Below are 43,405 nucleotides of genomic sequence, written 5' to 3' on the forward strand. Positions count from 1 at the left end.
ACCCTTGCGGGTGACCTTGGGCACCGGGCATCCGAAGTTCAAGTCGATGTGATCGGCCCTGTCCTCTGCCACCAGCATGGTCACTGCCTCTGACACGGTCTTCGGGTCGACGCCGTAGAGTTGGATCGAGCGGGTGGTCTCGCTCTCGTGGTGCGTGATCAGCCGCATCGACTCCGGGGTGCGCTCGACGAGGGCGCGCGAGGTGATCATCTCGCTCACATAGAGGCCGGCGCCGTACTCGCGGCAGAGCCGGCGGAAGGCGGTGTTCGTGATGCCGGCCATCGGCGCGAGGACGACGGGAACGTCGAGCTCGAGCGGTCCGATCGAGAGGCGCGGCGCTGGGGTGAGTGTGGAGGTGGCAGACATGTCCTGCAATTCTCCCAGATAATCGGCGGGAGTGACTCGCGCACCTCCGCTATACAGTGGAACGATGACGACGCCCTCCCCCGCCGAGCCTGCCGGAACCGAGCGCGTGCTGGCGGATGCCGCGGCACGCGGCCTCGACGTGGACATCATCACCCGCCCGGCCGCCGGCAGCCTGGCCGAGGCGGCAGAGCTGCTCGGCATCGAGCCGTCCGGCATCGTGAAGACGCTCGTCGTGAAGCGCGCAGACGGCAACTTCCTGTTCGCACTCGTGCCGGGCGGCCGCAAGATCTCCTGGCCGAAGCTGCGCGCCCTCGTCGGCGTGAATAAGCTGCAGCTGCCGGATGCCGGCCAGGCGCTGGAGGCGACCGGCTACGAGCGCGGCACCATCACCCCGCTCGGCTCCAGCACCGAGTGGCCCGTCTACGCGGATGCCGGCATCACCGGCCAGCGGGTGGCGATGGGCGCCGGCGCCCACGGCTTCAGCGCCTTCGTCGACGCGGACGCCCTCGTCGCCGCGTTCGACGCCGTCGTCGCCGACATCAGCGAGCCCGAGTAGGCCGCTCGGGAGGCAAGAGTCACATTGGGAGGCCGGTTCGGCCCACATTTGGCCTCCGAATCCCCCGGATGCCTCCCGATCGTGTGCCCGCGCGCTCCGGCTAGTCCGCGAGCTCGGCGAACAGCTCGACGCTATTGCCGTCCGGGTCCAACAGGATCGCGTAGCGCTGGCCCCAGAAGGCGTCCCAGGGCTCCTTGTGCGCGCCGGCCCCGTTGGAGACGCACTCGGCGAACAGCTCGTCCAGCTCGGCGACGGAATCACAGCGGAAGGCCGGCACCATGCGGTGACCGCCGACCGGCGCGACCCAGTCCGGGTCGAAGCTCCGCACTACGTCAATGGTGTCCCAACCGAGGCGCAGCCCGCCCGGCAGCGTCAGCTCGACGTGATCCTCGCTCTCGGCCCCGGCCGGTATCTCCAGCCCGACCCTGCGATAGAAGTCCAGCGAGGCAGCCATGTCGGCGACAACAAAACCAATGAGATCAAGTCGAACGGTCATGGCCGTAGCTTAACTCAGCTCGACACTGTGTTGACGGGCGACGAGGAGAAACCTAGTCTCACTCTCGTCGAGAGGTGCATCACCATGACCGAATTCACCGTCACCGCCCGCGGCGACCGGGTGGCCTACGACCGGCGCGGCTCCGGCCCCGCCCTGATCTTCATCGCCGGGGCCGGGCCGTTCCGGGCCATGGACCCGGTCACGACGGAGACCGCCACGCTCGCCGCCGAGCGGGGAATCACGACGTTCGTCTACGACCGGCTGGGCCGGGGCGAGAGCCCGGTCGAGGGGCGGATCGACCTGGACCGCGAGCTCGAGGCCGTGGCCGCGCTGCTCGGGGTGGCCGGCGGCCGCGCCGTGCTCTGCGGCCACTCCTCCGGCTGCTCGATAGCGCTGGCGGCCGCCGCCCGCGGCCTGCCGGTCGCCGGGCTCGCCCTCTGGGAGGCGCCGCTCGGACCGCCGGACGGCGGCGCCCGCGAGTGGGCGGCCGAGGTCGATCGGCTGATCGAGGCGGGCGAGCTGGACGCCGCGCTCGTGCACTACATGAAGGACATCCCGCCTGAGTACCTCGAGTACTGGCGGGACTCCCCCGAGTTCCCGGCGCTCGTGGCCAACGTCGGCAGCCTCCGCCCGGACGGCGAGTCGCTCGCCTGGGCCGAGTCGGCCCCGCTCAGCGAGCTCTGCGCCGGCATCCGTGTGCCCGTCGAGGCGCTGGTCGGCGAGGAAACCCTGCCGATCATGCTCAGCGCCGCCGACGCGATCGTCGCGGCGATCCCCGGTGCCGTCCAGAAGCGGATGCCGGGCGCGCAGCACGAGTGGCAGGCCGCTCCGATGGCGGCCGAGCTCGCGGCGTTCGTCACCGCCGCGTTCGAGACGGCAACAGACGCAGAACGGGGCACCGCCGAATCGGCGATGCCCCGTCAGGAGTCGTGAGCGCTTAGGAGCAGCAGCCTCCGCCGCAGCAGCTTGCGCCCTCGGCCGAGGCGTCGGCCGAGATGTTGGTCAGCTGGATGAGGGGCTTGACCGCGACGGCCTCGACGGCCGGGTCGACCGGAGTGGTGATGGTGGTTTCGCTCATGCGGGGATCTCCTCGGCTCGCTCGCTCCGCACCTGCTGCAGAACTTGTGCAAACGTATCAGGGTCCTGCGCGCCGGAGACGCCGTACTTGCCGTCGATCACGAAGAACGGCACGCCGTTGATGCCGAACTGCTGCGCCTGCGCCTGGTCGGCGCGCACGGCGGGGAGGTACTCGTCCTCGGTGAGCGAGCGGAGCACGTCGGCCCGGTCGAGGCCGAGCTCTGCGCCGAGGTCGGCGAGGTCCTCCGCACGACCGAGGTGGCGGCCCTCGGTGAAGTAGGCGCTGAACAGCCGCTCGGCGGCCTGCAGCTGGATGCCCTGCGCCTTCGCATAGTGCAACAACTGGTGCGCCTTGACCGTGTTGGTGTGCTGGAGGATGTCGAAGTTGTACTCCAGGCCGACCGCGGCGGCGACGCCGGTGACCTGCTCGAGCATCCCGCGGAGCTGCTCGGCCGGCATGCCCTTGTGCTCGGCGAGGAAGTCGATCTCGCTGCCCTCGAAGTCGACGGGGGTGTCGGGCGAGAGTTCGTAGCTGTGGTACTCCACGATCACCTCTGGGGCGTCGGCGTCCGCCTGGAAAGCGGCGACACCGCCCTCGAACTTGCGCTTGCCGATGAAGCACCAGGGGCAGGCGATATCCGACCAGACGTCGATCTTGATGGGTTCAGTCATAGAGAGGCCCAACGTATGCCCGCTGCCGCATATTCCCGAACGCCCAGCATCGCCAGCTACAGTTGAAGCGCCATGGCAAACAAACTGAATCCGCACCCCGACATCCCCCTCGATCTGCCGACCGGCGAGCGTCTCAACGCCGCCATCGAGCACTACGGCGCCGACGTCGTCGCGCAGAACGCCATCGCCCTCCTGCGCGGCAAGAACGCCGGCAAGGACTTCCTGCTCTACGCCGGCGGACGCCACGCGCTCGGCATCCTCGACGGCGCCCCCGCCCTCTACTGGCCCGAGCTCTGGGGCGCCCGCGCCCTGCTGCACGTCTGGGACGAGCAGGCCGCCCCCTACGTCGTCGTCGGCCTCGGCAACCAGGCCTGGCGCATCCGCGAGATGTGCGCCAGGGTCGTGGCGCTGCGCGAGCTGCAGGTCGCCGACAAGCTGGTGCGCCTCACCACCGACGAGAACCCGCGCGTGCGCGCCGCCGCCCTGCACGCCCTCGGCGCCCAGGGCACCGAGACCCACCTGCCCACCATCGAGCAGCGCCTGCGCGACCCGGAGAAGGCCGTGCGCGTCGCCGCCCAGCAGTCCCGCGACGCGCTGAGGGCCCGCCTCGCCGCCGCGACGCCCGACGCCGTCATGGAGCCCAACGCCGCCGCTGAAACCGACGCGGCAGCCGAGTAACTCCCCCAGCACCGCGGAAGGCCGGCACCCGAGGGGGTGCCGGCCTTCCGTCGTCTGGTCGGTGCTATGCCTTCTCGCTGCGCACCTGCTCCAGCGCCTGCGCGAAGGTGGCCGGGTCCTGCGCCCCCGAGATGCCGTACTTGCCGTCGATGACGAAGAACGGGACGCCCTGGATGCCGAAGGCCTGGGCCTGGGCGACATCCGCCTTGACGTCGGCGAGGAACTCGTTCTCGGTCAGCGCGCGCACGACGTCGCCGCGGTCGAAGCCGAGCTCGGCGGCGAGGTCGGCGAGGTCCTCGATGCGGCCGACGTGGCCGCCCTCGACGAAGTAGGCCTTGAGCAGGCGCTCCTTCATCTCGAGCTGGCGCCCCTTCGACTTGGCGTAGTGCAGCAGTTCGTGCGCCTTGACCGTGTTGGTCTGCTTGACGGCGTCGTAGTCGTACTCGAGGCCGACGCCGGCGGCGATGTCGGTGACGTTCTGCAGCATCTGCTGCACCTGCTCGAGCGGCATGCCCTTGCGCTGGCTGAGGTACTCGCCGGGGCTGCCGTCGAAGTCGACGGGGGTGTCGGGGGCCAGCTCGTAGCTGTGGTACTCGATCTCCACGTCGCCGCCGAACTGGGTGACGCCCGCCTCGAACTTGCGCTTGCCGATGTAGCACCAGGGGCACTGCACGTCGGACCAGATGTCTACTTTGATGGTTTCACTCACCGTTGTCACACTAGCGCCCCGGCGCGCACGGGCGGTTCCTAAGCGCTGGGCGCGTCGACGGCCCCGCCGAAGCGCCGGTTGCGCGAGGCGTACAGCTCGACGGCGCGCCACAGCTCCTGGCGGGTGAAGTCCGGCCAGAGGGTGTCGAGGAACACCATCTCGGCGTAGGCGGACTGCCAGAGCAGGAAGTTGGAGGTGCGCTGCTCGCCGGAGCTCCGCACGAACAGGTCGACGTCGGGCATCTCCGGGTTGTACAGCCGCTTCGCGATCGCCTTCTCGTTGACCGCGGACGGCTTCAGCCGGCCCGCCGCGACATCCTCGGCGATGGCGCGCACGGCATCCGTGATCTCGTTGCGTCCGCCGTAGTTCACGCACATGGTGAGGGTCATGGTGGAGTTGCCGGCGGTGAGCTTCTCGGCGAATTGCAGCTCGTTGATGACGGACGCCCAGAGCTTGGGCTTCCGGCCGGCCCAGCGGATCCGCACGCCCCACTCGTTCAGCTGGTCGCGCCGTCGGTGCAGCACGTCGCGGTTGAAGCCCATCAGGAAGCGCACCTCGTCGGGTGAGCGCTTCCAGTTCTCGGTGGAGAAGGCGTACACGCTCAGGTGCTTGACGCCGATCTGGATGGCGCCAGCGACGACGTCCAGCAGCGCGGCCTCCCCGGCCTTGTGCCCCTCGACCCGGGTGAGCCCGCGGGCGTTCGCCCAGCGGCCGTTGCCGTCCATCACGATGGCGACGTGCTCCGGCACCGCCTTGGCGGGGATGGCCGGCGGGTAGATTCCGGTCCAGTCCAGCGGGCGGTACGCGACGGCGTCCTTGTGCGTGAGGGGTTTGGGGTTCATACGCTGCTTTCTCGCGAGACGTGGGAGAGCGAGCGCAGCCCGCGCTCGAGGTGCCACTGGGTGTAGGCGGCGACGACGCCGGAGGCACCGGATGCCGTGTTCTCCGGCGCGGCATCCGCCACCGCCCAGTTGCCCTCCAGCAGGGCGCCGAGCAGACCGATGGTATCCGTGTCCAGCCGGGGCGAGCCGGGCGGGGCGCAGTCGGAGCAGACGACGCCGCCGATCTGCACCACCATGTGGTTGTGCGGGCCGGCGAGGCCGCAGCGGGCGCAGTCGTGGAAGCTCGGCGCCCAGCCGGCCATGGACAGGGCGCGCAGCAGGTAGGAGTCCAGCGTCAGGCTCGCGGTGTGCTCGCGACGGGAGAGCGAGCGCAGGGCACCGACGAGCAGCAGGTACTGCTGCAGCGACCCCTCCGACTCGGTGAGCTTGTCGGCGGTCTCGACCATCGCGGTCGCCGCCGTGTAGCTGGGGTAGTCCTCGGCGATGAGGGCGCCGTAGGCGCCGAGCGTCTCCGCCTGGGTGATCACGTCGAGGGTGCGGCCCTCGTAGAGCTGCAGGTCGGCGACCATGAACGGCTCCAGCCGGGAGCCGAACTTCGACGCGGTGCGCCGCACGCCCTTCGCAACGGCCCGCACCTTGCCGTGGCGCCGCGTCAACAGCGTGACGATGCGGTCTGCCTCACCCAGCTTGTGGGTGCGCAGCACGACGGCTTCATCACGATAAACGGGCACAGTCAATTATCGCCTGCTTTCGGCGCTAGAGTCGCTGCGTGAGCGAGTCGAGCGCGATGCGTCCCCCCGGCACCGTGTTGGTCACCGGTGGCACGGGCACCCTGGGCCGTGCGCTCGTGGCCGGGCTCCGGGCCCGCGGGGAGTCCCCCCGGGTGCTGAGCAGGACGCACGGCGCCGGGCTGACCACGGCCGACCTCGGCACCGGTGCCGGCCTCGATGCGGCCCTGGACGGCGTGGACACGGTGTTCCACCTGGCGACGAGCAACCGCGACGACCTCGACATCAGCCGGGCGCTGCTGGATGCCGCCCGCGCGCAGGCCAGGCCGCCGCACCTCGTCTACGTCTCCATCGTCGGCGTCGAGCAGATCCCGCTCCCCTACTACCGCGGCAAGCTCGCCGTCGAGCGGGCGATCGAGGGATCCGGGCTGCCGTTCGCGATACTCCGAGCCACCCAGTTCCACCCCTTCATCGAGCGGCTCTTCTCCGCCCAGCGCGCGCTGCCCGTGTTGCTCGCCCCCGACTTCTCCGCCCAGCCCATCGCCGTCGACGAGGTGGCCGGCCGGCTGATCGGCCTGGCGGATGCCGGAACGCTCGGCCGCGCGGCCGACATCGGCGGTCCGGAGGTGCTCAGCCTGCATCAGCTCGCCCTGGCGTACCGGGCCGCGCGGGGCGGCCGCCGTCCGGTCGCGCGGGTGGCCCTGCCCGGCGCGACGGCGCGCGCGTATCGGGCGGGCCACAACCTCGTGCCCGGCCCGCCGTTCGGGCGGCAGCGCTTCGGCGAATACCTGGCCTCGCGCTTTGGTATACATGGAGCATGAGCGTCACGCCCTTCGTCATCCCCCTCTGGCTCGACCTGACCGCGGTCGCCGTCGGAGCGATTCAGGGCGCCATGTTCGCCGCCCGCATGAAGGACCGCCGGATCGACCTGCTCGGCATTGCCATCATCGGCGTCGTCGTCGGACTCGGCGGCGGTCTGCTCCGTGACCTGCTGATCAACCAACTGCCGGCCGCCATGGCCAGCAACTGGTACCTGCCGGTGGCGACCGCGTTCGCCCTGATCGGCATGGCGCTGGTGCGCCTGTTCGACAAGCTGAACCCGCTGATCATCGGGCTGGACGCCGTCACGATCGGCCTCTTCGCCGCGATCGGGGTGACCAAGGCCCTCGCCTACGGCGTGCCGGAGGTGCCCGCGGCGTTCGTCGGGGTGGTCAGCGCCGTCGGCGGGTCGATCCTGCGCGACATGATGCTCAACCTGCCGATCGCGCTCATGCACGTCGGCTCGCTCTACGCGGTCGCGGCCGGCGTCGGCTGCACGCTGCTCGTGATCATGGCGTCCTCCGGCGTGCAGATCACGCTCGCCGGCATCATCTGCGTCGTCATCGTCACGATCATCCGCCTGCTCGCCGTGCGCTTCGGCTGGAGCCTGCCCGAGCAGCGCGCCATCGCCAGCTGGCCGCGCTGGCGCCGCGCCTAGGCCACAATGGGCCCATGCCGTTCACAACACGCGCCGCGCTGACTTCGCTCGCCCTGGCCGCCGCCCTGGTGCTCGCTGTGACGGGCTGCGCACGCGGCCCGGAGACGGGGGCCGTCACCGTCGAGGTGCGGGCGGATGCCACGACGGGCGCGCCGCAGACGCTCGACGTCGAGGTGCGCGACGCCCGCGGCACCGTGCTGGCGGCCGAGACGATGAGCTCCGGCACGACGCTCCAGTTCGACGGCATCCCGTTCGGCGAGGTGAGCATCGAGGCCATCGGCCTCTGCGAGCTGGGCACGACGCTGGACGCCGCCGGGGCGACGGCCATCTTCGAGCCGAAGCACTGCACGATCGAGTAGTGCCGCGAGGGCGCCTCGAACTGCTCGTCGCGTTTATGGGGCGCGGCTCCGGCGTCGGTCCTGCTGCAGTCGGGCGGCGTTCATGCTGTGGCCGCGCTCGCGGCACGCGAAAAGTCTCGCGGCCCGCGACATAGCGGGGGCCGCGAGACTTTTCCAGGGCCGCGAGGGCTCTGTGCCGTTGCGCGCTAGGCGGTGACGGACTCCGCGCTGCTGCGGGCGGATGCCGCGGCGCGCTCGGCGCGGTTCACGGCCGACACGACGGCCTTCAGCGACGCCACCGAGGTGTCGCCGTCGATGCCGACGCCCCAGAGGCGCTGGCCGTTCACGTCGAGCTCGACGTAGGAGGCGGCCTGGGCGTCGCCGCTGGCGGAGAGCGTGTGCTGCGAGAAGTCGAACAGCTCGACGGCGAGGCCGCGGGCGTTCAGCACCGAGAGGAACGCGGCGATCGGGCCGTTGCCGGTGCCCTGCGCGGTGTCGACGGTCTCGCCGTCGCGCACCTCGACCTCGAGCTGCACCGCGTCGCCCTTGTGGCTGGTGACGGTGGAGACCAGCTCGAAGCGTCCCCAGCGCTCGACGTCGGAGGCCGCGGCGTCGTCGCCGCTCGGCAGGTACTCGTCGCGGAAGATGGTCCAGATCTGCTCGCTGGTCAGCTCGCCGCCCTCTGCGTCCGTCGTGGCCTGCACGACGCCGGAGAACTCGATCTGCAGGCGGCGCGGCAGGTCCAGCGAGTGGTCGTTCTTCAGCAGGTAGGCGACGCCGCCCTTGCCGGACTGCGAGTTGACGCGGATGACGGCCTCGTAGCTGCGGCCGAGGTCCTTCGGGTCGACGGGCAGGTAGGGCACGGCCCACTCGATGTCGTCGACCGAGACGCCGCGCTCCGCGGCATCCGCCGCCATCTGCTCGAAGCCCTTCTTGATGGCGTCCTGGTGCGAGCCGCTGAACGCGGTGTAGACGAGGTCGCCCGCCCACGGGCTGCGCTCGGGCACGGGCAGCTGGTTGCAGTACTCGGCGGTGCGCTTGACCTTGTCGATGTCGGAGAAGTCGATCTGCGGGTCGATGCCCTGCGTGAACATGTTGATGCCGAGGGCGACGAGGTCGACGTTGCCGGTGCGCTCCCCGTTGCCGAACAGGCAGCCCTCGATGCGGTCGGCGCCGGCCAGGTAGCCGAGCTCGGCCGCGGCGACGGCGGTTCCCCGGTCGTTGTGCGGGTGCAGGCTGAGGATCACGTTCTCGCGGTGCGCCAGGCGCCGGCTCATCCACTCGATCGAGTCGGCGTAGACGTTGGGGCTGGCCATCTCGACGGTGGCGGGCAGGTTGATGATGACCTTGCGCTCGCTGGACGGCTCGAACACCTCGATGACCTGGTTGCAGATGTCCAGGGCGAACTCGAGCTCGGTGCCGGTGTAGCTCTCGGGCGAGTACTCGTAGTAGATCTCGGTGCCGGGCACGCTCGACTCCATCGAGCGGCACTTGCGCGCGCCGTGCAGGGCGAGGTCGATGATGCCCTGCTTGTCCTGGCGGAATACGACATCGCGCTGCAGCACGCTGGTCGAGTTGTACAGGTGCACGATGGCCTGCTTGGCGCCGACGAGCGACTCGTAGGTGCGCTCGATCAGGTGGTCGCGGGCCTGCGTCAGCACCTGGATGGTGACGTCATCGGGGATCGCATTGTCCTCGATCAGGCTGCGGACGAAGTCGAAGTCGGTCTGGCTGGCGCTCGGGAAGCCGACCTCGATCTCCTTGTAGCCCATGCCGACCAGCAGGTCGAACATGACGCGCTTGCGCTCCGGGCTCATCGGGTCGATCAGCGCCTGGTTGCCGTCACGCAGGTCGACGGCGCACCAGCGGGGCGCCTCGGTGATGCGCTTGGTGGGCCAGGTGCGATCCGGCAGCTCGACGACGAACTGGTCGTTGTACGCACGGTAGCGGTGCACCGGCATGGCGGATGCGGTCTGGTTGTTCTTCATGGTGTCTCAATCTCCTCGCGAGTGGTGGTCAGCCAACGACAAACTCCGCGACGAGGGAGGCCTGAGATTAGGACTCGTCGCGGCAGCTAAGGAGGAGCAGACCGTGGAACACACTTTCAGGCTAGCACTTCCCGACCCGGCGGGGAGCCACGTGACACGCATACCGGGGCTCACGTCGTCGGGGTGCGCTGGCCGGGGCTGTGCTCGCGCGCATCCCAGGCCATGCGCAGGCCGCCGCGCAGGGAGACGCCCGGCAGGTAGGCCCGCACGATCGCCGAGGCGATGGCCGGCAGCTCGACGGGGTCCGGGAACGCGACGCTGACGGGCTCGAAGCGCGGCCGGAACTTGCGTTTGAACTGCAGCAGGGAGGTGAAGCCGTACACGGGTTCGAGCGCATCCGCCACAAAGCGGCGGATGCGCTCCGCCGTGCTGCCCTGCGGCTCCCCCACGCCCGCGAAGGGGGCGGTGGAGAGGCTGACGAAGCGCGCCCCCTGGCGGCCGGCCCGCTCCATCATCGACGCGATCAGAAACTCCATCACCCCGTTCATGCTGCCGTCCCGGCGCCGCATCACGTCCAGGGTCCACCCGTCAATGACGGGCGCGGCCCCGGCGGATGCCGCCGGCCGCCAGCTCGGGAGCCAACTCGTGACCGCCTCCACCCGCCCGTCAGCGCGCACGGCCAGCAAGAGGCCCGTCTCCGCCTCGGCGAGCTCGTCGAGGCCGCCGAGCGTGAAGCCCATCTCGGGCAGCCCACGATCGGCCACCCACTCCTCGGAGATCTCCCCGATCTGCGCCTTCTGCGAGAGGGAGAGCTCGCTCCACGCCGCCCAGACCGTGTCGATCCCGGCCCGCCCGGCCCGGTTGATGGACGAGCGCACGTCTTGCCACGCCCGCCCGACGAGCGACCAGCTCGCCGGGTCCAGCACCGCCTCCTCACCCACCCGCACGCTCGACCAACCGAGCGAGTCGAACAGCGGCAGGTACTCGTCGTGCACGGCGTAGAAGACGGGCGTGCGGCCGCGCTCGTCACAGTGAGCTGCGAACTCGCGGATGGCCCGGAGTCGCTGCTCGGGGGCGCAGACCGGCTCCGTCACCGTCAGGGCAAAGCGGCCGACGACCACGTAGGCGATGGCGGCCTGCCCCGACCGCGCTGTCCACTGCAGCATGCCCGGCCAGAGCCCCATGTGCCCCAGGCTGCCCCCGCCGCCGGCGTGGCGCAGCTGCCGGTATCGCTGTGCGGAGCCGGCGGCGACTTCCCGGGGCGGGGAGTGCAACACCCAGAACGTCGTGCAGGCCAGCACCGCCCAGACGACCGGGCCGACCCAGAGATACACCGCCCGGGCGGCCGCGGAGACCGGAACGAAGTCCAGGCTCTGCTCGGCCAGGAAGCCGACGGGGACGAACCGCTCCGGCAGGTCGTCGACCAGCAGAGTCGGCGTGGCCGCCGGCGCGAACGCCGCGGGGTCCAGCAGGCCGACAGCGAGGTAGATCCCGCTGCCGAGCAGCGCGGTGCCGAGCACGATGCAGAGCGCGAGCAGGGCGCGCCTGCCCTCGATGCGCACGGCGAAATTGGCCCGGAACAGCAGGAGAAGAAGCGCGACCGCCAGCGGCACGAGGGTCGACACGGCCAATCCGAGGATGAGCTCCCACTGCCCGGCGGCGCTGAGGTCGACCAGTTGCTCGGCGCCCGCGCCCGGCAGGAATCCGTAGTAGAAGGCGGCGAGGCCCGCCATGAGCAGGTTGATCGCGAGGGCGATGACGAGCGCGGCCCGCCGGCCGTGTTGCAGGCCGCGCGCGGCCAGCACCAGCACGAGCAGCGGCAGGATGCTGAGCAGCAGCGGCCCCGGCCCGTCCAGCCGGTCGGCGGCGACCTGCGGGGTCGCCTGCGGCATGAAGAGCACGCCGAGCGGAGAGAGCGGCCCCAGCCGGTGCGGCGAGAGCATGGTGATGACGGGGCCGACGGCGACGATCATGACGATCACCCCGATCAGGGTGCGCACCTCGTGTGCGCTGCTGCGCACGAAGCGGGTCTGCGGGCGGCGGCCCGCGATGAGCGGGCCGAGCAGCAGCCCGCTGACGGCCGCAATCAGCCGATGCAGGTCGCCGGGCTGGCCGGAGAACAGCAGGAGGGCGAGCAGCGTGGCGAAGCCGAGCACGCGGATGCGGCGTCGCCACAGGGGGCCGGCGGCTGCACTGGCGACCATGATCGTGCCGGCCACGGGCACGAGCGCCTCGAGCAACGTGGTGCCGTACACGTGCCGCCCCCAGCTTTCACCGCTCGCGTAGAGCAGCCCCTCGACGGCTATCCCGACCACGATCGCGATGGCCCCGGTCACGAGGTAGGCGAGCGCCGTGCGCGCACTGCCGATCAGCCGCTCGGAGTACGAGACGAGGACGATGATCCCGGCGGCGCCGATGACCGCGGCGAGGACGCCCCCGCCCAGGAAGATTCCGGAGACCGGGGAGAACCAGTGGCCGCCGCGGAACACCGACTCCGCGCTGCCGCTCAGCAGCGACAGCAGGGCGCGCTCGCGCACCCCGAACCCGAAGTGCAGGACGGCGGGCGCGAGCACGGTCACGGCGAGCAGAACCAGGGTGACGGGGTAGCGCCGCAGGACTCGCCGGGCCGAGGAGGTGTCAGCCATGCGCGTTGGGAGGCAGCCCGAGGCGCGGCAGCAGCGCCGCGATCCCCTGCGCGAAACCATAGGCCCCGGTGTGCCAGTCGTGTGCCGTGCCCGGGGAGGTGAACAGCGAGGTGGCGATGCCGGCCGCGGTGGCCGCCGCCTGCAGCTTCTCGGTGTTGGGGCCGAACTGCTGGTCGGCCTCGCCGATCACGAACACCCCGACGCTGTCGCTGTACGGCGCGTCCTGCTTCATGATCGCGAGCGGCTGGGCGGCATCGTAGGCGGCGCGAGAGCCCCCGAAGCCCTTCGCGATGGTCGCGGCCTGGTCGCCGCTGCTCGGCCCGAGTTCCGGGGCGATGGCCAGGAATGAGCCGAAGAGCTGGCTGAACCCGGTGCCGAGTTGCACGGCGCAGGTGGCCCCCTGGGAGAACCCGGCGATCGCCCAGTCGGCACGCCCCTGGGCGACGTTCAGGGTGCTGCGGACCCAGTTGGGCACGTCGACGGTGAGATAGCTGGCGGAGTTGCCGAGCGCGGAGTCGACGCACATCGGGTTGTTCGCCGGGTCGCCGAGCTGGTCGGGCACGACGACGATCGGGGCGAGCCCGCGGTCGGCGGCCGCGACGGCATCCAGCTGGCCCTGGACCTGCCCGGCCTCGAACACGTCCTTCGGGCTGCCCGGCTGCCCGGAGAGGGCGATGACCACCGGCAGCGGCGGCGGGTTGGGCACGAGAGCAGCGGGCGGCAGGTAGACCAGTGCGGGTCGCGCGGCGAAGTGGGAGCTGCTGGCCGGGATGTCGACCTGGTGCACGGTGCCGCTCGCCGGGAGGTCCGCGGGCGGCTGCCACGTGTCGAGCAGCTGGGCCAGGGCGGCCCCGGAGGCGTCCTGGCCGCTTCCGGCCGAGGCCCGGGAGGGGAGCGTCGCGCCGCTGAACGAGGTGAGGCCGAGCGCCTGTTGCACGGTGGCGTACCGCCCGAAGTCGATGTTGATCAGCATGGCGGCGACCAGGACCGCGCTGAGCACCAGCCCGACGGCGCCGAGCCGGCGCCAGACGCCGCGCCGCGTCAGTGCGAGCACGCCGACGCCGATCACCGCGCAGCCGAGCGCGACCGCGACATGCACCGCGATGCTCAGCGAGACCCCGAAGGCATCCCAGACCTCGCTGACCAGCCAGGTGAGCAGCCAGCCGAGCGCGCCGCCGGCGGCCGCCGCCAGAGCGACGGCCGCACCCCAGCGGGCCGTGCTCCAGCGACCCTCGCCACGGCGCACAACGGTCAGGCTGAGCAGCGCGAGCGCGAGGGCGAACACGGCGACGACGAACCAGCCGCCGGTGACGCTGGTGCTCAGCAGGGTGTCCAACACACTGGGCATTCTCACCCCGGATGATGCACCTCTGCTGAGCGCCGGCTGAGTGCTTGTTGAGTCAGTCCACCGAGAGCGCGAGCACGGGCGAGACCGTGGTCGCCCGGCGGGCCGGGGCGATGGAGGCGACCAGCGCGAGCACGGCGCCGCCGGCGAGGGTGGCGGCGATCAGCGGCCAGGGCAGGGCGGGCGCCATCAGTTCGTGGTTGATGGATCCGAGCAGCGACTGCGCGCCGGCCCAGCCGTAGAACACGCCGAGCACGAGGCCGAGGCCGACGGCGGCGATGCTCATCTGGGCGCTCTCGGCCAGGATCATCCCGCGCACCTGGCGCCCGGTGAAGCCGAGCGCGCGCAGCAGGCCGAGCTCCCGGGTGCGCTGCAGCACGCTGAGCGAGAGGTTGTTCACCATGCCGACCGCGGCGATCACGGCGCTGAAGCCAACCAGGCCGAGGAAGATGGACGTGGTCAGTGTCACCGACTGGTCAATGGCGGCGGCCAGCTCCGGCCGGTCGGCGAAGGACTCCAGCACCATGGCGCGGTAGCTCTCCATGGTGACCGCGAACATCACGACCAGGGTCACGCCGATGACGAGGCCGATCGTGGCGCGCGAGCTCCGCTCCGGGAAGCGCACCGCGTTCTCCGCGGCGAGCCGGGCCGTCGGGGCGGAGCCGAACAGCCGGCCGACCAGGCGCAGCACGGGCGGCATCACGAGGTGCGCGCCGAGGATGATCCCGGTGAAGGAGGCCAGCCCGCCGCAGAAGGCGATGAGCAGGCCGCCCACGAAGGAGAGGCCGACGATCACGCCGAGCGCGAGCAGGGCCAGGCCGCCGAGCACGAGCAGCAGGGAGAAGACGGTGCGGGCGGTGCGGCGTCCGCCCACGTTTCGCGTCTCGGCGGCGGCCCCGACCGCCTCCATCGGCGACACGGTGACGACGCGGCGGGAGCCCACCCACGCGGCCGCCCAGGTGACGAGCGCCACCACCACGACCGGCACGGCGACGATGGGGTCGAGCAGCGTGTACTCGAGGGCGGGCAGCCAGCCCGACCGGATGCCGAGGGCGACGGTGGCCACGGTGATGCCCATGCCGACGGCGAGCCCGAGCACGGCGCCGAGGGCCCCGACGAGAAGCCCCTCGGTGGCCACGGCCCGCCGCACCGTGCGCGCCTGGGCGCCGATCAGCCGGAGCAGCGCGATCTGGCGCACCCGGCCGGCGATGATCGTCGAGAAGGTGTTGGCGGTGACGATGGCGCCGACGTAGAAGGCGATCACGGTGAACACCGTCGTGACGATCGACAGGGCGAGCCGGACCGAGTCGGACTCCCCCACCACGTCGGACTCGACGCTCGTCGCGATGATGCCGGTGGCCTGCAGCAGCACGACGCCGAACGCCGAGCTGAGGGCCGCGACGGTGAGCGTCGAGGCGTGGTCCCGCGCCTGGGCGGAGAAGTTGTGGGCGGAGAGCGGGCCGGCCATCAGAGGGCCGATTCCATGCTCAGCATGATGCGCGAGATCTCCTCGGCGGAGGAGCGCGGCCGGTCGTCGACGACGCGGCCGTCGGCGAGGAACAGGATCCGGTCGGCGTGGCTGGCGGCGATGGGGTCGTGGGTGACCATGGCGATGGACTGGGCGTACTCGCGGGAGGCCGTCGCCAGCAGGGCGAGCACCTCCCGGCCCGTGCGCGAGTCGAGGGCGCCGGTCGGCTCGTCGGCGAAGACGAGGTCGGGCCGGGTGCCGAGGGCGCGGGCGATGGCGACGCGCTGCTGCTGGCCGCCGGAGAGCTCGTGCGGGCGGTGGGTGAGCCGGTTCAGGAGGCCCAGCGAGGCGATCAGGTGGTCGACCCACTCCTGCTCCTTGGCGCTTGGCCGCCGGCCGTCCAGCTCGAACGGCAGCATGATGTTCCCGCGCACGTCGAGCGTCGGCACCAGGTTGAACGACTGGAACACGAAGCCGACCCGGCGCCGACGCAGCACGGTGAGCGCGCTGTCGCCCAGCTCGGTGATCTCGGTGTCGCCGAGCCACACCTGCCCGCCGGTGGCGTTGTCGAGGCCGGCCATGACGTGCATGAGCGTGGACTTGCCGGAGCCGCTCGGACCCATGATGGCGGTGAACTCGCCGCGGCGAATCCCGATCGAGACGTCGTCGAGCGCGGCGACCGCGCCCGATCCCTCGCCGTAGCGCTTGCTGACGTGTGCGACCCGGGCGATCAGGCCGAGTTCTGTGGTGTTCATTCCCATGCCTCAACGCTACGAAGCACGGGGCGCCGGCGCGTCAGGCTGTGGGGCCATCCCCATCAGCCGGGCGGATGATCCCGGGTCAGTCGACGAGATTATGCTCGAACGCGAACACCACCAGCTGCACCCGGTCGCGAAGGCCCAGTTTGCCGAGGATCCGCGAGATGTGCGTCTTCACGGTCGCCTCGCTGAGGAACTCGCGCGCCGCGATCTCGGTGTTGCTCAGGCCTTTGGCGGCGAGCAGGAAGATCTCGCCCTCGCGCGGGGTGAGCGTCGCGAAGCTCGCCGGGGCGTCCGGCTGGGCGCGGCTGGCCGCGAAGTGCTCGAGCAGCTCGCGGGTCGCCGAGGCGGCGATGACCGCGTTGCCGGCGTGCACGGTGCGGATCGCCGCGAGCAGGAACTCCGGGTCGGCGTCCTTCAGCACGAAGCCGCTGGCGCCGGCCCTGATCGCGCGGGCCGCGCTCTCGTCCAGGTCGAAGGTGGTCAGCACGAGCACGCGCGGGCTGGGCGCGCCGGCGGCGATGATCGCCTCTGTGGCGGCGATGCCGTCCAGCAGCGGCATCCGGATGTCCATCAGCATGACGTCGGGGGCGGCGGAGGCCGCGAGCTCGACGCCCGCCTCGCCGTCGCCGGCCTCTCCCACGAACTCGAGGTCGGGCTGCGACTCGATGAGCATGCGGATGCCGGCGCGGAACAGCGCCTGGTCGTCGACGAGGGCCACGCGAATGCGCGTCATGGGGTGCCTTCCGGTTGCTGCGGGAGTTGGTGCTGCGCGGCCCCGGACGGGATCCACGCGGAGACCTCGAAGCGGCCGGCGCCCGAGCCGCCGGCCGTGAAACTGCCGCCGGTGAGCAGGGCGCGCTCGCGCATGCCCGGGATGCCGTGGCCGAGCGAGCCGGGGGCGGGCTCCGCCGCGCCGGTGCGCACCGGGTTTGAGAGGGTGACCCGCACGCCGTTGTCGGCCCAGCGCAGGCTGAGGCCGACCGGCCGCGTCGTGTCGCCGTGCCGGAGCGCGTTGGTCAGCGCCTCCTGCACGATCCGGAACACGGCGATCTGGTGGCCGGCGCTCATCGGCACGACCGTGCCGGTCGAGGACACCTCGACCCGCAGGCCGGTCGCCCGCAGCTGTTCGATCAGACGTTCCAGGTCGTGGATGGTCGGCTGCGGGCCCTCGGCCTCCGAGTGCCGGAGCTGGGCGAGCAGCAGCCGCACATCGGCGAGGGCCTCGCGGGCGGTGGCGGCGATGGTGCCGAGGCTCGTCGCCGCCAGCTCCGGGTTGCCCTGCGCCGCGTAGCGGGCGCCATCGGCCTGCGCGATCACGACGGCCAGGGAGTGCGCCACGACGTCGTGCATGTCGCGGGCGATGCGGTTGCGCTCCTGCTCCACGACGACCGCGTACTCCGCACGCTCCGCCTCGCGCTGCGCCTCGATCTGCTGCTGCTTGCTCTCCCGCGAGAGTCGGCGGGCGCTGGCCAGCATGCCGAGCATCCAGGGCAGCGCGAGCACCGCGAAGGAGGCGATCAGTGTGAACAGGAAGGCGCCGGTGGTCACATCGGCCGGGCCGGTGCCCTGCGCGCCCGGCAGCCACACCATGAGGTACAGCGCGGCCAGCAGGGCGCCGAGGCCGGCGGAGGCCAGCCCCAGCCAGCGCACGACGCGGTTGCCGTAGCATCCGACCGCGTAGAGCACCGCGAGGATGGCGAGGTTGCCGAACTGCACGTCGCGCAGCGCGCTCATCTGGATGATGGCGCCCGCCCAGGCCACACCGAGCGCGAGCGGCGGCGAGAGCCGCCGGAACGCGAGGGCCAGCGAGTAGACCGCGAGCACCAGCACGTCGCAGGCGGCCGCCCAGCCGGACTGGGCGGCGCCCATGCCCAGAACGAGCAGCGCGAAGAAGAGGAAGAACAGGCCGGCGCCGACGAAGTCGCCGACGCGCTGCCTGGTCGTGAGTGTGCGGAACACTCGGCTAGAAACCGAGGCGGCCGAGCAGCTTGGGGTCGCGCTGCCAGTCCTTGGCGACCTTGACCCGCAGCGAGAGGAAGACCTTGCGCCCGAGCAGCTTCTCGATCTGCGCGCGCGAGGTGGCGCCGACATCCTTCAGGCGGCTGCCGCCCTTGCCGATGATGATGCCCTTCTGGCTGTCGCGCTCGACGAAGAGGTTGGCGTAGATCTCGAGGAGGTCTTGGTCCTCCCGCTCGATCATGTCGTCGATGGTGACGGCGATGGAGTGCGGCAGCTCGTCGCTGACGCCCTCGAGCGCGGCCTCGCGGATGAACTCCGCGATGCGCTCCTCCGTGCCCTCGTCGGTGACGGCCTCTGCCGGGTAGAGCGGCTGGCTGGAGAGCGGCAGGAGCTTGAGCAGCTCCTCGCTCAGGATGTCGAGCTGGATGCCGTCGACCGCGGAGATCGGGATGATCGCCGCCCAGTCGCGCAGCTTCGAGACGGCCAGCAGCTGCTCCCCCACCTTGTCCTTGGAGACGGTGTCGAGCTTGGTGACGATGGCGACCTTCTTGGCGCGCGGGAACTCGTCCAGCTGGGTGTTGATGAAGTTGTCGCCGGGGCCGATCGGCTCGTCGGCCGGGATGCACAGGCCGATCACGTCGACGTCGCCGAGGGTGGACTGCACGAGGCTGTTCAGCCGCTCGCCGAGCAGGGTGCGCGGGCGGTGGATGCCGGGGGTGTCGACCAGGATCAGCTGGCCGTTCTCGCGGTGCACGATGCCCCGGATGGCGCGGCGGGTCGTCTGCGGCTTGGAGCTGGTGATGGCGACCTTCTCGCCGACGAGGGCGTTGGTCAGCGTCGACTTGCCGACGTTGGGACGGCCGACGAACGAGACGAAGCCCGCCCGGTAGCCGCTGGGGGTGCCCGCTGCGGGCGTGGCGTCGGTCATGGTTGTACTCCTTCATCGTGGCCAGCGGTGTGCGTGGCCGGAAAAGCGTTCTGGGCGTTCAGGAGGGCCTCGTCGCGTTCGACCAGCACCGTGCTGATGCGCTTCCGGCGCCCCTCCGTGCGTTCTGCGGTCAGCGCGAGGCCGCTGACGGTGGCGCTGGACCCGGTCACGGGCAGCCGGCCGAGCGCCTTGGCGAGCAGGCCGCCGACGGAGTCGACGTCGTCGTCGTCCAGTTCCAGGCCGAACAGCTCGCCGAGCTCGTCGACGGGCAGGCGGGCGGCGACCCGGTAGCGGCCGCCGCCGAGCTCCTCGACCTCGACGACCTCGCGGTCGTACTCGTCGGAGATGTCGCCGACGAGTTCCTCGATCAGGTCCTCCAGGGTGACGAGCCCCGCGATGCCGCCGTACTCGTCGACCACCATCGCGAGGTGGTTGGATTCCAGCTGCATCTGGCGCAGCAGCTCGTCCGCCTTCTTCGACTCCGGAACGAACAGGGCCGGCCGGGCCAGGTCGGCCATCTCCAGGCTCTCGGCGTCCGGGCCGCGCTCGAAGGCGTGCTTGGCGACGTCGCGCAGGTAGAGCACGCCGAGCACGTCGTCGACCTCGCCGGCCATCACCGGCATCCGCGAGACGCCAGAGCTGAGGAAGAGCCCCATCGCGGCGCTGAGGTCGGCGCTGCCGGAGACGGTGACCATGTCGGTGCGCGGGATCATCACCTCGCGCACCACCGTGTCGCTGAACTCGAAGATGGAGTGGATCAGCTCGCGGTCGTCCTCCTCGAGCACGTCGAGCTCTGTGGCCTGGTCGACCATGCTGAGCAGCTGCTCCTCAGTGGCGAAGGTGCCGAGCTTCGGCCGCCCGGGGGTGACCTTGTTGCCGACGGCGACGAGGGCGTTCGCGATGGGCCCGAGCGCGACCCGCAGGCCGTGCACGAGCAGCGCGGTCAGGCGCAGCAGGCCGTCCGGGTGGGCGCGGCCGACGCTGCGCGGGCTGGTGCCGACGAGCACGAACGAGACGGCGGTCATGATCAGGGCCGAGAGCACGAGGGCGATCCACACCTCGTCGAAGGCGGATGCCAGGGCGAGCGTGACGAGCACGGCCGCCGTGGTCTCGGCGATGATGCGCATGAAGTTGATGGCGTTGAGGTGCGCACCGGAGTCGGCCGCGATCGCGCGCAGCGAGACCTTGGCGCGGGCCCCCTCCGCCAGTTCCTCGATGTCGGCGCGCGAGCGGGCCGTGATGGCGGCGTCGACGGCGGCCATCAGGCCGCCGAAGGCGACGAGCACGAAAGCGAGGACGATGAAGAGGATTTCCATGCGCTAGCGCGTGCGCTCCTGCTGGGCGAAGCCGGCCAGGATCTCGCGCTGCAGCCCGAACATCTCCTTCTCCTCGTCGGGTTCGGCGTGGTCGAAGCCGAGCAGGTGCAGGATGCCGTGGGTGGTGAGCAGCTGCAGCTCGGCGAGCGTCGGGTGCCCGGCCGTCTCTGCCTGCGCCTGGGCGACCTGCGGGCAGAGCACGATGTCGCCGAGCAGTCCGGCGGGCGTCGGGGAGTCCTCGGTGCCGGGGCGCAGCTCGTCCATCGGGAAGCTCAGCACGTCGGTGGGGCCCGGCTCGTCCATCCACTGCACGTGCAGCTGCTCCATGGCGCCCTCGTCGACCAGCACGATGGCGAGTTCGGCATCCGGGTGCACGTGCAGGGCGTCCAGCGCATAGACGGCGAGGCGCAGGATGGCGGCCTCGTCGACGGGGATGGCCGACTCGTTGTTGATCTCAATGCTCATAGTTGTGTTGCCTCTCAGGAGCGGGGGCCGTGGCCCTGCTGGCGGTCGCGCGGGGCGCCGCGGCGCTCCGCCCGGTTCGCGAATTCTCTGGCCTCTTCGCGCTCGAAGCGGAGGGCCTGTTTCTTGGCGTCGTAGTCGGTGTACGCGTCGACGATGCGGGCGACCAGGGAGTGCCGCACGACGTCGTCGCTGGTCAGCCGCGCGAAGAAGATGTCGTCGATGCCGTCGAGCACGCGGGTGACGAGGCGGAGGCCGGAGGCGCCGGCCGGCAGGTCGACCTGGGTGACGTCGCCGGTGACCACCATCTTCGAGCCGAAGCCCAGACGGGTCAGGAACATCTTCATCTGCTCCGGCGTGGTGTTCTGCGCCTCGTCGAGCACGACGAAGGCGGAGTTCAGGGTGCGGCCGCGCATGTAGGCGAGCGGGGCGACCTCGATGGTGCCGGTGGCGAGCAGCTTCGGCAGCAGCTCCGGGTCCATCATCTCGGCCAGGGCGTCGTAGAGCGGCCGGAGGTACGGGTCGATCTTGTCGGTCAGCGTTCCGGGCAGGAAGCCCAGCCGCTCCCCCGCCTCGACGGCGGGCCGGGTGAGGATGATCCGGTCGACCTCCTTGCGCTGCAGCGCCTGCACGGCCTTGGCCATCGCCAGGTAGGTCTTGCCGGTTCCGGCCGGGCCGATGCCGAAGACGATGCTGTTCTCGTCGATGGCGTCGACGTAGGCCTTCTGGCCGCGGGTCTTGGGTCGGATGCTCTTGCCCTTGGAGGTGAGGATGGCCTGGCCGAGCACGTCGTTCAGGGTGGCGGCCTGGTCGGCCTCGAGGATGCGGGCCGAGTGGGACACCTCCCGCGGGCTCAGGTCCTGGCCGTCGCGCATGACGTCCTGCAGCTCCTCGATCAGCCGGGAGACGGCCTGCACCTGGCTGCTCGGGCCGGCGAGGGTGATCTCGTTGCCGCGCGCGTGCACGGCGACATCCGGGTACTCCTTCTCAACGGTGGAGAGCAGGCGGTCCTGCGCCCCGAACAGGCGCACCATGGCGATTCCGTCGATGAGCAGCTTGACCTCGCTGCGCGGCTCGGCGTCGTGCTTTCGTGATTCGTTGTTAGCCGCCGACAAGCGAGCCCTCCTTGAAGGTTCCGGCGAGCACGTGGGCGTGCACGTGGAACACGGTCTGCCCGGATTCCGGGCCGGTGTTGAAGATGAGGCGGAACTGGCCGGGAGTCTTGCCCTCCGGCGCCAGCTCCTCGGCCACCTGCGAGGCGACCGCGACGAGCTCGGCGAGCAGGGCCGGGTCTCCGGCGGCCAGCTCGACGACGTTGGCGTACTCCTGCGACTTCGTCGTCACGACGACGTGCAGCGGCGCCTGCGGCGCGATGTCCCTGAACGCGATGACGTTGTCGGTCTCGGCCACGATCGTGGCCGGGATCTCGCGCGCGACGATGCGGCTGAAGATGCTGGGCTCGAGTGAAGTCATGACTCCATCTTAAGGCGCACTACCAGCGGCCGAGGTGAGCGCTCAGCACCGAGAGTGCGGCGGCGCCGGCCGTGGAGGTGCGCAGCACCGTGGAGCCGAGGCGCACGAGGCTCGCCCCGGCCGCCTGCAGGCGTTCCAGCTCGTTCGGGGCGATGCCGCCCTCCGGGCCGACCACGAGCACGATGTCGAGCTCGGGGTTGTGCCCGGAACTGTGCCCGGCGCGGCCGAGCTCTGCGGCGGTCCACTCGGTCAGCGCGAGCTCCGCCGTCGGCTCCAGCACCAGCATCCTGCTCGTCGCGGCGAGCCTCTCCAGGTCCTTGGTGGAGAACAGCGCCGTCACGTCGGGCAGCCAGGCGCGGATCGACTGCTTGCTCGCCTCGCGCACGATGCTCGCCCAGCGGTCCTGCCCCTTGGCGACCTTGGCGCCCTCCCAGCGGGAGACGGAGCGGGCGGCGCTCCACGGGATGACGGCGTCCACGCCCAACTCGGTGGAGGCCTGCACGGCCATCTCGTCGCGCCCGCCCTTGGCGAGGGCCTGCACGAGCACGAGCCGCGGCGAGGCCGGCTGCACGTTCTCGACCAGCTCGGCCTGGATGGCGAGCTCGCCGGCATCCGCTGTGACGACGGGGCCCGTGACGATGAGCCCCCGGCCGTTGCCGATGGAGACCCGCTCGCCGAGGCGCGTGCGGTTGACCGTCACGGCGTGCTTGGCCTCTGCGCCGGTGACGCTGGCGATGCCGGAAGCGGCCACCGCGGCCGGGTCGAGGTCCTCCCGCAGGAACAGAGAGCTCATCGGGCCTAGCCCACGAACTTGTCGCGCAGCTTGGAGAAGAAGCCCTGGTGGAACTGGCTGAGCGCGGGCTCCGGGTGCTTGTGCATCTTCGCGAACTGCTCGATCAGGTCCCGTTCCTTGCCGCTCAGCTTGTTCGGGGTGACCACCTGGATGCCGATGCGGAGGTCGCCGCGGCCGGTGCCGCGCAGCTTGCCGATGCCGCGGTCCTTGATCGTGATGACCTCTGCGCTCTGCGTGCCGGGCTTCAGCTCGATCTCGACGTCGCCGTCGAGGGCGTGCAGCACAGTGCTGGTGCCGAGGATGGCGTCGGTCATGGCCACCTCGAGGGTCGCCAGGAGGTCGTCGCCGTCGCGGCTGAAGACGTCGTGGTGGCGCACCTTCATCTCGAGGTACAGGTCGCCGTTCGGGCCGCCGGCCGGGCCGACCTCGCCGCTGCCGGGCATCTGCAGGCGCACGCCGGTGTCGACGCCTGCGGGGATGTCGACGGGGACGGTGCGGCGGGCGCGCACGCGGCCCTGGCCAGAGCAGGTGAGGCACGGCGTGGCGATGATGGTGCCGTAGCCGCGGCAGCTGCCGCAGGGGCTGGAGGTCATCACGTTGCCGAGCAGCGAGCGGACGGCGCGCTGGATGCTGCCGGTCCCGTGGCAGATGTCGCAGGTGACCGGGCTGGTGCCCGGGGCGCAGCAGGATCCCTGGCAGGTCTCGCAGAGCACGGCCGTGTCGACCTCGATCTCGCGGTGGGTGCCGAAGATGATCTCGTCGAGGTCGAGCTCGACCCGGAGCAGGGCGTCCTGGCCGCGCTCGCGGCGGGAGCGCGGGCCGCGGCGCCCGCCGCCACCGCCTCCCCCGCCGAAGAAGGTCTCGAAGATGTCGCCGAAGCCGCCGAAGTCGCCACCGCCGCCGCCGAAGCCGCCCTGGCCGCCCATGTCGTAGTTCTGGCGCTGCTTGGCGTCGCTCAGCACGTCGTAGGCGTGGGTCACCTCCTTGAACCGCTCCGATGCCTCGGAGCTCGGGTTCACATCCGGGTGCAGCTCGCGCGCAAGCCGGCGGTACGCCTTCTTGATCTCGTCGGTGGTCGCCTCACGCGAGACGCCCAATACTTCGTAGTGGTCAGCCACTCCGGCCGTTCCTTTCCGGCCTCGAGCGCACGGTGCTCACACGTGCACGATGTCGAGGCGATTCGTCTGACTAGTTTTCGCCCAAGAGTCTGGACAAGTACCGAGCGACCGCGCGAACGGCGGCCATGTTGTTGGAGTAATCCATCCGCAGCGGGCCGAGCACGCCGACCCGGGCCAGTTCGGAACCGGCCGAGTGGTAGCTGCTGCTGAGAACCGAGGTCTCGCCGAGCCCGAAGGAGGCGTTCTCCCGGCCGATGCTCGCCGAGACGCCGTGTTGGTCAACGGCCATCTCGCCGAGCAGGCGCAACAGCACCACCTGCTCCTCGATGGCCTCGAGCACGGGGAAGATGCTGCCCGTGAAGTCCTCCTCCGTGCGCACCAGGTTGGCCGCCCCCGCCATCACCAGCTTGTCGGCGCGGTTGGCGAGCACCTGCTCCACGAGCGTGTCGGCGACCACGGCGGCCAGGCCGGCCAGCTGCGGCGGTGCGACGGCGGCCAGGCCGGCCGCCGCGGTCGCAGCATCCGTCATGCCGAGGCCGGCCAGCGCCTCGTTGACGCTGACCCGGAGGCCCGCGACGTGCTCGTCGCTGACGCCGCCGACGGTGTCGACGACGCGTTGCTCGACGCGGCCGGTGTCGGTGATCAGCACCGAGAGCAGTCGGTTGTCGCTCAGGCGCACCAGCTCGACGTGCTTGACGGTGGCGCGGCTGAGGGAGGGGTACTGCACCAGGGCGACCTGGTGGGTGAGTTGGGAGAGCAGGCGCACGGTGCGGGCGAGCACCTCGTCGAGGTCGGCGGACTGGCCGAGGAAGGTCTCGATGGCGTGCCGCTGGGCGCCGCTGAGCGGGCGCAGGTCGCTGAGCTGGTCGACGAAGAGCCGGTAGCCCTTGTCGGTCGGGATGCGCCCGGAGGAGGTGTGCGGCGCTGTGATCAGCTCCTCTTCCTCCAGCTGCGCCATGTCGTTGCGGATGGTGGCGGCGGACACGCCGAAGGAGTGCCGCTCGACGATCGACTTGGAGCCGACGGGTTCGCGCGACGACACGTAGTCCTGCACGATGACGCGCAGGACTTCGAGGCTCCGTTCCGAAACCATGTGCACCGCCTCCACTGTGCCGGAGAGCGCCGGCGTTCGCCCGCGCGGGCTGCTGGCACTCACTACTCCTGAGTGCTAATCATATCGCGCACTGGCTGGCAATGAGCGTTGCCGCACGGCAGGGGCGGGGCTAGCTTATGGATGGGCGCAGTGCGCGCCCGCCGGCACCCGTGAATGGAAAGGGCCGATCATGACTGACCCCGCCGCACCAACGCCCCCCTCCGACCCGACTCAGCAGCCGCCGACGCCGCCGACTCCCCCGACGCCGCCGCCCGCTCCGGAGAACCCCTACTCCAGCGCCGCACCCCCTCCCGCGCCGCCCGTCGCGGCCGCGCCGCAGCAGAACCCGTACGCCAGCGCCCCGCCGCCTGCACCGCCCGCCCCGCCCGGCCCGCCGGAGAACCCGTACGCCAACACGGCGCCACCGCCCCCGCTCAGCCCGACCGCCGACATCCAGTGGGCCTCGTTCGCCCACCTGGGCGGCATCCTGAGCTTCCTGCCCTCGCTGATCATCTGGCTGGTCTTCAGGGATCGCGGGCGCTTCACCAACACCGAAGCGAAGGAGGCGCTGAACTTTCAGCTGACCCTTTTGATGGCCCAGGTCGCCCTGTTCATCGTCGTCTCGGTGCTGTCGATCGCGTCATTCGGCCTGCTCAGCTTCCTGTACAGCCTGTCCTGGCTGATCTGGCTCGTCGGCGTCATCTTCTCGATCATCGCCTTCGCACAGGTCAAGGACGGTCGCGGCTACCGGTACCCGTTCGCCATCCGACTGATCAAGTAGCCCTTTTCGGCCCGCCCTGCTGCGCTCGGCGCGTCGCCTGTGCCAAAGTGGGACCGCGTCACAGCGCAATCCCGCACTGACCCGCGCGCGAGCACGGCCCGAACGCCGCGCCGCGCGCTCGACACTCTGGAGACAAAATGTCCGCCGCACCGCCTCCCCCCGCCACTCCCTATCAGGGCCCGACGCAGCTGAGCCCGGCCGATGAGAAGCTCTGGGCGACGCTGGTCCACCTCGGTGGCCTGCTGTGGATGGTCAGCCTGCCCGTGATTCCCGCCCTCGTCGGATTCCTCGTCCTGCGCGACCGCGGCCCGTTCGTTCGCGCGAACACGGCGGCGGCCTTGAACTTCCAGATCTCGATGATCATCTACGCGATCGTGAGCTCGCTGCTGATCATCGTGGTCATCGGCTGGTTCCTGCTGCCCATCGTCGGCATCGTGAACATCGTGTTCAGCATCATCGCCGGCGTCAAGGCGAACCAGGGCCAGGTGTACACCTACCCGCTGACGATCAAGTTCGTCAGCTAGGCGGCACCATCCCGCCGCAACGAACGAGAATGCGCCTTCGCCCGGTGGCGAGGGCGCATTCTCTGTGTGGGGAACGCTCCGGGTGGGGAACGCGGATCAGTTGGCGCCGGCCTCGACGTAGCTCGAGTCGTTCATCGTCACCACGGTCCAGGCGCCGTTCTTGTAGCTGAGCTCGCTCACGGCGGCGTTGTCGATGCCCTCTGTGAGCGAGCTGGTGTCTGCACCCAGCGCGTCGAGGACCGCGACGATGGTGATGCCGCTGGAGACGACGAGCACGTTGCCGCCGCCCTGCTTCGCCTGCGCGGCGGCGATCGTGTTCAGCGAGGCCATCGCCCGGGCGGTGAGCTGGTCGACGGTCTCCGCGGTCAGGCCGCTGCCCTCGTTGGCCGTGACGATCGCGTTGAGGAAGGCGTCCATGTCGTCGCCCGTGAGGTACGGCGTGACCGCCGCGAACGTCGCAGACTGCGTCTCGCCCTCGAACTTGCCGAATGCCACCTCGCGCAGGCCCTTGTCCCGCACGGGCTCGCCCTTGTACTTGAGCTCGTCGAGCGCGAGCGAGATCGTCTCGTAGTGGCGCACCATGTCGGCGGAGTACGCCGACTTGAACTTGACGCCCGCCTCGGCCAGGCCGGCGCCGAGGTGCCGGGCGTCGAGCTCCCCGCTCTCCGTCAGCGGCGAGTCGGACCAGCCCTGCATCCGATGGGTGGTGTTGAGCCAGGTCTCGCCGTGGCGGGTGAGGTAGATGGTGACCTCGGCCTTCTTGCCGGGGGCGGCCTTGACCGACTGGGCCGAGGAGCTGGCGCTGTTCGAGTTGGCGGCGAGGGCGGGGGCGGAGATGGCGGCGAGCGAGAAGAGCGCGGCGGCGGCGATGCCGGCGACCGCGATGCGGAGGGTACGACGAGACGACATTGTCTGGGAACCTTTCGAAGAGACGGAGACTTCTGAGCAGGGTGAACTCGAAAACCGAATGTAATTCGGTAACTTCTTGGCTGGATATTAGCGGCGCGCCGCCACGCCGTCTAGAGCGGGTTTCGCCGCTAGTCGTCTTCGAGCAGGCGGCGCACGACGGCATCCGCCAGCAGGCGGCCGCGCAGGGTCAGCTCAACCGTCCCGGCGAATGCGGCGCGCGCGTCGATGAGCTCGTCGGCGATCAACCCGGCCACGGCGAGGCGGCCGGCCGGCGCGAGCGAGGCCACGGGGATTCCCTCGCGGATGCGGGCCAGCAGCAGCACCCGCTCGAACTCGCGCACCTCGGGCGAGAGGCTCTCGCGCCCGGCGGCCGGGGAGTGCCCGGCCAGCACCCGATCGGCGTAGGCGGAGGGGTGCTTGACGTTCCACCAGCGCACGCCGCCGACGTGGCTGTGCGCGCCGGGGCCGATGCCCCACCAGTCGTTGCTGCGCCAGTAGGCGAGGTTGTGCTCTGAGCGGTGCTCGGTGCCGCGCGCCCAGTTGCTGACCTCGTACCAGTCGTAGCCGGCGGCCGCGAGCAGCTCATCGGCCAGCTCGTACATGTCGGCCTGGAGGTCTTCGTCGGGCTGGGCGACCTCGCCGCGCTTGATCTGCCTGGCCAGCTTGGTGCCGTCCTCGACGATCAGCGAGTACGCGCTGATGTGGTCCGGCTGCTGCGCGATGGCGTGCTCGAGGCTCGCCCGCCAGTCGTCGATCGACTCCCCCGGCGTGCCGTAGATGAGGTCGACGCTGACGTCGAGACCGACCTCGCGCGCCCACCGCACGACGAGCGGCACGCGGGCCGGGTCGTGGGTGCGCTCGAGTGTTGCGAGCACATGCGGGACGGCGGACTGCATGCCGAAGGAGACGCGGGTGAAGCCGGCATCCCGCAGCGTCTGCAGGTAGTCGCGGTCGACGGAGTCGGGGTTCGCCTCCGTGGTGATCTCGGCGCCCGGCGCGAGGGTGTGCGCGGCGCGCACGGCGTCGAGCATCGCGACCAGGTCGGCGGCCGGCAGCAGCGTGGGCGTGCCGCCGCCGAAGAAGACGGTGGCCACGGGCCGGGCGGGAACGCCGGAGCTCTCCAGGATGCGGGCGCTGTGCTCGATCTCGAGCACGGCCTGGCTGGCGTAGTCGCTCTGCTTGGCGCCGCGCAGCTCGGTGGCGGTGTAGGTGTTGAAGTCGCAGTAGCCGCAGCGCACCCGGCAGAAGGGCACGTGCAGGTAGACGCTGAAGGCGCGATCGTGCGCGCCATCGGCGGCGGTCGCGGGCAGGAGTCCATCGCTCGGGGCAGGGTCACCGAGGGGCAGGGCGCTGGCCATCGCGGGCTAAGCGGATGCCGCGGGGTGCAGGGCCCGCAGGTAGCGACGGGTGTATGCGCGCTCCTGCAGGCGCATCAGCGGCCGCACGAGCTTCCACCGCGCCGAGCTCGGCTGCGAGAAGCTGCGGATCACCAGCCAGACGGAGTCGTCGTCGCGGTGCTCGACCACGAACAGGATCTCGCCGCTCTCCGGGTGCCCGGGCATGGTGCCGTAGGCGAAGCCGACCTGAGCGGGCTCGTCGATGACCAGCACGACGCGCACCGGTGCGGTGATCGTCATCCGCCACGCGGTGATGTGCAGCATCGCGGTCATCCCCGCGGTGATGTACGGGGTGCCGTCGGGGCCGAAGCGCTCCTCGCTCTGGCGCTGCGGCTGCTCAGCGAGCGGCGCACCCTCCGCGTCGAACATCAGGCCCTGGTAGCGCTCGCCCGTGCCCTGCTGGGTGTCGGTCACCTCGATGCCGCTGCCGCGCTGCACGCCCCACGTCATGAGGCCGGCGGATGCCGTCGCGAAGCGCTCGGCGCCGCTGCCGAGCTGCGTGCTGTGCTCGGCCGGGCGGTAGCCGGCTGGCGGGTAGCTCATCAGATCGGGCGCCATGGTTCCACCGATCGCGCCATAGCTGACCGGCTGGTCGGTGAATGTGGAACGACGCACGCGTGAACACTTCTTTCTCGAAAACCCCTCATACAGAGTAGGCGACGATTCTGGCAGCGGGCTCCCCCGCGCCGCGCCGAAGGAGCAGCGCAGCCCCCGAAGCCGCGAGCGGGCCCGCCCACACCGCCGCTCGCGGCATCCACCCGCCGACCACGGAGGACCCATGGACGTGGTCACCGTCGTCGTCGCAGCCGCGGCCCTCGTCGTCTCGATCGTCGCGCTCGTCAGCGCGGTATGGGCGAGCCGCCACGAGCGTGCACACACGAAACGCCCCGGCCGCGGCCGGGGCGTTTTCGTGTTCTCCGCGATCAGCGGGGAGCTACTTCTTGTCCTTCTTCTCGACATCGCCCGTGAGCGCTGCAACGAACGCCTCCTGGGGGACCTCGACGCGGCCGACCATCTTCATGCGCTTCTTGCCCTCCTTCTGCTTCTCGAGGAGCTTGCGCTTGCGGCTGATGTCACCGCCGTAGCACTTGGCCAGAACGTCCTTGCGGATCGCGCGGATCGACTCGCGGGCGATGATCCGGGCGCCGATGGCGGCCTGGATCGGAACCTCGAACTGCTGGCGCGGGATGAGCTCGCGCAGGCGCGTGGTCATCAGCACGCCGTAGGCGTAGGCCTTGTCGCGGTGCACGATCGCGCTGAACGCGTCCACCTGCTCGCCCTGCAGCAGGATGTCGACCTTGACCAGGTCGGCGGTCTGCTCGCCGGCCGGCTCGTAGTCGAGCGAGGCGTAGCCGGCGGTCTTCGACTTGAGGTTGTCGAAGAAGTCGAAGACGATCTCGCCGAGCGGCATCGTGTAGCGGATCTCGACGCGGTCCTCACCGAGGTAGTCCATGCCGAGCAGCACGCCGCGGCGGCTCTGGCAGAGCTCCATGATGACGCCGACGTAGTCCTTCGGCGCGAGGATTGCCGCCTTGACGACGGGCTCGCTCACGGCCGAGATCTTGCCGGCCGGGAACTCGCTCGGGTTCGTGACGGTGACGGTCTTCTTGTCCTCAGTGGTGACCTCGTAGATCACCGACGGGGCCGTCGCGATGAGGTCGAGGCCGAACTCGCGCTCGAGGCGCTCGGTGATGATCTCGAGGTGCAGCAGGCCGAGGAAGCCACAGCGGAAGCCGAAGCCGAGGGCGACGGAGGTCTCGGGCTCGTAGACGAGCGCGGCATCCGAGAGCTTCAGCTTGTCGAGCGCCTCGCGGAGGATCGGGTAGTCCGAGCCGTCGATCGGGTAGAGGCCGGAGAAGACCATGGGCAGCGGCTCGGTGTAACCGGGCAGCGCCTCGGTGGCGGGCTTCGCCGCGGTCGTGACGGTGTCGCCGACCTTGGACTGGCGCACGTCCTTCACGCCGGTGATCAGGTAGCCGACCTCGCCGACGGCGAGGCCCTTGCTCGGGGTCGGCTCCGGCGAGCTGACGCCGATCTCGAGGATCTCGTGGGTGGCGCGGGTCGACATCATCTGGATGCGCTCGCGCGGTTTCAGCTGGCCGTCGATCATGCGCACGTAGGTGACGACGCCGCGGTAGCTGTCGTAGACGGAGTCGAAGATCATGGCGCGGGCGGGGGCGTTCGGGTCGCCCTGCGGCGCGGGGATGCGCTCGGTGACCCGGTCGAGCAGGTCCTCGACGCCGAGGCCGGTCTTGCCGGAGACCCGCAACACGTCGTCGGGGTCGCCGCCGATGAGGCTGGCGAGCTCCTTCGCGTACTTGTCCGGGTCGGCCGCGGGGAGGTCGATCTTGTTCAGCACGGGAATGATCGTCAGGTCGTTCTCGAGTGCGAGGTAGAGGTTCGCGAGCGTCTGGGCCTCGATGCCCTGCGCGGCGTCGACGAGCAGCACGGCGCCCTCACAGGCGGCGAGCGACCGGGAGACCTCGTAGCTGAAGTCGACGTGGCCCGGCGTGTCGATCATGTTCAGCGCGTAGCTCTGCGACCCGAGTGCCCACGGCATCCGCACGGCCTGGCTCTTGATGGTGATGCCGCGCTCGCGCTCGATGTCCATGCGGTCGAGGTACTGGGCGCGCATGTCTCGGTCGCTGACCACCCCCGTCATCTGCAGCATGCGGTCGGCAAGGGTCGACTTGCCGTGGTCGATGTGCGCAATGATGCAAAAATTGCGGATGAACGCGGGGTCTGTGGACGCGGGCTCGAGGGCCTTCAAAGCTCGTGGTGACATTGTGTGGCCATTCTCCCATGTTCGGCGCCCTTCGGTGGACTCCTTGTAAATGGTGTGGATCTTTCGACGGATGCCGCGGCCCCGGCCCGCTGACTAGGCTGGCGCCGATGACAAGCACCACGCAGCAGAACCCGTCGACGAATGAGAGCGCGCCGAGCGCCGCCCACTCGGCGCTGACCCCCGTGTTCGTGGCCATGCAGTTCAGCCTGCACGCCTTGATGATCGGCCTCACCGCCTTCGTCGCCGTGCGCGCCATGCTCGGCACCTGGCCGATGCCCCGGCTGGTCATCGGCCTGTGCGCGCTGCTGCTCGTCGTCTACGCGCTCGGCCTCTTCTTCGCCCGGCACGCGATGCCGCGCTGGGTGCAGGCGGCCTGGTTCGCCGCGCTCGTGCTCGTCTGGCTGGTTCTGACACTGCTCGCCTCGGAGGCGGCCTACATCGTCTTCGCGTTGTTCTTCATCGCGCTGCACCTGTTCCCGCCGCGCTGGAGCGTGCCCATCGTGGCGGTGACGATGCTGATGTCGATCTTCGTGCTCGGCATGGACCTCGGCTGGAGCCCGACCATCTTCATCGGCCCGTTCATCGGCGCGGCCGCCGCCGTGGTGCTCGGCCTCGCCTACCGGGCGCTCTACCGGGAGTCGGCGGAGCGCAAGATGCTCATCGACGACCTGCTCGCAACCAGGGAGCGCCTCGCGGCGACCGCGCGCGAGGCGGGCACCCTCTCCGAGCGGCAGCGCCTGGCCGGAGAGATCCACGACACCGTCGCCCAGGGCCTGTCCAGCATCCAGCTGCTGCTGCACGCCGCGGAGCGCGGCATCACCGATCCGGACGCGCTCGAGCACGTGCAGCAGGCGCGCCACACCGCGGCGGACGGCTTGGCCGAGACCCGCCGGTTCATCCGCGAGCTGCGCGCCCCCGCGCTGGACGAGCAGTCCCTGCCGGCCGCCCTGGAGCGGCTCGCCGCCTCGATCAGCGCCCAATCGGCGTCCACCCGGCCGGATTCGCCGACGCTCGTCAGCTTCCAGCTCAGCGGCGAGCCGCGGGAGCTGCCCATGGTGCACGAGACGACGCTGTTGCGCATCGCGCAGGGCTCGCTGGCCAATGTGCTGCAGCACTCCGAGGCCCAGCGCGCCGCGGTGACGCTGAGCTTCATGGACGACGAGCTCACCCTCGACATCGTCGACGACGGAGTCGGCTTCGAGCCGGCTGCCGCCCGCACGGCGGCACACCTCGGCGAGTCGTTCGGGCTCGCCACCATCCAGCAGCGCGTCGAACGGCTCGGCGGGCGGCTCAGCGTCGAGACGGCCCCCGGATCCGGAACGGCGATCGCCGTCTCGCTGCCCCTCGAGGACGCCCAGCCCACCCCCGCCGCGATCCAGGAGGTCACCCCATGATCAGGATGCTGCTCGCCGACGATCACCCGGTCGTCCGTGCCGGACTCCGGGCGTTGTTCTCCTCCGAGGACGACATCCTGGTGCTCGCCGAGGCGGCGACCGCCGAGCGCGCCGTCGAGCTCTGCGCCGAGCAGGAGTTCGACATCGTGCTGATGGACCTCCAATTCGGCTCCTCCGGCGCCGAGGGCAGCATGCAGGGCGCCGATGCCACCCGGCAGATCCGCGCCGTGGCCGGCGCCCCGCGCGTGCTGGTGCTCACCAACTACGACACCGACGCCGACATCCTCGGCGCCGTCGAGGCCGGGGCCAGCGGCTACCTGCTGAAGGACGCCCCGCCGACCGAGCTGATCGCCGCCGTGCGCCTCGCCGCGGCCGGCGAGAGCGCCATCTCCCCCGCCATCGAGATGCTGATGCAGAGTCGGGCGGATGCGGCAGGCTCCCCGCTCACCCTGCGCGAGGCCGAGGTGCTCGGGCTCGTCGCCGAGGGGCAGAGCAACCGCGACATCGGCAAGGCGCTCTTCCTCAGCGAGGCGACCGTCAAGTCGCACCTCGTGCACATCTTCACGAAGCTCGGGGTCTCCTCGCGCACCGCCGCCGTCGCGGCCGCCCAGGCCTCCGGCCTGATCCGCAGCCGGTCATGAGCGCGCCGGTGCCCGTGCTGCTGGTGCACGGCATCCGCACCTCCGCCAGCATGTGGCGGGTGCAGCTGGAGGACCTCGCCGCCGACGGCCGGCCGGCACTGGCCATCGACCTTCCCGGCCACGGCGCGCGCATCGGCGAGCCGTTCACGGTGGAGGCGGCGCTGGAGGCGATCGACGCCGGGGTGCAGCGGCTCGGCGGGCGGGTGCTCCTGGTCGGGCTCTCGCTCGGCGGCTACTTCTCGATCGAGTACGCGGCGCGGCATCCGCAGGGCGTCGCCGGGCTGATCGCCGCCAGCTGCTCCACCCTGCCGCGCGGGCCCGGCCTCGCCGGCTACCGCGCCCTCGCCGGCGCGATCAGGCGCCTGCCCGACAAGGGGCTGGCCATCAACAACGGCATGGCCCGGATGGCGGTCGGCCGGCAGGCAGCCGCCGACCTCGGTGCCGGCGGCATCGCCCTGGACGTGATGGATGCCGGCCTGCGCGCCGCGGGGTCGCTCGACCCGCTGGCCGGGCTCGCCGCCTACCCCGGCCCGGTCTGGATCGTGAACGGCAGCCTCGACCACTTCCGGCTCGACGAGGCCCGCTTCGTGCGGGCGAACCCGCGCACCGAGCACGTGCTGATCCCCCGGGCCACACACCTCGTCAGCCTCGTGCGGCCCCGCGAGTTCACGTCGATCCTGCGCCGCGTCGCCGCCGCCGTGGACACCGAGCAGGGCGGCGACATCCGGTCGATTGTCGACACGGCCGAATAACTGGTAAAGTTTCCTGTTGGCTTCCGTGTGTATCCCACCACTTCACACGATTGCCGCGAGACGCCCCTCTACCGTCAAGCGGCACAATCCGAATACACATCTAAGCAAGGACGTACTGAACGTGGCAAACATCAAGTCGCAGATCAAGCGCATCGGCACCAACAAGAAGGCCCAGGAGCGCAACAAGGCTGTCAAGAGCCAGGTCAAGACCGCAATCCGCGCGACCCGCACCGCGATCGCCGGCGGCGACAAGGCTGTTGCCGAGTCGGCCCTGCGCACCGCAGGCAAGACGCTCGACAAGGCTGTAAGCAAGGGTGTTCTGCACAAGAACCAGGCTGCGAACCGCAAGTCGGCCATCGCCAAGCAGGTTGCAGCTCTCTAAGCTTCACATTCTGTTTCAGAACGGGCCCCGTCTTCGGACGGGGCCCGTTCTGTGTCTGCGGGGCGAGTTCGCTCCGGCCAGCGGCATCCGGCCCGCGGCATCCGGCCCGCGGCATCCGGCCCGCGGCATCCGAGCAGGTCGCGGCCCTCGATATGTCTCGCGGCCCCCGCTATGTCGGGGGCCGCGAGACATATCGAGGGCCGCGAGCCGCGTGTGCGTTCGCGCGGGCTAGAGCCGGCCGCGGGCGGCGATGACGCCGATCAGCCGCTCGATCGCGTAGACGGGGTCGCGCGAGGCGCCCTTGACGCCGGCGTCGGCCTCGGCGAGTGCCTCGATGGCGCGGGCCAGGCCGTCCTCGTTCCAGCCGGCCAGGTCTTTGCGGGCGCGGTCCAGCATCCAGGGCGCCATGCCGAGCTCGGCGGCGCTGGCGCGATTGCCGGCGACCTTGGCCATGGTGCGCACCTTCATCGCGAAGGCGGCGACGATCGGCACCGGGTCGGCGCCGGAGTCGAGCGCGTGGCGCAGCGAGACGAGGGCGTCGCCGCGGCGGCCGGCGAGGGCGGCATCCGCGACCTTGAAGGCGTTGCTCTCGACGCGCCCGCCGTAGTAGCGCTCGACGGTGGACTCGTTGATCTCGTTCGAGGTGTCGTCCATGAGCTGTTGGCAGGCGGATGCCAGCTCGGCGAGGTCGTCGCTGAAGGCGCCGACCAGGGCGCGCAGCGCACCCGGAGTGATCCGGCGTGCACCGGCCTTGAACTCGTTGACCGCGAAGTCGTACTTCTCTGCGTCCTTCTTGAGCTCGGCGCAGACGACCTCGATGCCGCCGCCGAGGCCGCCGCGCAGCGCGTCGAGCAACTTCTTGCCGCGCACGCCGCCGTTGTGGCGCAGCACCAAGTAGGTGTTCTCGGCCGGGTCCTCGAGGTAGGACAGGGTCTCGGTGATGAAGGCGTCGGTGCACTTCTCGACGGAGTTGACGCGGATGAAGCGCGGCTCCATGAACAGCGAGGGGCTCGCCACGGTGAGCAGCTCCCCCGCCGCGTAGCTGTCGGCGTCGAGGTCGACGACCTCCATGCTCGGGTCCTCGCCCTTCAGGAAGTCGCGCAGCCGGCGGATGGCGCGGTCGGCGAGGAAGCCCTCGGTGCCGGAGACCAGCACGACTGGGGCGGGTCGAACCTGGTTCCATGCGAGCTGTGGAATGGCCACGGTGCTCTTGCCTCGTGCCGGTGTCGTGCGAGTAGCCACGCGCCTCCCTCTGTTCACGTTCAAGGTTAGTCGCCACGACGCTCACTCCACACCCGCAGCGTCCCACCGCCGCCGGCCGGGCGCGGCGCCACCAGCACGAGGCCGTGCAGATCGCTGCGGAACGCCCGCGTGCCGCTCTCTTCCAGCATCCCGAGCAGGGCGGATGTCGGGTGCCCGTAGCCGTTGTCTGCGCCGACCCCGATCAGTCCGACGCCGGCAGTGAGCCTCCGATACAGCGCTGGGTCCTGGTCGGAGGAGCCGTGGTGCGCCACTTTGACGACGTCCACCCGGCCGAGTGGTTCCAGGCGTTGCAGCGCGGCCTCCGACTCGGCGCCCAGGTCGGCGAGGAAGAGTGAGCGGATGCCGCCGCCCTCGACGGCCAAAACGACACTGCCCGGGTTGCCGGTGCTGAGCGGGCCGTCATCCGTTGCCGGCCAGAGCACCCGCCAGCTCAAGCCGCCTAGCGCGCCCTGCCGTCCACGCGTCGCCATCTGCACGGGCACGCCGGCGTCGCGGAGTGGAGCGAGCAGTCGTTCGTCGCGGGGGCCGCTGGACGGCCCGACGAGTGCGGTCTCGACCATGCCGGTGAGCGCGTCGAGGCCGCCGACGTGGTCGCGGTCGTAGTGGGTGAGCACGAGCAGGTCGATGCGCTCGACGCCGAGGCTGTCGAGGCAGGCGCCGAGCGGGGCCGGCTCCGGGCCGGTGTCGATGAGCGCGGTCTGTCCGCCGTCACGGAGGAGCACCGCATCGCCCTGGCCGACGTCGCAGAGCGCGACCTGCCAGTCGGCCGGGCGGCTCCAGTCGCGCACCACGCCGGTACCGAGCAGCGCCCCGCCGTACGCGCCGACCCCGGCGATCAGCGCGAGCGCGGCGAGCGTGGCAGGAACGGTGCGCATTCGTCGCCGGCGGCCGGCGCCGCGCAGCAGCAGCCAGAGCGCGAGGGCACTGGCACCGGCCAGCAGCAGAGCGCCGAGCAGGCCGTCCAGCCAGGGGGTGCGGGCACCGGGCAGGCCGGTGATCGTCTGCGCGACGGCAGCGATCCAGGCCGCGGGCAGCCAGGCGATCTGGATGACGGCGAAGCCGAGAGAGGGCAGCCAGGGCAACAGCAGGCATCCGAGGAGCCCGAGCAGGGTGGCCGCGGGTGCCGCCGGCCCGGCCAGGAGGTTGGCCGGCACCCCGAGCAGCGATACCGTCGGTGTCAGGAAGATGAGCACCGGCTGACAGGCCAGCTGGGCGGCGAGCGGCAGGGCCAGCGCGAGAGCGAGGGGACGCGGCATCCACCGGCCAAGTGCAGTTGCCAGCGGCGCGGTCAGCAGCAGCAGCCCGGCCGTGGCCGACGCGGAGAGCGCGAAGCCGAAGCTGGACGCCAACCACGGGTCGAGTGCGAGCAGCACGAGCGTGGCCAGGCCGAGGGCCGGCACCCCGCCGCCCGGTCGGCCGGAGGCCAGCCCGATCAGCACGATGAACGCCATCAGGCCGGCCCGCAGCACGCTGGGCTCCGGCGTGACGAGCACCGTGAACGCCACCAGCACCAGCAGCGCGAGGGCGACGCGCGCGCCCCGACGGAGCCGGACGGCCGCGCCCAGCAGCATGACGGCAGCCACGACGACAACACAGTTGGCGCCAGAGACCGCTGTCAGGTGGCTGAGCGAGCTGGTCTTCATCGCCTGGTCGAGGCCCTCGTCGACCGCGCTGGTGTCGCCGATGGCGAGGCCGGGCAGCAGGCGGCCGCCCGCCCCCGGCAGGCTGGCCGCCGCCTCCCTGAACTCGGCGCGCAGCTCGGCCGCCCACGCCAAGTACCAGGGCGGCGACGCGTCGAGTGAGAGCGGCCCGGTGCCGTAGGCACGAAATGCGTCGGGCTCGCCCGGGCCGTTCGGCACGAGGCGCGCTGTGAACGACACCCGGGTGCCGATCTCCAGTGAGGCGGATCCGGCGGGCGGCTCGGCGAACGCCCGCACCGGCACCGCGAGCCTGACCGCTGGCCCCGCGCGACTCTCCTGCGCCGACTCGACCCGCAGCGCGAAGCGCACGCGTGTGGCGTCCCCGAAGCCGAAGGCCGAGCTCTGTGCCTGCGGCATCGACAGCACCATGCCGCTGAGGGCGACGGGCCGGCCGTCCTCCGCGGCGGCGAGCAGCCTGACCGGTTGGCGCTGAGGGGCCTGCACGGCCACCGTCGTGCTCACCAGCGCCGCCGCGCTCAGGCAGAGGGCGAGAAGCGGCAGCCATCCGTCGAGCGGATGCCGGCTCTCTCGGCGAGCGAACACAATCGCCGCCCCGAGCGCCAGCACCGCCGCGGCCCACAGCACAGGCGCGAATGGCCAGCCGGGCAGCCAGATCGCCACCAGGGCGGCTGCCCAGGCGGCGAGAGCCGGCAACGGCGCCCGGGCCCTCACACTGTGACCTTGTCCCTCAGCCCGTCGAAGGTCTTCGCGCCGATCCCGGTGACGCTGCGCAGGTCCTCCACCGTGTCGAAGCCGCCGTTGGCCGCCCGCCAGTCGAGAATCCGTTGAGCCAGCGCCGGGCCGATCTGGGGCAGCGTCTCGAGCTCCGCCTGCGTGGCCGTGTTGAGGTTGATGAGGGGCTGCGCGTCGGCGCCCGCAGCACCACCGGATGTGCCCCCGGCACCACCGGGCGAAACCGCGGCCGGCGGCGGCACCTCGCCGACCCGGGGCACGTGCAGCTGCTCGCCGTCGCTGAGAGCCCGCGCGAGGTTCACCCCGGCCGGGTCGGCGTCATCGGTGAAACCGCCGGCCGCGGCGATGACGTCAACGACGCGGGATCCGGCCGCCACCTGGTAGAGGCCGGCATCCGCCACCGCGCCCCAGACGTGCACATAGAGCGGCGCCTCCGCCACGTCGGGACCCCCACTGGCGTCCGGCGCATCAAGCGCACCGGCACTCGGCGCGATGCTGCCCTCGCCCAGCGGAATCGTCTCATCGGCCCCGGCAGAGCCGAACGCCGACACGAGCACGGCCGCGACAAGGGCCACGAGGAACAAGACGATGGCCGCCCCGACTCCCACGCGGGTGCGCGCGGACGGCACCCGGGCGGACGGCGCCAGCTCGGCCGGCGGCCCCGGTTCGCCGGTAGAAGACTCCATTCCCGCAGCCTAGGAAGGCGGCGGCCGGCCCAAGCGGCTGCACCATCCGCTGTGCACAACAACGGCGCCTCCCCCGCATGTGCAGGAGAGGCGCCGTCGACGGTGCGGAGAGGTGCGACCTAGCTGCGGATCGCGATGTTCACGAGCTTCGGCGCGCGCACGATGACCTTGACGATCTCGCCCTCGCCGATGGCCTTCTGCACGGCGTCGGATGCCAGCGCCAGCGCCTCCAGCTCCGCATCGGTGATCTGCGGCGAGACCTCGAGGCGGTCGCGCACCTTGCCGTTGACCTGCACGATGGCGGTGACCGACTCGGCGACGAGCAGCGACTCGTCGGCGGTGCGCCACTGCACGAGGGCGACGGAGGGCTCGAAGCCGAGCTTCTCCCACATCTCCTCGGCCAGGTACGGCGCGAAGAGGTTGAGGGCGAGCGCGGTGGTCTCGGCGGCCTCGCGCACGGCGGGGTCGGCGGCGCCCGCACCGGAGTCGATCGTCTTGCGGGTGGCGTTGACGAGCTCCATCAGGCGTGCGACCACGACGTTGAACTTGAACGCCTCGGTCAGGCCAGGCGCGTCGGCCAGGAAGCGGTGCGTGACGCGACGGAGCGCCGTGTCGCCCGTGGCGGGGTCGACGCCGGGCTCACTCGTGACGTCGTTGGCGACGCGCCAGGCGCGGGCCAGGAACTTCGCGGAGCCGACGGGCGAGACCTCTGCCCAGTCGATGTCGTCCTCCGGCGGGCCGGCGAACGCCATGGTCAGGCGCACGGCGTCAACGCCGTGCTTGTCGACCTCTTCGGTGAAGAAGACGATGTTGCCCTTGCTCTTGCTCATCTTGGCGCCGTCGAGGATGACCATGCCCTGGTTCAGCAGCGCCTTGAACGGCTCGGTGAACTTCAGGTAGCCGAGGTCGTGCAGCACCTTGGTGATGAAGCGCGCGTAGAGCAGGTGCAGGATCGCGTGCTCGACACCGCCGACGTACTGGTCGACGGGGGCCCACTTCTCGGCCTCCTTCGGGTCGAACGCCTGGGAGTCATCGTTCGGGTTGAGGAAGCGCAGGAAGTACCAGGAGCTGTCCACGAAGGTGTCCATGGTGTCGGCATCGCGCTTGGCCGGCGTGCCGTCGACCGGGTTCGGCACGTTCACCCAGTCGGCCGCTCCACCGAGCGGCGAGGTGCCCTTGGGCTTCAGGTCGAGGCCTGCGGCGTCCGGCAGCAGAACCGGCAGCTGCTCGACCGGCACCGGGTGCTCGGTGCCGTCCTCGCCGTGGATGATGGGGATCGGCGTGCCCCAGTAGCGCTGGCGGGAGATCAGCCAGTCGCGCAGACGGTAGTTCTTGGTGGCGCGGCCGCGTCCCTCTGCCTCGAGGATCTCGATGGCGCGCGGGACGGCCTCGGCCTTGCGCAGCCCATCGAGCGGGCCCGAGTTGATGAGGGTGCCGTCGCCGGCCAGTGCGACGCCGGTCTCGCTCGGGTCGTTGCTCGCGCCGTCTTCGTTGGTGTTCGGCACGTCGAGGACGACGCGCACGGGCAGGTCGAAGGTGCGTGCGAAGTCGAGGTCGCGCTGGTCGTGCGCGGGCACGGCCATGACGGCGCCGTGGCCGTAGTCGGCCAGCACGTAGTCGGCGGCCCAGATGGGCAGGCGCTCACCGTTGACCGGGTTGATGGCGTAGCGCTCGAGGAACACGCCGGTCTTCGGCCGGTCGGTCGCCTGGCGCTCGATCTCGCTGCTGTGGCCCACCTCGGTGAGGTAGTCGGCGAAGCGCTGCTGCACCTCGGGGCTGGTGCCCTCGACGAGCTCGGATGCCAGGGCGGCATCCGGGGCGACGACCATGAACGTGGCACCCCAGAGGGTGTCCGGGCGCGTGGTGAAGACGGGGACGCGCTCTTCGCGGCCCTCGATCTCGAACTCGACGTCGGCGCCGATGGAGCGGCCGATCCAGTTGCGCTGCATCTGCAGCACCTTCGACGGCCAGTGGCCCTCGAGCTGGTCGAGGTCGTCCAGCAGCCGGTCGGCGTAGTCGGTGATCTTGAAGTACCACTGAGTGAGGCGCTTCTTCACGACCATGGCGCCGCTGCGCTCGGAGGTGCCGTCGGCCAGCACCTGCTCGTTGGCGAGGACGGTCTGGTCCACCGGGTCCCAATTGACCCAGCTCTCCTTGCGGTAGGCCAGGCCGGCCTTGTACAGCTCGAGGAACAGCCACTGGTTCCACTTGTAGTACTCGGGGTCGCTGGTGTGGATCTCGCGCTCCCAGTCGAAGCTGGCCGCGTAGAGGCGCATGCTCTTCTTCTGCTGCGCGATGTTGTCGTAGGTCCAGCCGCGCGGGTCGATGCCGCGCTTGATGGCGGCGTTCTCGGCGGGCAGGCCGAAGCTGTCCCAGCCGATCGGGTGCATCACGTTGAAGCCCTGCTGGCGCCAGTAGCGCGCGACGACGTCGCCGAGCGCGTACACCTCGGCGTGGCCCATGTGCAGGTCGCCGGAGGGGTAGGGGAACATGTCGAGCACGTACTTGCGGGGCCGCTCGTCGTCGGGATTGCTCGTGCTGAACGGCTGGAGCTCGTCCCAGATGGGCAGCCACTTCTTCTGGAGGGCGGAGAAGTCGTAGACCTCTTCGTCGTCGTGTCTGCTGCTCGCGGAATCCTGCTCGTGTGCCACGTGACTCTCATTCAATTGCGGATGCGGGTGAGGGAGCGCCTCGGCTCAGCGCCCGCGGCCCGGAACGGCCGCATATCCCAAAGCTCTAGCGTACTCAATTGCCGGGCCCGCCTCGAATGGGCTGGCCTGGCGAGCCGGTCACTCCGGGGTGAAGATGGACTCGATCGACGTGTCGAAGAGTTCTGCGATCTTGAAGGCAAGGGCGAGGCTGGGCGCGTAGCGCCCCTTCTCGATGGAGATGATCGTCTGACGGGAGACACCGAGCAGCTTGCCAAGGTCGTCCTGTGAGATCCCGCGAGCCTGGCGCAGAGCCAGCAGCGAGTTCTTCATGCGGCCTGATTGATTCCTCGGCGTAGGATCGCGTACCGCGCCCAGAAGAGACCGATGCTCACGCAGAGCAAGCCGTACACGAGCAGGGCGGTTTCGAACTGCGCAGTGAGCACGAGGTAGAGACCGAACGCCGCGGCGATGACGAGCCCGTCGACGAAGGACCCCGCTCTGGCCTGGATGGCAATCTGGTGTTCCACGCTGTCGGCGTCGGCGGTGCGGTTCCTCTTCTCGTTGTGCTTGCGGACCCCGAGGCCTCCGACAGCACCGCCGAACACGATGATGGCGTAGAGGATCCTGGGGATCACCTCGTAGCCCGCGGGGAGAACATTGGCCAATGCCCAGACGGCGAGGAGCGCGGCCAGGGCCGCACCCACCAACGTGAACCACGCGCGCATATCACTCCTTGTGTAAATGAACCTTTACATTGACCGTAGCGGCGGCCACCGCGACTGTCAAGGCACCTTTACATTGTGGATGCGGCATCGCCCACAGCGCGGGCGCCACCGGCACGATGCAGACAAGAGTCTTGATGAGGCCGGGTCGCACCGGATCCGCCGAAGGACGCGCCTATTCTGCGCCAGCGCGCCCGATCGCGATACGCAACGCGGCATCCCGATGACGGTGGCCGACGCTTTCGTAGCCGACGACCGTGATCAGCGGCGCGCCCATCACGACGATCAGGCACCACGTCATCGGAACGCCGGCATCCGCCAGCCACACCGCGAGCAGGAGCGCACCCAGCCCGCCAAGAAGGAGCAGTGCGTGCAGCCAGTCGGCGACCCGCACCAGGTAGGAGTACAGCGCGTAGATGAAGATGATGAACAGGCCGACCGGCAGGGCCAGGGCAAGCACAGTGCCGGTGGCGCCGAGCACGCTCTGCCCCTCGACGAAGGTGGCAGCCAAGTGCAGCCCGGTGCCGACGGCGACCAGTGCCGCGAAGATGAGCAGGTGGCCGTAGCCCCACACGAAGGAGCGATTACGCCTCACACTCAGTATCTCGGCGGACGGCAGAATGTAATAGGTCCACCACAGCCCGAAGGTCAGGCCGATTCCGGCGACGGCGACGAGCACGGCATCCGGGCTCCAGCCCTGCCGGTCCACGACGGCCGAGATCGACGCCACCGTGCCGATCACCCCCTCGCCCAGGGTGATGATCACGAGCAGTGCGTAGCGCTCGACGATGTGCGCAACATGCCAGGGCGTTCCGCCCCTCATCCGCTCGGCGATCA

General features: G+C 70.6%; 45 protein-coding genes. 12 read left to right on the forward strand and 33 right to left on the reverse strand.

All coding sequences use genetic code 11. The features are described from left to right. A partial coding sequence (locus GY24_RS09900; protein WP_193953555.1) for a tRNA-dihydrouridine synthase family protein occupies positions 1-366 on the reverse strand: 366 nt, incomplete at its 3' end. A 64-nt stretch (positions 367-430) separates the two neighbouring features. Between GY24_RS09900 and GY24_RS09905 the strand changes: the two genes are divergently transcribed. Further along, positions 431-922, forward strand: coding sequence for an aminoacyl-tRNA deacylase (locus GY24_RS09905; protein ID WP_104475482.1), 492 nt, complete (start codon positions 431-433; stop codon positions 920-922). A 100-nt stretch (positions 923-1,022) separates the two neighbouring features. Here GY24_RS09905 and GY24_RS09910 read toward each other — a convergent pair whose 3' ends face one another. Next, entirely contained in the window at positions 1,023-1,418 is a 396-nt protein-coding gene (locus GY24_RS09910; RefSeq protein WP_083364169.1) for a VOC family protein, read from the reverse strand. A gap of 84 nt (positions 1,419-1,502) precedes the next feature. Between GY24_RS09910 and GY24_RS09915 the strand changes: the two genes are divergently transcribed. Beyond that, on the forward strand, positions 1,503-2,351 hold the full coding sequence (locus GY24_RS09915) for an alpha/beta fold hydrolase (RefSeq protein WP_104475483.1): 849 nt from the start codon (positions 1,503-1,505) through the stop codon (positions 2,349-2,351). Positions 2,352-2,355: 4 nt separating this feature from the next. On the opposite strand, the gene GY24_RS17860 is transcribed toward GY24_RS09915, so the two are convergent. After that, a complete protein-coding gene (locus tag GY24_RS17860) occupies positions 2,356-2,496 on the reverse strand; it encodes a hypothetical protein (RefSeq protein ID WP_162842933.1) in 141 nt (46 codons plus the stop codon). Then, positions 2,493-3,167, reverse strand: coding sequence for a DsbA family oxidoreductase (locus GY24_RS09920; protein ID WP_104475484.1), 675 nt, complete (start codon positions 3,165-3,167; stop codon positions 2,493-2,495). Before GY24_RS09920 ends, GY24_RS17860 begins: the two co-directional genes overlap by 4 nt. 72 nt (positions 3,168-3,239) lie before the next feature. On the opposite strand from GY24_RS09920, the gene GY24_RS09925 reads away from it, so the two are divergent. After that, on the forward strand, positions 3,240-3,845 hold the full coding sequence (locus tag GY24_RS09925; protein WP_104475485.1) for a HEAT repeat domain-containing protein: 606 nt from the start codon (positions 3,240-3,242) through the stop codon (positions 3,843-3,845). A gap of 64 nt (positions 3,846-3,909) precedes the next feature. On the opposite strand, the gene GY24_RS09930 is transcribed toward GY24_RS09925, so the two are convergent. The 3 genes from GY24_RS09930 to recO are packed head-to-tail and all read right to left on the reverse strand — an operon-like array spanning position 3,910 to position 6,127. After that, positions 3,910-4,554 carry a DsbA family oxidoreductase gene (locus tag GY24_RS09930; protein ID WP_104475486.1) on the reverse strand — a complete coding sequence of 215 codons (645 nt, stop codon included), beginning with the start codon at positions 4,552-4,554 and terminating at the stop codon, positions 3,910-3,912. Positions 4,555-4,592: 38 nt separating this feature from the next. Next, positions 4,593-5,396, reverse strand: coding sequence for an isoprenyl transferase (locus tag GY24_RS09935; protein WP_083364173.1), 804 nt, complete (start codon positions 5,394-5,396; stop codon positions 4,593-4,595). Beyond that, positions 5,393-6,127: a DNA repair protein RecO gene (recO, locus tag GY24_RS09940; protein WP_104475487.1), complete on the reverse strand. Its 735-nt coding sequence runs from the start codon at positions 6,125-6,127 to the stop codon at positions 5,393-5,395. Before recO ends, GY24_RS09935 begins: the two co-directional genes overlap by 4 nt. Positions 6,128-6,165: 38 nt before the next feature. On the opposite strand from recO, the gene GY24_RS09945 reads away from it, so the two are divergent. Genes GY24_RS09945 through GY24_RS09955 form a run of 3 tightly spaced genes read left to right on the forward strand, consistent with a single transcriptional unit; the run spans position 6,166 to position 7,960 of the window. Beyond that, a complete protein-coding gene (locus tag GY24_RS09945) occupies positions 6,166-6,945 on the forward strand; it encodes an SDR family oxidoreductase (protein WP_233279303.1) in 780 nt (259 codons plus the stop codon). After that, a complete protein-coding gene (locus GY24_RS09950) occupies positions 6,942-7,601 on the forward strand; it encodes a trimeric intracellular cation channel family protein (RefSeq protein ID WP_104475488.1) in 660 nt (219 codons plus the stop codon). The genes GY24_RS09945 and GY24_RS09950 overlap by 4 nt, the downstream gene beginning before the upstream one ends. 14 nt (positions 7,602-7,615) lie before the next feature. Next, a complete protein-coding gene (locus GY24_RS09955; protein WP_104475489.1) occupies positions 7,616-7,960 on the forward strand; it encodes a hypothetical protein in 345 nt (114 codons plus the stop codon). Between the two features lie 185 nt (positions 7,961-8,145). Here the strand turns inward: GY24_RS09955 and leuA are convergent, their stop codons facing one another. From leuA to hrcA, 15 genes are all read right to left on the reverse strand, one after another. Beyond that, complete coding sequence (leuA, locus tag GY24_RS09960; RefSeq protein WP_104475490.1) at positions 8,146-9,927, reverse strand: 2-isopropylmalate synthase; 1,782 nt, start codon at positions 9,925-9,927, stop codon at positions 8,146-8,148. A gap of 170 nt (positions 9,928-10,097) precedes the next feature. Continuing rightward, positions 10,098-12,572: a bifunctional lysylphosphatidylglycerol flippase/synthetase MprF gene (locus GY24_RS09965; protein WP_104475491.1), complete on the reverse strand. Its 2,475-nt coding sequence runs from the start codon at positions 12,570-12,572 to the stop codon at positions 10,098-10,100. After that, positions 12,565-13,911, reverse strand: coding sequence for an alpha/beta hydrolase (locus GY24_RS09970; protein ID WP_133161158.1), 1,347 nt, complete (start codon positions 13,909-13,911; stop codon positions 12,565-12,567). Before GY24_RS09970 ends, GY24_RS09965 begins: the two co-directional genes overlap by 8 nt. Before the next feature lie 61 nt (positions 13,912-13,972). Then, on the reverse strand, positions 13,973-15,385 hold the full coding sequence (locus GY24_RS09975) for an ABC transporter permease (RefSeq protein WP_104475493.1): 1,413 nt from the start codon (positions 15,383-15,385) through the stop codon (positions 13,973-13,975). Continuing rightward, entirely contained in the window at positions 15,385-16,146 is a 762-nt protein-coding gene (locus GY24_RS09980; protein ID WP_104475494.1) for an ABC transporter ATP-binding protein, read from the reverse strand. The genes GY24_RS09975 and GY24_RS09980 overlap by 1 nt, the downstream gene beginning before the upstream one ends. 79 nt (positions 16,147-16,225) lie before the next feature. After that, complete coding sequence (locus GY24_RS09985; protein ID WP_104475495.1) at positions 16,226-16,879, reverse strand: response regulator; 654 nt, start codon at positions 16,877-16,879, stop codon at positions 16,226-16,228. Further along, positions 16,876-18,105, reverse strand: coding sequence for a sensor histidine kinase (locus tag GY24_RS09990; RefSeq protein WP_104475496.1), 1,230 nt, complete (start codon positions 18,103-18,105; stop codon positions 16,876-16,878). The genes GY24_RS09985 and GY24_RS09990 overlap by 4 nt, the downstream gene beginning before the upstream one ends. A 4-nt stretch (positions 18,106-18,109) precedes the next feature. Next, positions 18,110-19,033 carry a GTPase Era gene (gene era, locus GY24_RS09995; RefSeq protein WP_104475497.1) on the reverse strand — a complete coding sequence of 308 codons (924 nt, stop codon included), beginning with the start codon at positions 19,031-19,033 and terminating at the stop codon, positions 18,110-18,112. Beyond that, the gene (locus GY24_RS10000; protein WP_104475498.1) at positions 19,030-20,349 is read right to left on the reverse strand and encodes a hemolysin family protein; all 1,320 of its coding nucleotides are present in this window, start codon (positions 20,347-20,349) and stop codon (positions 19,030-19,032) included. The genes era and GY24_RS10000 overlap by 4 nt, the downstream gene beginning before the upstream one ends. A 3-nt stretch (positions 20,350-20,352) precedes the next feature. Next, entirely contained in the window at positions 20,353-20,814 is a 462-nt protein-coding gene (gene ybeY, locus GY24_RS10005; RefSeq protein ID WP_083364184.1) for an rRNA maturation RNase YbeY, read from the reverse strand. Positions 20,815-20,828: 14 nt separating this feature from the next. Next, positions 20,829-21,926 carry a PhoH family protein gene (locus tag GY24_RS10010; protein ID WP_407662173.1) on the reverse strand — a complete coding sequence of 366 codons (1,098 nt, stop codon included), beginning with the start codon at positions 21,924-21,926 and terminating at the stop codon, positions 20,829-20,831. Beyond that, complete coding sequence (locus GY24_RS10015) at positions 21,913-22,284, reverse strand: HIT domain-containing protein (protein WP_104475499.1); 372 nt, start codon at positions 22,282-22,284, stop codon at positions 21,913-21,915. Before GY24_RS10015 ends, GY24_RS10010 begins: the two co-directional genes overlap by 14 nt. A gap of 19 nt (positions 22,285-22,303) precedes the next feature. Next, positions 22,304-23,077, reverse strand: coding sequence for a 16S rRNA (uracil(1498)-N(3))-methyltransferase (locus GY24_RS10020; RefSeq protein WP_104475500.1), 774 nt, complete (start codon positions 23,075-23,077; stop codon positions 22,304-22,306). Positions 23,078-23,082: 5 nt separating this feature from the next. Next, complete coding sequence (gene dnaJ / locus GY24_RS10025) at positions 23,083-24,195, reverse strand: molecular chaperone DnaJ (RefSeq protein WP_104475501.1); 1,113 nt, start codon at positions 24,193-24,195, stop codon at positions 23,083-23,085. Positions 24,196-24,265: 70 nt separating this feature from the next. Beyond that, positions 24,266-25,288 (reverse strand): heat-inducible transcriptional repressor HrcA, encoded by a 1,023-nt coding sequence (gene hrcA, locus GY24_RS10030; protein ID WP_104475502.1) that lies wholly within the window; start codon positions 25,286-25,288, stop codon positions 24,266-24,268. 190 nt (positions 25,289-25,478) lie between these two features. Here hrcA and GY24_RS10035 point away from each other — a divergent pair, with 190 nt between their 5' ends. Continuing rightward, on the forward strand, positions 25,479-26,069 hold the full coding sequence (locus GY24_RS10035; RefSeq protein WP_104475503.1) for a DUF4870 domain-containing protein: 591 nt from the start codon (positions 25,479-25,481) through the stop codon (positions 26,067-26,069). A 137-nt stretch (positions 26,070-26,206) separates the two neighbouring features. After that, a complete protein-coding gene (locus GY24_RS10040) occupies positions 26,207-26,593 on the forward strand; it encodes a DUF4870 domain-containing protein (protein WP_104475504.1) in 387 nt (128 codons plus the stop codon). 96 nt (positions 26,594-26,689) lie between these two features. Here GY24_RS10040 and GY24_RS10045 read toward each other — a convergent pair whose 3' ends face one another. The 4 genes from GY24_RS10045 to lepA all read right to left on the reverse strand — a co-directional run bounded on the left by GY24_RS10045 (position 26,690) and on the right by lepA (position 31,684). Further along, positions 26,690-27,502, reverse strand: a complete 813-nt coding sequence (locus GY24_RS10045; protein WP_104475505.1) for a histidine phosphatase family protein — start codon at positions 27,500-27,502, stop codon at positions 26,690-26,692. A gap of 128 nt (positions 27,503-27,630) precedes the next feature. After that, positions 27,631-28,860 (reverse strand): radical SAM family heme chaperone HemW, encoded by a 1,230-nt coding sequence (hemW, locus tag GY24_RS10050; protein ID WP_104475506.1) that lies wholly within the window; start codon positions 28,858-28,860, stop codon positions 27,631-27,633. A gap of 6 nt (positions 28,861-28,866) precedes the next feature. Continuing rightward, positions 28,867-29,514: a DUF1990 family protein gene (locus tag GY24_RS10055; RefSeq protein WP_104475507.1), complete on the reverse strand. Its 648-nt coding sequence runs from the start codon at positions 29,512-29,514 to the stop codon at positions 28,867-28,869. A gap of 319 nt (positions 29,515-29,833) precedes the next feature. Then, entirely contained in the window at positions 29,834-31,684 is a 1,851-nt protein-coding gene (lepA, locus tag GY24_RS10065) for a translation elongation factor 4 (RefSeq protein ID WP_104475509.1), read from the reverse strand. 107 nt (positions 31,685-31,791) lie between these two features. On the opposite strand from lepA, the gene GY24_RS10070 reads away from it, so the two are divergent. From GY24_RS10070 to rpsT, 4 genes are all read left to right on the forward strand, one after another. Continuing rightward, complete coding sequence (locus GY24_RS10070) at positions 31,792-33,078, forward strand: sensor histidine kinase (protein WP_104475510.1); 1,287 nt, start codon at positions 31,792-31,794, stop codon at positions 33,076-33,078. Beyond that, positions 33,075-33,719: a response regulator gene (locus GY24_RS10075; protein WP_104475511.1), complete on the forward strand. Its 645-nt coding sequence runs from the start codon at positions 33,075-33,077 to the stop codon at positions 33,717-33,719. Before GY24_RS10070 ends, GY24_RS10075 begins: the two co-directional genes overlap by 4 nt. Then, a complete protein-coding gene (locus tag GY24_RS10080; protein WP_162842934.1) occupies positions 33,716-34,471 on the forward strand; it encodes an alpha/beta fold hydrolase in 756 nt (251 codons plus the stop codon). The genes GY24_RS10075 and GY24_RS10080 overlap by 4 nt, the downstream gene beginning before the upstream one ends. Positions 34,472-34,592: 121 nt before the next feature. Then, complete coding sequence (gene rpsT / locus GY24_RS10085; RefSeq protein WP_067227368.1) at positions 34,593-34,853, forward strand: 30S ribosomal protein S20; 261 nt, start codon at positions 34,593-34,595, stop codon at positions 34,851-34,853. A gap of 228 nt (positions 34,854-35,081) precedes the next feature. Here the strand turns inward: rpsT and holA are convergent, their stop codons facing one another. From holA to GY24_RS10120, 7 genes are all read right to left on the reverse strand, one after another. Beyond that, the gene (gene holA, locus GY24_RS10090) at positions 35,082-36,095 is read right to left on the reverse strand and encodes a DNA polymerase III subunit delta (protein WP_104475512.1); all 1,014 of its coding nucleotides are present in this window, start codon (positions 36,093-36,095) and stop codon (positions 35,082-35,084) included. A 26-nt stretch (positions 36,096-36,121) separates the two neighbouring features. Next, the gene (locus tag GY24_RS10095) at positions 36,122-38,488 is read right to left on the reverse strand and encodes a ComEC/Rec2 family competence protein (RefSeq protein WP_104475513.1); all 2,367 of its coding nucleotides are present in this window, start codon (positions 38,486-38,488) and stop codon (positions 36,122-36,124) included. Continuing rightward, on the reverse strand, positions 38,485-39,195 hold the full coding sequence (locus tag GY24_RS10100) for a ComEA family DNA-binding protein (RefSeq protein WP_104475514.1): 711 nt from the start codon (positions 39,193-39,195) through the stop codon (positions 38,485-38,487). Before GY24_RS10100 ends, GY24_RS10095 begins: the two co-directional genes overlap by 4 nt. A gap of 119 nt (positions 39,196-39,314) precedes the next feature. Beyond that, positions 39,315-41,846: a leucine--tRNA ligase gene (gene leuS, locus GY24_RS10105; RefSeq protein WP_193953557.1), complete on the reverse strand. Its 2,532-nt coding sequence runs from the start codon at positions 41,844-41,846 to the stop codon at positions 39,315-39,317. Positions 41,847-41,984: 138 nt separating this feature from the next. Continuing rightward, positions 41,985-42,176 carry a helix-turn-helix transcriptional regulator gene (locus GY24_RS10110; protein WP_104475516.1) on the reverse strand — a complete coding sequence of 64 codons (192 nt, stop codon included), beginning with the start codon at positions 42,174-42,176 and terminating at the stop codon, positions 41,985-41,987. Continuing rightward, positions 42,173-42,571, reverse strand: coding sequence for a hypothetical protein (locus tag GY24_RS10115; protein WP_104475517.1), 399 nt, complete (start codon positions 42,569-42,571; stop codon positions 42,173-42,175). Before GY24_RS10115 ends, GY24_RS10110 begins: the two co-directional genes overlap by 4 nt. A 172-nt stretch (positions 42,572-42,743) precedes the next feature. Continuing rightward, positions 42,744-43,405, reverse strand: a 662-nt coding sequence (locus tag GY24_RS10120) for a low temperature requirement protein A (RefSeq protein ID WP_145958841.1), incomplete at its 5' end; no start/stop codon positions are given.

Origin of the sequence: Microterricola pindariensis (assembly GCF_002936985.1) — a bacterium.
GTDB lineage: Bacteria > Actinomycetota > Actinomycetes > Actinomycetales > Microbacteriaceae > Microterricola > Microterricola pindariensis.

What these genes read in the sequence shown, in the direction of transcription:
- GY24_RS10115 (WP_104475517.1), bottom strand. Translation starts at nt 42,571, where the DNA reads ATGCGCGCGTGGTTCACGTTGGTGGGTGCGGCCCTGGCCGCGCTCCTC.
- GY24_RS09925 (WP_104475485.1), top strand. Translation starts at nt 3,240, where the DNA reads ATGGCAAACAAACTGAATCCGCACCCCGACATCCCCCTCGATCTGCCG.
- GY24_RS10080 (WP_162842934.1), top strand. Translation starts at nt 33,716, where the DNA reads ATGAGCGCGCCGGTGCCCGTGCTGCTGGTGCACGGCATCCGCACCTCC.
- GY24_RS10015 (WP_104475499.1), bottom strand. Translation starts at nt 22,284, where the DNA reads ATGACTTCACTCGAGCCCAGCATCTTCAGCCGCATCGTCGCGCGCGAG.
- GY24_RS10000 (WP_104475498.1), bottom strand. Translation starts at nt 20,349, where the DNA reads ATGGAAATCCTCTTCATCGTCCTCGCTTTCGTGCTCGTCGCCTTCGGC.
- GY24_RS09980 (WP_104475494.1), bottom strand. Translation starts at nt 16,146, where the DNA reads ATGGGAATGAACACCACAGAACTCGGCCTGATCGCCCGGGTCGCACAC.
- GY24_RS09910 (WP_083364169.1), bottom strand. Translation starts at nt 1,418, where the DNA reads ATGACCGTTCGACTTGATCTCATTGGTTTTGTTGTCGCCGACATGGCT.
- GY24_RS10020 (WP_104475500.1), bottom strand. Translation starts at nt 23,077, where the DNA reads ATGAGCTCTCTGTTCCTGCGGGAGGACCTCGACCCGGCCGCGGTGGCC.
- era (WP_104475497.1), bottom strand. Translation starts at nt 19,033, where the DNA reads ATGACCGACGCCACGCCCGCAGCGGGCACCCCCAGCGGCTACCGGGCG.
- hemW (WP_104475506.1), bottom strand. Translation starts at nt 28,860, where the DNA reads ATGGCCAGCGCCCTGCCCCTCGGTGACCCTGCCCCGAGCGATGGACTC.
- GY24_RS09975 (WP_104475493.1), bottom strand. Translation starts at nt 15,385, where the DNA reads ATGGCCGGCCCGCTCTCCGCCCACAACTTCTCCGCCCAGGCGCGGGAC.
- GY24_RS10035 (WP_104475503.1), top strand. Translation starts at nt 25,479, where the DNA reads ATGACTGACCCCGCCGCACCAACGCCCCCCTCCGACCCGACTCAGCAG.
- GY24_RS09950 (WP_104475488.1), top strand. Translation starts at nt 6,942, where the DNA reads ATGAGCGTCACGCCCTTCGTCATCCCCCTCTGGCTCGACCTGACCGCG.
- lepA (WP_104475509.1), bottom strand. Translation starts at nt 31,684, where the DNA reads ATGTCACCACGAGCTTTGAAGGCCCTCGAGCCCGCGTCCACAGACCCC.
- GY24_RS09985 (WP_104475495.1), bottom strand. Translation starts at nt 16,879, where the DNA reads ATGACGCGCATTCGCGTGGCCCTCGTCGACGACCAGGCGCTGTTCCGC.
- hrcA (WP_104475502.1), bottom strand. Translation starts at nt 25,288, where the DNA reads ATGGTTTCGGAACGGAGCCTCGAAGTCCTGCGCGTCATCGTGCAGGAC.
- GY24_RS10070 (WP_104475510.1), top strand. Translation starts at nt 31,792, where the DNA reads ATGACAAGCACCACGCAGCAGAACCCGTCGACGAATGAGAGCGCGCCG.
- GY24_RS09955 (WP_104475489.1), top strand. Translation starts at nt 7,616, where the DNA reads ATGCCGTTCACAACACGCGCCGCGCTGACTTCGCTCGCCCTGGCCGCC.
- GY24_RS09905 (WP_104475482.1), top strand. Translation starts at nt 431, where the DNA reads ATGACGACGCCCTCCCCCGCCGAGCCTGCCGGAACCGAGCGCGTGCTG.
- GY24_RS17860 (WP_162842933.1), bottom strand. Translation starts at nt 2,496, where the DNA reads ATGAGCGAAACCACCATCACCACTCCGGTCGACCCGGCCGTCGAGGCC.
- GY24_RS10045 (WP_104475505.1), bottom strand. Translation starts at nt 27,502, where the DNA reads ATGTCGTCTCGTCGTACCCTCCGCATCGCGGTCGCCGGCATCGCCGCC.
- leuA (WP_104475490.1), bottom strand. Translation starts at nt 9,927, where the DNA reads ATGAAGAACAACCAGACCGCATCCGCCATGCCGGTGCACCGCTACCGT.
- GY24_RS10100 (WP_104475514.1), bottom strand. Translation starts at nt 39,195, where the DNA reads ATGGAGTCTTCTACCGGCGAACCGGGGCCGCCGGCCGAGCTGGCGCCG.
- GY24_RS09935 (WP_083364173.1), bottom strand. Translation starts at nt 5,396, where the DNA reads ATGAACCCCAAACCCCTCACGCACAAGGACGCCGTCGCGTACCGCCCG.
- ybeY (WP_083364184.1), bottom strand. Translation starts at nt 20,814, where the DNA reads ATGAGCATTGAGATCAACAACGAGTCGGCCATCCCCGTCGACGAGGCC.
- GY24_RS10075 (WP_104475511.1), top strand. Translation starts at nt 33,075, where the DNA reads ATGATCAGGATGCTGCTCGCCGACGATCACCCGGTCGTCCGTGCCGGA.
- GY24_RS09920 (WP_104475484.1), bottom strand. Translation starts at nt 3,167, where the DNA reads ATGACTGAACCCATCAAGATCGACGTCTGGTCGGATATCGCCTGCCCC.
- GY24_RS09965 (WP_104475491.1), bottom strand. Translation starts at nt 12,572, where the DNA reads ATGGCTGACACCTCCTCGGCCCGGCGAGTCCTGCGGCGCTACCCCGTC.
- GY24_RS10040 (WP_104475504.1), top strand. Translation starts at nt 26,207, where the DNA reads ATGTCCGCCGCACCGCCTCCCCCCGCCACTCCCTATCAGGGCCCGACG.
- GY24_RS10110 (WP_104475516.1), bottom strand. Translation starts at nt 42,176, where the DNA reads ATGAAGAACTCGCTGCTGGCTCTGCGCCAGGCTCGCGGGATCTCACAG.
- GY24_RS09915 (WP_104475483.1), top strand. Translation starts at nt 1,503, where the DNA reads ATGACCGAATTCACCGTCACCGCCCGCGGCGACCGGGTGGCCTACGAC.